Source organism: Rathayibacter sp. SD072 (genome assembly GCF_017355185.1).
Lineage (GTDB): Bacteria > Actinomycetota > Actinomycetes > Actinomycetales > Microbacteriaceae > Rathayibacter.
This window is the reverse complement of sequence record NZ_JADILJ010000012.1, coordinates 1-57,144: the sequence shown is the minus strand read 5'-3', so window position 1 is coordinate 57,144 and position 57,144 is coordinate 1. Positions and strand designations below refer to the sequence as shown.

Here is a 57,144-nt window from a genome sequence, read left to right as displayed (position 1 = left end):
CGACGTGTTCTCCGGCGCCCCGCTGATGGCGATCCTGCGCGGGATGGGCAGGGAGCGCTCGATCGCCCTCGCGACCACCGCCTGGGACCTCGGCATCGACTCGGTGGAGGTGCCGCTGCAGACCGCGGAGGACGAGGTCGCCCTCCGCGAGGTCGCGCGCCTCGGCGCGGAGCGCGGCAAGACCGTCGGAGCGGGCACCATCGTCCGACCCGAGCAGGTCGCGCCGGCCCGCGCGGCCGGCGCGGGCTACCTCGTCTCGCCGGGCCTCGACCAGCGCATCCTCGCCGCCGCCCGCGCCGTCGATCTCCCGCTGCTGCCCGGAGTCGCGACCCCCTCGGAGGTGCAGCTCGCCGCCTCGCTCGGCCTCACCTGGTTGAAGGCCTTCCCGGCGACCTGGCTCGGCGCGGGCTGGTTCACGCACATCCGCGGTCCGTTCCCCGGGATCCGCTTCGTCGCCACCGGCGGACTCGACGCCGGCAACGTCTCGGAATACCTCGACGCCGGCGTCCGCGTCGCCGCCGTCGGCTCCGCCCTCGAGGACCCGGCCCAGCTCGACCGCCTGGGCGCCCTGCTCGCCGCCACCCGCGCATGACCGGCGGCACGCGGAGTCTCGACACGCGCTGCGCGCCGCTCGACCAGCATGAGGGGGCGCGGCTCAGCTCGGGTCTCCCTGCCTGCTGAGGGAGCAGCTCGCGGAGCGGGCGTCTCGAGATCCGCCCGGGCCGAGGCCGGAGCCTCGTCGTGTCGAGCAAGGTGCAGGGCGTCGTCGGGAAGTGGCGGGGGATCGACGGGGTGCTGCTGCACGCGCAGGCGCCCCGGCGACGCGCGCCGGTCGGTCAGCGCGGCGGGTAGGTCCTCAGGGTCACGGGAGGCAGTGAGGCGAGCTCCGGTGCGACGAGGCCGATGACGTCGGAGTGGTGGTCGACCCCGTCCTGGCGGAGGAACGACCAGCACTTGAGCGATCGGGGACGCTTCGCGAGGGGCAGCGGAGTCGCCTCCACGACGATCAGCCCGCGGTCGTGCAGGACGATGCGGGCGGTGAGCCGCTCGGCGCGGCCGTCGACGGTCCAGTGCCCGACCGCGCGCAGGCGGCCCTCGCGGCTGTCGACTCCGAGCGACATGACCGAGCTGTAGTCCTCGGAGGCGGCGCCCATGCCGATCTGGAAGTCGCCCTCTGCGCCGTCGAGCACGAAGGCGACGTCGAGTCCGGCGCGGTGGCGCACCGAGAACGTCGACACCAGGCGACCGCGGCCGAACGATCCGGAGCGGCTCTGCGCATGGCGGACGTGACCCTCGGCCTGCTGACGCTCCACGCCGTCCTCCTCATCGCTCGGAGCACGGCGGTCGCGGCGCTGCCCTCCGACCCTAGACCTCCTCCGGAGAGAGGAGGCTCCGTGCGGCCGCCGTCCGAGTGCTCCGGCGGCCGCGCACGGTCCGGCGGGTACGGTGGAACGGATCCGAGCACTACCCGCCCCGACGAAGGAGCCCCCATGCCCACCACTGTGAGCGGCGTCATCGCCCGATCGAAGGGCGCTCCCGTCGAGCTCGTCGACATCGTGATCCCCGACCCCGGGCCCGGCGAGGCCGTCGTCGACATCGAGACCTGCGGTGTCTGCCACACCGACTACCACTACCGCGAGGGCGGGATCAGCGACGACTTCCCGTTCCTGCTCGGCCACGAGGCCGCGGGCCGGGTCAGCGCGATCGGCGAGGGAGTGACGCACGTCGCCGTCGGCGACTTCGTCGTGCTCAACTGGCGGGCCGTCTGCGGCGAGTGCCGCGCCTGCGTCCGGGCGGAGCCCTGGTACTGCTTCGACACGTTCAACGCCACGCAGAAGATGACCCTCGAGGACGGCACGGAGCTGAGCCCCGCGCTGGGCATCGGGGCCTTCGCCGAGAAGACGCTGGTGCACGCCAAGCAGTGCACGAAGGTCGACCCGACGGCCGACCCCGCCGCCGTGGGCCTGCTGGGCTGCGGCATCATGGCCGGCCTGGGCGCCGCGATGAACACCGGCAACGTCACGCGCGGCGACTCCGTGGCCGTGATCGGCTGCGGCGGAGTCGGCACCGCCGCGGTCGTCGGTGCGAAGCTGGCCGGGGCGAGCACGATCATCGCGATCGACCGCGACCCCAAGAAGCTGGTCGCCGCGCAGAAGCTCGGCGCGACCCACGTCGTCGACTCGAGCGGTCTCGACGAGGCGGGAGTCGTCTCCGCGGTGCAGGAGCTGACGGACACGTTCGGCGCGGACGTCGTGATCGACGCGGTCGGCCGGCCCGAGACCTGGCGCCAGGCGTTCTACGCCCGCGACCTCGCCGGAACGGTCGTGCTGGTCGGAGTCCCGACTCCCGAGATGACCCTCGAGATCCCCCTGCTCGACGTCTTCGGCCGCGGCGGATCGCTGAAGTCGAGCTGGTACGGCGACTGCCTGCCCGAGCGCGACTTCCCGATGCTGACCGACCTCTACCTGCAGGGCAGGCTGCCGCTGGACGAGTTCGTGAGCGAGCGGATCGGCATCCGCGACATCGAGCAGGCCTTCGCCACGATGGCCGGCGGCGACGTGCTGCGCTCGGTGGTGGTGCTCTGATGGGCGCGCGGATCGACCACCTCGTCACCAGCGGCACGTTCAGCCTCGACGGCGGCACCTGGGACGTCGACAACAACGTCTGGATCGTCGGCGACGACTCCGAGTGCGTCGTGATCGACGCGGCGCACGACGCCGACGCGATCCTGGCGGCGGTCGGCGACCGCAGGCTCGTCGCCGTGCTGCTGACCCACGCGCACGACGACCACATCGACGCGGTCGCGGGCGTGCGGGAGGCGACGGGCGCGCCCGTGCTGCTGCACGACTCCGACCGCATGCTCTGGGACGTGGTGCACCCCGACAGAGCGCCGAGCGCGGCGCTCGTCGACGGCCAGCGGATCGCCGTGGCCGGCCTCGAGCTCGAGGTGCGGCACACGCCGGGTCACTCGCCCGGAGCGGTCTGCTTCGTCGCCGACGAGCTCGGAACGGTCTTCACCGGAGACACGCTGTTCCAGGGCGGACCGGGCGCGACCGGCCGCTCCTACAGCGACTTCCCCACGATCATCGAGTCGATCACCGATCGGCTGCTGACGCTGCCGGCGGAGACGGTCGTGCGCACCGGGCACGGCGACTCGACGACGATCGGGGCGGAGGCGCCCCACCGCGAGGAGTGGATCGCGCGCGGGCACTGAGGGAGGGGTTCCGGGTTCGGTCGCTCGCAGCGGCTGATGTGGTCGGACTCAGCAGCGCGCGCCTGATTTCAGGAGTGTCAGAGCGTTTCATCCAGATCTCCTGGAACGCTCTGACTTCCCGCAACCGACCTCCGGGGTGAGCCGCGGACGCGTGCTCAGATCCAGCCGTGCTCGCGGGCCTCGATCACCGCGCGCTGGCGGGTGTCGACCTGCAGCTTGCGGAGGATCGACGAGACGTGGTTGCGGACGGTGCCGTTCGAGAGGTGCAGCGCGGCTCCGATCTGCCCGATCGTCTCGCCGCGGGAGCCGGCGCTCAGCACGTCGAGCTCGCGGTCGGTGAGCGGGCTGCGGGTGGTGGCGAGGGCGTCGGCGGCGATCTCGGGATCGACGTAGCGGCGTCCGCTCGCGACCAGGCGGATCACCTGCGCGACGTCCTCGACGCGACGCGACTTGGGCAGGAAGCCCGCGACTCCGACGGCCAGCGCGCGGCGCAGCACTCCGGGACGCGCGTGGCGGGTGACGACGACCACGCGGGTCGCCGACGAGCGGCGCAGGCGCTCCGCGGCCTCGATGCCGTCCATGCCCGGCATCTCGACGTCGAAGAGGCAGACGTCGGGCTCGAGGCGCAGCGCCTCGGCCACCGCCTCCTCGCCGTCGCGGCACTCGCCGACGATCTCGAGGTCGTCCTCGAGGCGGAGCAGCGCCGCGAGCGCGGTGCGGATCATGTCCTCGTCGTCGGCGAGGAGCACGCGGATCACTCCGCTCCTCCGATCGGCAGGCGCGCCTCGACCGCGAACGCGCGGCGGGTGGGGCGGGTGCGCAGGGTGCCGCCGGCCCGCTCGATCCGCTCGGTCATGCCGGCGATGCCGGAGCCGTGCTCATCGGGATCCTCGGGCTCGGGCGGCAGGTCGTTCTCGGCGAGGAAGCGCCACTCGCCGCCCTCGCGGGCCAGGCGCAGCCGAGCCGACTCGCCTCCGCCGTGCTTGAGGATGTTGGTCGTGCTCTCGCGGACGACCGGGCCGAGCGCATCGGCGGGCGCGAGGTCCGCACCGGCGCCGATGTCGAGCTGCACGCGCAGCCCGGCCGAGCGGAGGAGGTCGGCGGCGTTCTCGAGCTCGTCCGACAGCGAGACGCTGCGGAAGCGCGTGGCGAGCTCGCGGGTGCCCGTGCGGGCCCCGTCGACGCTGCGCTGAGCGGCGCGCAGCTGCTCCAGTGCGGCGTCCGGATCGTCGCGGAGGAGACGCTCGGCGAGCTCGAGCTGCAGGGCGATGACCTGGAGGTGGTGCCCCTGCAGGTCGTGGACGTCACCCGCGAGGATCAGCCGCTCCTGGGCGGCCGCGAGGCGCCCCTCCGCCGCCCGCGCACGATCGAGCTCGCGCACGATGTCCCACCACCAGAGCATGCTGACGACCGACGCCGGCAGGGCGATCGCGAAGAACAGCAGCAGCGGGCGGATGTCGGAGGGGGAGTCCGCGAGCAGACCGGTGCCGAGGTGGTCGTGCTCGAGCACTGCGGCGACCACGAGGACGAGGGTGGCGAGGCCGGTCAGCCGCCCGCGGACGCCGCGCGGCCAGGGCAGCACGCCCACCAGGACGAACGCGAGCGAGAGGGCGAAGGTGACGCTGCCGGTGGCGATCCCGCCGGCCGCCGAGCCTGCGAGACCGGCGGCGAACACTCCGGTCGCCTGCGCGCGGAGCCGGAACGGCGCCTCTTTCGGCACCCCTCGGTAGCGCAGGGCGGTGACGAGGAACGCGGCGCACCACAGCACGGTGCCGCCGAGGTAGAGGACGACGCGCCAGAGCTCGGTCGCGCCGACGACCACCGGCAGCCCCCACACGAACAGGACGACGAGCACGAAGGACGCCGCCGAGAGGACGGTGTACCACCAGGTGGCCGAGACGCCACGGCCGGAGGGCGGGGCATCGATCGTCTCGGGCGCAGTGCTCATGCCGCCCACAGTACGACCATGACGGATGTCACCCCTCGGGGGTGCGTTCCTCCCCTGCGGAGGTGACCCGGCGGCACTGCCCGGGCGCTCGCTCCCGCGGTCGGATGGAGTCATCCCGAGAGACGGGAGGGCCGCCGACGCGGTCAGCAGAGCGGAGACGACATGTCGAACATCGCAGCAGACGCCATCCTCGGATTCCAGGACCTCCTCGCGCGGGTCCCCGACCTCGTGCAGCCGCTGGTGGTGGCGCTCGCCGGGGCCGTGCCCTTCATCGAGGGCGAGGGGGCCGCGACCATCGGGATCATCGGCGGCATCAACCCGGTGATCGCCGCGGTCTCGGGTGCGATCGGCAACTTCCTCTGCGTGGCCCTGCTGGTGCTGCTGGGCGCGGGCGTCCGCTCGGCCGTGACGAAGGGGCGGACGCCCCGGGCGTCGGCTCGCCGTGAGAAGTTCCAGCGGGCGTTCACCCGCTACGGGGTGCCCGGGGTGAGCCTGCTCGGGCCGCTGCTGCTGCCCACGCACTTCACCGCGGTGATGCTCGCGGGCGCCGGAGTGGCCAAGGGGCGGGTGCTGCTGTGGCAGGGCGTCGCGATCGTGCTGTGGACGACGGCGCTGACGGTGGTGGTGAGCCTCGCGGTGGGCGGGGCGGGGCTGGCGTGAGGCGTACGGAACCGAGGTCGGGAGGCGCCGGCGGCACCGTTCGCAGCCGATCGGCGGATCTCGCCCTCGGTTGCGTGCGCGATCGCGTGCCGGACCCGCACAACGGAGGCTGAGAGGCCGGAATCGCGGGTTCGTCGCGGTGTCCGGCCGCTCAGCCTTGCTTCTGCAGGTGGCTACGCCGCGACGCGGGCGTGCGCGTCGGCCAGCAGCTCGACCGAGCGCAGCCGCGCGGGGGTCGCGAGCGACGCGTGGGCGACGATGACCTCGTCGGCGTCGGCCGAGCGCGCGAATCCGGCCACGTAGTCCGCGACCTCCTCGCCGGTGCCGACCCCGGTGTAGTGGGTCATGCTCGCGACGTGGGCGCCGACCGGGGCACTCAGCAGGCTGTCGAGCTCGTCGTCGGAGAACTGCTGGTCGAGCGGGATCTGGCCGCTCTGGCGCAGCAGCATCATGAGGCGGGCGCGCTTCATCTCGGCGAACTGGCGCTCGGCGTCGGCGGTCGTGTCGGCCGCGATGGCGTTCACTCCGGCGATGACGTAGGGAGCGTCGAGCTGCTCGGAGGGGCGGAAGCCGCGGCGGTACTCGGCGACGGCCTGGTGCAGCGCGTCGGGCGCGAAGTGCGAGGCGAAGGCGTAGGGCAGGCCGAGGGCCGCGGCCAGCTGCGCGCCGAAGAGCGACGAGCCGAGGATGTAGAGGGGCACGCGGGTGCCGGCGCCGGGCGTCGCGCTGACACCGGGGATCCGGGACTCGCCGGCGAGGAACGCCTGCAGCTCGACGACGTCCTGCGGGAAGCGCTCGGACGACTCGGGATCGCGGCGCAGCGCGCGGAAGGTCGCCTGGTCGCTGCCGGGGGCGCGACCGAGTCCGAGGTCGATGCGACCGGGGTGCAGGGTCTCGAGCGTTCCGTACTGCTCGGCGATGGTGAGGGGGGAGTGGTTGGGCAGCATGACGCCGCCGGAGCCGAGGCGGATGGTCGAGGTCTGCGAGGCCACGTGCGCGATGAGCACCGAGGTGGCGCTCGACGCGATCGACGCCATGTTGTGGTGCTCGGCGTACCAGACCCGGCGGTACCCGCTCCGCTCGGCCTGCTGCGCCAGGGCCACCGAGGCGGCGAAGCTGTCGCGCGCGGTCTCTCCGGGTGCGATGGGGGCGAGGTCGAGGATCGAGAGGGGAACGGTCATGTCAGAGGGCAACGCGCGAGGGGCGGCGGGTGTTCCCGACCGGTGCGCGGTGATCAGCGCGGGCGGCACTCCAGGCTGAGCCACAGCTCGAAGCAGGCGCTGCGCGAGAGGGCGGTGGCTCCGATGGAGGCGCGGCCCATGCGGCCGGCGTCGGGGCCGAAGACGTCCAGGAGCAGGTCGCTCGCGGCGTTCGAGACCTCGTTGAGGCGCTCGAAACCGGGCGGGCAGAGCACGAAGCAGAGGCCCCTGGACAGGGCGACGACCTCGTCGAGCGAGCCGAGGGCGAGACGGATCATGCCGAGGGCGTTGACGGCGGCGTAGCGGGCCGCCTCCTGCGCCTGCTCGAGGGTGATGTCGACCCCGACCGCGCCCGGGTGCAGGAGCGCGCCGTCGCGGGACTCGGGGGTGATGCCGCTGAGCTCGAGGAGGTCTCCCGTGCGGTGGAACGCGCGGAGGGAGGAGCCGTAGCGCCCGCCGTAGGGCGGGTTCGCGTAGTCCGGGATCACGAGGCCGAGCTCGAGGGCGCGGGCTTCGGGGGAGTGGGTCATGGCGGCCTCTCGCGGGACGGGGTGCGGGCCGGAGGGCGATGCGCGCTGTCCGGCCGGTCCAGCGTATCCGGCGGTGGCATTAATGGATACAACCTGTTTAGGATGGGATCCATTCAGTCGTTCGCAGGACGACGCCGCGCGGAAGGACCTGTTGGATGACACTCGGCCTGGACGGCGGCACCCCCGCCGCGACCGCGACCATCGACGTCGCGGCCGAGCGCGCCCGCACTGCCGGCACGGTCGGGCGGCACTACTTCAACGCCGCCGGAGCGGGACTGATGAGCGACGGCGTCCTGGCCGCGGTCATCGGGCACCTGCGCCTGGAGCAGCGGATCGGCGGCTACGAGGCCGCGAATCTCGCCGCCGACGACCTCGAGGCGGCCTACGCGTCGGCCGCGCAGCTGCTCGGGTCCGACGTCGACGAGATCGCGTTCTTCGACAGCGCGACCAGCGGTCTGCGCGCGGTCTTCGACGCCCTGCGCCTGGGGCCGGGCGACACGGTCCTCGCGCCGCGCTCGAGCTACATCAGCCAGGCGCTGCGGATGCTCGCCCTGCGTCGGCACGACGGCGTGCGTCTGGACGTGCTCCCCAACGACTCCTCGGGCAGGATGGATCTGGAGGCGCTCGAGAGCGCCCTGGCGACCACGACCGGGCGCACGGTCGTCAGCGCGGTGCACATCCCCACCTCCTCCGGGCTCGTCGAGCCCGTCGCCGCGATCGGCGCACTGGCCCGCCGCTACGGGGCGATCACCGTGCTCGACGCGACGCAGTCGGTCGGGCAGCTCGACATCGACGTGCGCGCGATCGGCTGCGACGCCCTCGTCACCACCGGGCGCAAGTTCCTCCGCGGACCGCGGGGCACCGGCCTGCTGCACCTGCGCAGGGGCCTGCTCGACGGACTCGGACCCTGGGCGCCCGACGTGCGAGGCTCGAGCTGGACGAGCGCGGAGGAGTGGACGATGGACGGCACGGCACGGGTCCTCGAGACCTGGGAGTCGTCGGTCGCCTCCCGACTGGGCCTCGGAGTCGCGCTCCGCGAAGCCCTCGAGCGCGGTCCCGCGGCCACCCAGGAGCACCTCGTGGCCCTCGGCGCGCAGCTGCGCGAGCGGCTCGGCGCCCTCGACGGCGTCTCCCTCGCCGATCCGCCCGCCTCCCCCTCCGGCATAGTGACCTTCACGGTCGACGGGGTCGCCGCCAAGCAGGTCTCGGCCGGGCTGCGCGAGGCGGGCGTGGACTCGCTCGCCGTGCCCGCCGGCCACGCGCAGTGGGACCTCGGCGCCCGGGGCATCGCGAGCGTCGTCCGCGTGTCCCCGCACGTCTACACCGACGCCTCCGACGTCGACGCCCTGCTCGAGCGGGTCGCGGCGATCGCAGGAGGCGCCCGATGACGGTGCACGACGCGGTGGTGCTCGGGCTCGGGATCCACGGGTCGGCGACGGTGCGCGAGCTCGCGCGGCGCGGGCGCGACGTCGTAGGGATCGAGCAGTTCGGCCCGGCGCACGCGCGCGGCTCGTCGCACGGAGCGACGCGGATGATCCGCCGCGCCTACCCGAGCCCGGTCTGGAACGACCTGGTCGACCGCGCCTTCCGCGGCTGGGAGCGCTGGGGCGTGCACGCCGGAGAGCCGTTCGTGCACACGACCGGCGGGCTGTACGCGCACCGCGGCGTCCCCACGCTGCAGGGCGGCCGGAGCCGACCCGTCGAGGACGCCCGTGCCGTCGCCGCGTCGTTGGCGCCGCCGGAGGGCTGGGGTGTGGTGCACGACCCCGACGCCGGAGTGGTCGAGGCCGCACGGGCGCTGGCCTTCGCGCAGTCCGACGCCGTCGCGGCGGGCGCCGAGCTGCGCTTCGAGGAGGAGGTCCTCGGCTGGTCCACGGACGCGGGAGTCGTCACCGTCCGCACCACCGCGGGAGAGCTCCGCGCGCGCCGGCTCGTGCTCGCCGCCGGCGGTTGGATCGCGCGGCTCCTGCCCGAGGCGGCGGGGTTCTTCGAGGTGCAGCGGATCCTCACCTACACCGCCCGCGCCGGTCAGGACGCCGCCCGCCCGCCGGCCCTCGGCTGCTTCTCGGTGGACCTGCCGGAGGGGCTCGTCTTCGGGCTCCCCGAGGCCGCGGGCTCGGGAGCGAAGATCGGCATCGACGCCGGGCCCGTGTGGGACCCGGCCGTGCCCGTCGCCCCGCCCACCACGGAGGAGATCGCGCACCTGCAGGCGCTGCTGCGCCGCTTCGTGCCGGGCATCGACGTCGAGGGCGGCGAGGCCGTCGCCTGCCTCTACACGATGACCCCCGACAAGCGCTTCGTCCTCGGCGAGCTGCCCGGCCGGCCGCAGGTGCTGGTCGCGGCCGCGTGCTCCGGTCACGGCTTCAAGTTCGGCCCGGCGATCGGCGAGGCCCTCGCCGACCTCGTCGACGGGATCGACCGACCCGACCTCGACTTCCTCACCCCCGCTCGGAGCGTGACCCCCGCATGACCGCACCCGCCTCGCCGACCGGCCCCGTCGCTGCGTCCTCCCCCTCCTCCCGGATCGCGGTCGCCGCGCCCCACCCGGCGGCTCTCGACGCCGCGGCCGAGGCGATCGCCGACGGAGGGGACGCGATCGACGCGGCCCTCGCCGCCGCGACGGCCCTCACCGTCGTCTACCCGCACCAGTGCGGTCTGGGCGGCGACCTCATCGCCCTGGTGCGCCGTCCGGGGGCCGGAGTGACCGCGGTGATCTCGGCCGGAGCGGCGCCGGCCGGCATCGACGTCGCGCGCCTGGCGCTCGAGGACCGCATGCCGCGCCAGGGGGCGCAGACGGTGACGATCCCCGGAGCCGTCGCCGGCTGGCACACGATCGCCGGCCTGGGCGGGCGCCTCGGACTCGCCGCGCCTCTGCGGCGCGCTGCGCGGCTGGCCGCCGAGGGCGTGCCCGTCTCGGCCGGTCTGGCGCGGGCGATCGGCCAGCGGAGCGAGGAGCTGCAGGCCGACGAGGGCATGCGCGGAGTGTTCGGCGACGGCCGCGGCGGACTGCTGGGCGAGGGCGACGCGCTCGTGCAGCCGGCGCTCGCCGCGACCCTCGGCGAGCTGGCCGAGGACCCGGCCGCCTTCTACTCCGGGCGGATCGCCGCCTCGCTCGCCGCGCGGCTCCGCTCGCTCGGCGGCACTCACACCGAGGACGACTTCGCCGCGCACGAGGCCGAGCTCGTCGAGCCGCTCACCGAGACGATCGGAGGCGCGCGCTGGTGGGTCGCCCCGCCGCCCAGCCAGGGCGCGGTGCTGCTGGGAGTCCTGCCCGAGGCGCTCGGGGGCGAGACCGCCGAGCTCGTCGCCGCCGTGCGCGAGGCCGCGCTCGTGCGCCAGGCCGAGCTGGGCGATCCCCGCGGAGGAGCGATCGACGTCGACGCGCTGCGGAACCCGCGCGGTCGCGACGGCTCCCTGCCCCGCGCCGGACGTGCCCTCGGCGACACCGTGGCGGTGACCGCGGCGGACGCCGACGGCACCGTCGTGACCCTGATCCAGAGCGTCTACCAGCTCTTCGGCTCCGGGATCCTCGATCCCGGCACGGGCGTCGTGCTGCACAACCGCGGCTCGGCCTTCAGTACCGATCCCGCCCATCCGGGGCACGTGGGGCCGGGACTGCGGCCGCCGCACACCCTGCTGCCGGTCGTCGCCGAGACCGACGAGCTGGTGCTCGGGCTCGGCTGCCAGGGCGGCAGCGCTCAGCCGTGGATCCTCGCCCAGCTGGTGCGCGACCTGCTGCGGCCGACGTCGCAGCCCGACGAGGTGCTCGCACGGCCGCGCTTCGTCGTCGGCGCCCGCGACCTCGGCCACGAGCGCACGACGCTCGTCGCCGAGCCCGGGGCCGACGAGGCGATCGCGGCGGCCGAGGCGCTCGGTCTGCCGGTCGTCCGCACCGCCGGTCCCGTCGACGAGGCCGGCCACGTGCAGCTGGTGCGCCTGCACTCCGACGGGCGGCTCGACGCGGCGAGCGACCCGCGCGCGGACGGCCGCGCCGCCGTCGTCCCCGCGTCCCCGAACCCGACCCTCCGACCCGAAGGAACCCGATGAGCTCCACCGCCCACGTCCTCGACCCGCTCACCTCCGCCGAGATCTCCTCCTTCGTCGCCGCCGTGCGCGCGAGCGGTCGACTCGGCGAGCGACCGCGCTTCTGGGGGATCGCCCTGGACGAGGAGAAGGCGCGGGGCACGTCGCCGGGCGATCCGCGACCGGTGCGCCTGGTGGTCATGGACCCGGACGCCCGCGCCGCCTGGGAGGTGCGCGGCTGGACCGCGGCGCCGGGCGGCTCCGCGGTCGTCGAGGTGTGGACCGACGTCGACCACCGCCGCCCGGGCGTCTCGAGCGACGAGGCCCGGATGATCGCGCAGGCGGCCCGGAACTCGCCCCTGCTCAAGGAGGCGCTGGCCCTGCGCGGCATCACCGACACCTCGCTCGTCTGGGTCGACCCGGAGTCGATCACGGGCTTCGTGCCCGAGGACCTCGCCGACCGCCGGCTGAGCTGGGGCACGGTCTGGTACCGCGAGTTCCCGGAGGACAACGGCTACGCGCGCCCGGTCGCCGGACTCGTGCCGATCCTCGACCTCGACACGCTCGAGGTGATCCGGATCGAGGACCACGGCGTGATCCCGATGGCGAGCGAGACCGGCGTCTACACGGCGGGCACCTGGGGTCCCGACCGCGAGGTGTCGAAGCTCGACATCGTGCAGGCGGACGGCCCCGGCTTCGCGATCGAGGGGCACCGCGTCACCTGGCAGAACTGGTCGTTCCGGGTGGGCTTCAGCCACCGGGAGGGGCTCGTGCTGCACGAGCTGACCTACCGCGACGGCGATGTCGAGCGCCCCGTGCTCCAGCGCGCCGCGGTCAACGAGATGTACGTGCCCTACCTCGACAGCGACCCGACCGCCTACCGCAAGAACTTCTTCGACTGGGGCGAGTACGGCGCCGGCCCCCTCACCGCGAGCCTCGAGCTGGGCTGCGACTGCCTGGGCGAGATCCGCTACTTCGACGTCGAGTACCTCGACGGGCACGGCGAGCCGCAGACCATCGCGAACGGCATCTGCCTGCACGAGGAGGACGACTCGATCCTCTGGAAGCACGTGAACACGCGCACCGGCAGCGCCGAGGTGCGCCGCAGCCGCAAGCTCGTGGTCTCGAGCTTCGCCACGGTCGCGAACTACGACTACGGCTTCTACTGGTCGCTGCACCAGGACGGCTCGATCGAGCTCGAGGTGAAGCTCACCGGCCTGATGTCGGTCTCGGGCATCGCCGACGGCGAGACGCCGCGTTCGGGGCGCCTCGTCGCTCCGAACGTGCAGGCACCGACCCACCAGCACTACTTCGCGGTGCGCCTGGACACCGCGATCGACGGACCGCTGAACCGCCTCGTCGAGGTGCACGCCGAGGTGGACCCGGACGAGACGACGAACCCGTACGGCAACGCGTGCCTCGCCGTCGAGACCCCGATCGCTTCGGAGGCGCAGGGCGCGCGCCGCGCGGACCCGGCGCGGGCGCTGCACTGGCGCGTCGAGAGCGAGTCGGCCACCAACCGCTACGGCGAGAGCACCGCCTACCGCCTCGCGATCCAGAACACCGCGCAGCTCTACGCGCGCCCCGGCAGCGTGGTCGAGCGCAAGGCGCCCTTCGTCGCGCAGCACCTGTGGGCGAGCGCGTTCGACGCGGAGGAGCGCTTCATCGCGGGCGAGTACCCCAACCAGGGCGAGCTCGGCGACGACGGCGTGCACGTGTGGCAGCGGGCCGACCGCTCGCTCGAGAACGAGCGCCTCGTGCTCTGGCCGGTGCTGGGCGTGCACCACTTCCCGCGCCCGGAGCAGTGGCCGATCATGCCGGTGGACCGGATCAGCCTGAGGCTCGAGCCGGACGGGTTCTTCGACCGCAATCCGTCGCTGGACGTGCCGGCATCGGAGTCGGCGCACTGCGCGCCGGGGCAGGGACACGCCGGGCACGGCCACGCGGGGCAGGACCACGCGGGGCACGGCCACGCGGGGCAGGACCACGCGGGGCACGACCACGCCGGGCACGACTCGGGCGGTCACGGGCACGACGCCCACGCCGGCCACGCGCACGCCGAGCAGCAGCACGGCCACGAGGGCGGCCGCTGATGGCCGAGGAGCACCTCGCCGACCGCAGCGCCACCGCGCTGGCAGCGGCGATCTCCTCCCGCGAGGTCTCGGCCGTGGAGGTGATGCGGGCGCACCTCGAGCGGATCGAGGAGCGGAACCCCGCACTCCGCGCCGTGGTCTCGCAGCAGCCGGACTCGGTGTCGCTCGCAGTGGCGGAGGCGGCCGACCGCCGCACCGCCGAGGCGCGCGCATCGGGGGAGCCCCTGCCTCCGCTGCACGGTCTGCCGACCGCGGTGAAGGACCTGATGGACGTGGCCGGCTTCCCGACCACGAACGGCTCGGCCGCGTTCGCCGACGCCGCGCCCGCCGCGCACGACAGCGTTCTCGCGACCCTGCTCCGCGAGGCGGGCGCGCTGATCATCGGCAAGACGAACACCCCCGAGATGGGCCAGGGCGTGCTGACCTTCAACCCGGTCTTCGGCACGACCGTGAACCCGTGGGACACGACGCGCCACGCGGGGGGATCCAGCGGAGGCGCCGCCGCCGCCCTCGCCGCCCGGATGCTGCCGATCGCCGACGGCTCCGACAGCGGCGGCAGCCTCCGCTACCCCGCCGCGTTCTGCAACGTCGTCGGCGTGCGCCCGAGCCCCGGCCGCGTCGCGAGCGGACGGACGGGCAACGCGTGGACCCCGCACGGCGTGACCGGACCGATGGCGCGCGACTCCGCCGACGCCGCACTCTTCCTCCGGGGGCTGTCGGTCGAGAAGAGCGTCTGGCCGCTGTCGTCCCTGCCCGTGCACGAGCCGCGCCCGGTGGCCGTCGACGGCCTGCGGATCGCGTGGAGCGCGGACGCCGGCGGCCTGCCGATCGACCCCGAGGTGCGGCGGGTGCACGCGGCGTTCGCTCAGCAGCTCACCGGCCTCGGCGCCGTCGTCGAGGCCGACGAGCCCGACTTCGCGGGTGCCGACGAGGCCTGGGAGACCATCGAGACCTTCGAGTTCTTCCTCGGCGGCCGGCACGCCGTCGACGCGGGCGCGACGGGCTTCCGCCCGGACTACGTACGCAACGTCGAGCAGGGCCGGGCGATGTCGGCCACGCAGCTCGCCGACGCCTACGAGCGCCGCACGCGCCTGTTCCGCGACACCGCCGCGGTGCTGGAGCGGCACGACGTGCTGATCCTGCCCGCGACCCCCGTCGCCGCACCGCCCGCCGAGCTCGAGTGGGTCCCGGAGGTCGACGGCGTGCGGTTCGACCGCTACTTCACCTGGCAGATGCTCGCGAACCGCCTGACGCTCGCCGCGCATCCGGTGGTCGTCACCTCGGCGGGCTTCACCTCCGACGGGCTGCCCGTGGGCGTGCAGGTCGTGGGCCGCCACGGCCGCGAGCTGCAGCTGCTCGCGGTGACCCGCGCGATCGAGGAGGCGACGGGCTGGATCGCCCGGGTTCCATCGTTCTGAGGGTCGACGGGTCGCCCGGCCGCCGGGTCGCCCCCAGAACGTCAGCGCAGAGGGGGGTCGGTCGGCTGACAGCCGAGAGACCCCCCTCTCAGCTGATGTTCTGCGCCGGACTGCCGGCTCTCGGCCCTCTTCTCTTCTCCGCCCGCTCCTGATAGCGTGCCTGAACCGGTTAAGTAAACCGGTTCAGACTCGAGAGGGAGGCGCGAGATGGCCGACAGGCCCACGATCCTCGACGTCGCCCGCGAGGCCGGCGTCAGCAAGGCGCTCGTCTCGTTCGCGCTGAACGACAGGCCCGGTGTCTCCGCCGGCACCCGCGAGCGGATCCTCCAGGTCGCGGCCGACCTCGGCTACCGCCCCAGCGTCACCGCCCGCTCCCTCTCGATCAGCGTCTCGTTCGCGGTGGGCCTCGTCGTTGCGCGCGATCCCGAAGTGATCGCCGCGGATCCGTTCTTCCCCTCGTTCATCTCGGGCGTCGAGCGCGTGCTCGCCGAGAACGGCCGGGTGCTCGTGCTCAGCGTGGTCGAGCCCGGCGCCTCGGAGGAGGCGGTGTACCGCACCCTCGCCGCCGACCGCCGCGTCGACGGGATCTTCCTGACGGATCTGCGCGGGGACGACTCCCGTCCCGCCCTGCTCGCTGAGCTCGGCCTGCCCGCCGTCACCCTCGGCCGCTTCCACGGATCGCCGTCGCCCGCGGTCGTCATGGACGACGCCGCCGGCATCGCGGACGCCGTCGCGCACCTCGCCGCGCTCGGCCACCGGCGCATCGCCCATGTCGCCGGTCCCGATCACCTGCTGCACTCGCGCCGCCGCCGCGCGGCGTTCCTCGGCTCGTGCGGCGACGCGGGGCTCGAGCCCGGCCCGGTCGTCGCGACCGACTTCAGCGCAGGCCAGGGCGCGCGCGCCACGGAGCAGCTCCTCGACCTCGCCGAACCGCCGACCGCGGTCGTCTACGCGAACGACCCGATGGCCATCGCCGGCCTCGGCGTCGCGCACACCCGCGGGCTCCGGCTGCCCGACGACCTCTCGATCACGGGGTTCGACGACTCCGCGATCGCCGCCCACGTCTACCCGACGCTGACCTCCGCCCGCACGCGCCCCGCGCGCTGGGGCGAGGCGGCGGCCCGCACGCTCCTCGATCTGATCGAGACCGGGAGCGCCCCCGATGTCGACCTCGAGCCCGCCGGGCTCGTCGTGCGCCACTCGACCGCTCCGCCGCGGCCGACCCACTGAGAGGCGCGCGCACCGCCGCGCGCGCCGAGCACAGGACAAGGAGAACACCATGAGCAGCTCGACGACGAGACGATGGCTCACCGGGATCGGCATCGCCTCGCTGGCGACGATCGGCCTCACCGCGTGCAGTGGCGGGGGAGGCGGCGCCTCCACCGACCTCACCGCGACCGGCCCGATCACGATCTGGTACTCGAACAACGAGCAGGAGGTCGCCTGGGGAGAGGCGATGGTCGAGGCCTGGAACGCGGACAACCCGGACCAGGAGATCACCGGTCAGGAGATCCCGGCAGGCAAGAGCAGCGAGGAGGTCATCGGAGCCGCGATCACCGCCGGCAACGCGCCCTGCCTCGTCTTCAACACGGCACCCAGCGCGGTCGGCCAGTTCGAGAAGCAGGGCGGCCTCGTCGACCTGTCGGAGTTCGAGGACGGCGACGACTACATCGAGACCCGCAGCGGCGACCTCGCCGAGCAGTACCAGAACGCCGACGGCGACTACTTCCAGATGCCGTGGAAGAGCAATCCGGTCGTCATCTTCTACAACAAGGACCTCTTCGCGCAGGCCGGTCTCGACCCCGAGAACCCGTCGCTGGCGACCTACGACGAGTTCGTCGCCACGTCGAAGACGCTCGTCGAGTCCGGAGCCGCGCCCGCCGCGATCCAGCCCGCGCCCACCAGCGAGTTCTTCCAGACGCAGTTCGACTTCATGCCGCTGTACGCCGCCGCCACCGGAGGCACGGGCCTGGTCGAGGACGGCGAGGCCACCTTCGCGAGCGAGGACGGCTACGAGGTCGCCGAGTTCTGGAAGGGCCTGTACGACCAGGGCCTCGCCGGTCGCGAGCAGTACCAGGGCGACGCGTTCGCCGACGGCCAGGCCGCGATGTCGATCGTGGGCCCGTGGGCCGTCTCGGTCTACGAGGACCTGAACTGGGGCTCCGTCTCGGTGCCCACCCCCGACGGCACTGCGCCCGAGGACACCTGGACCTTCAGTGACGCGAAGAACGTCGGCCTCTACTCCGCCTGCGAGAACAAGGGCACCGCGTGGGAGGTGCTGAAGTTCGCGACCAGTGAGGAGCAGGACCGCTCGCTCCTCGAGACCACCGGCCAGATGCCGTTGCGCACCGACCTGCAGACCACCTACGCCGACTATTTCGAGGCGAACCCCGCCTACCAGCGCTTCGGCGACCAGGCGAGCCGCACCATCGAGGTTCCGTCGGGACCGAACACGGTGCAGATGCTGCAGGCGATCCGCGACGCGTGGGGCAAGACGGTGATCTTCGGCGAGGGCGACGTGCAGTCGGCCCTCGACGGAGCGGCCGAGACCGTCACCGGGCTCGCCGGCCAGCAGTGAGCCGGCCGTGACCACGCTCACCCCGAAGGCTCCGGCGTCCACGGGCGCCGGGGCCCCGGGCCCGGCAGCGAAGCGGAGCCTTCTCCGCCGCGTGCTCGGACCCCAGCCGCTCGGACTGCTGTTCGGCGGCCCGTACCTGGTCTTCGTGCTGGCGGTGTTCGCGTTCCCGGTCGGGTACTCGGTCTACATCGCGTTCCACGACTTCTTCTTCGCCGCGCCCGGCGTGCAGGTCGACCGGCCGTTCGTCGGCCTCGAGAACTTCGTCACCGCGTTCTCGAATCCGCAGGTCATCCGCTCGTTCGGCAACATCGGGATCTTCCTGATCATCAACGTGCCGCTGACGGTGATCCTGGCGCTGCTGCTCGCCTCGGCGCTGGACAAGGTCGTGCACCTGCGCACGTTCCTCCGGGTCTCGTTCTACGTGCCCTACGTGACGGCGAGCGTCGCGATCGTCGCGGTCTGGCTGTTCCTGTTCAACGGGAACGGGCTGGTCAACAGCCTGCTCGGCCCGCTGGCGCCGGATCCGTCGTGGCTGATCAACGACGACCTCGCCATGCCCGTCATCGCGATCTTCGTCACGTGGAAGCAGCTCGGGTTCTACATCCTGCTGTACCTCGCGGCGCTGCAGAACGTGCCGAAGGAGCTGTACGAGTCGGCCTCGACCGACGGAGCCGGCCGGGTGCGCCAGTTCTTCTCGGTCACCGTGCCGAGCGTGCGGCCGGCGACCCTGCTCGTGCTGCTCGTCTCGACGGTCACCGGAGCGAATCTGTTCACCGAGCCGTATCTCCTGACCGGCGGCGGCGGGCCCAACGGCGCTTCCGCCTCCCCGGTCCTGCTGATGTACCAGCTGGGCCTCCAGCAGGGGCAGCCCGACGTGGCGTCGGCCATCGGAGTCGTCCTCGTCATCGGCGTCCTGATCATCGCCTACCTGCAGAACCGGTTCGCCGGGGAGAGGAACTCATGAGCGCGCAGGTCAGCGCGGGAGCAGCGGCCTCGGCCGTGCCCGCCGTCACTCCGATCAGAACGCGTCGACGCCCCGTGGGCATGAGCCGCTCGGCGGTCGTCCTGCGCGGCGTGGTCCTCGGGCTGGGCGCGATCGTCTTCCTGTTCCCCTTCTACTACATGGTCGTCGGCTCGCTGCAGACCGACCCCGACCCGACCCTCGCCGGCGCGGTCCCCGACCCGGCGAACCTCACGCTCGACAACTACGTCAACGTGAACGAGCGGATCAGCCTGCTCACCGGCCTGGTCAACTCCGGGATCTTCACGGGCGGCGTGCTGCTGTGCACCGTCGTGTTCGGCGTGCTGGCCGGCTACGCGCTCGCGATGCTGCAGTGGCGCGGACGCAACGCCGTGTTCGCTCTCGTCCTGCTCGTGCAGGTCATCCCGTTCCAGCTGCTGCAGATCCCGCTCTACGTGCTGATCGCCCGCGACTACGGTCTCGCCGACAGCCACGTGGGCATGATCCTGCCGTTCGCCATCAACTCCACAGCGGTGATCATCTTCCGGCAGTACTTCCTGCAGCTCCCGAAGGAGCTGTTCGAGGCGGCCCGGATCGACGGCGCCGGCGAGCTGAAGCTGCTCTGGAACGTCGCCCTCCCGCTGGTGCGGCCCGCGCTCGTCACGGCGGTCCTCCTCACCTTCATCGGCCCCTGGAACGAGTTCCTCTGGCCCTTCCTCATCACCAAGGACGCGTCGCTGCAGCCGCTCGCCGTGTCCCTGGCCAACTACATCTCGAACGTCGCGTCGTCGACCGACAACCCGTTCGGGGCGATCCTGGCGGGCGCCGTCGTGCTCGCCGCCCCCGTCGTCGTGCTGTTCATCGTGTTCCAGCGCTACTTCGTCTCGACCGATCTCGGATCCGGAGTGAAAGGATGACCATGACTCCCACCCTCACCACCGTCCCCTACCGACTCGAGCGCGTCGGCATCGTGATGGAGCCCCTGCCGGGCGACCAGCTCGAGGCCGAGGGGGTGCTCAACCCGGGCAGCGGTCGCGGCCCGGACGGCGAGCTGTACCTGCTGCCCCGCATGGTCGCGACCGGCAACGTCTCGCGGATCGGGCTCGCCCGCGTGCTCGTCGAGAACGGCGTGCCCGTCGGCGTCGAGCGGCAGGGGGTCGTGCTGGCGCCCGACCGCGGGTTCGAGCGCGGTGCCGCGAACGCCGGAGTCGAGGACCCGCGCGTCACGTGGATCGAGGCCCTCGGCCTGCACGTCATGACGTACGTGGCGTACGGGCCGCTGGGTCCGCGGACGGCGCTCGCCGTGTCGGAGGACCTGCGCGACTGGCGCCGGCTCGGCCCCGTGACCTTCGCGTACGACGACGCGCTCGACATCGACCTCGGGCTGTTCCACAACAAGGACACCGTGTTCTTCCCCGAGATCGTGACGGCGCCCGACGGCACGCGGTCCTTCGCCGTGCTGCACCGGCCCATGTGGGACCTCGGCGAGACCAAGCCGGGGGAGGGCGTCCGCCTGCCCGCCGGCACCGAGGATCCGCGCCAGAGCATCTGGATCAGCTACGTCCCGGTCGCCGAGGTGGACCGCGACCTGGCGAACCTCACGCGGTGGACCCGGCACCGGTTCCTCGCGGGGCCCGAGTTCCCCTTCGAGGAGCTGAAGGTCGGAGGCGGCCCCGTGCCGCTGCGCGTGCCCGAGGGCTGGCTGCTGATCCACCACGGGGTGACCGGAGTGATCGACAGCGCGTTCTCGCAGCAGCAGAACGTCAACTACGCGGCCGGAGCGATCCTGCTCGACGGCGACGACCCCTCGCGCGTGATCGCGCGCACGAGCGAGCCGCTGCTCGAGGCCGAGACGGAGGACGAGCGCTCGGGCATCGTGCCCAACGTCGTCTTCCCGACGGCGATCGAGGAGATCGACGGGCAGCACTACGTCTTCTACGGCATGGCCGACTCGAGGATCGGCGCGGCGCGTCTGGTGCGGACGGACGGATGAGGGCGGTGTTCGCGCCCTAGCTCGGGCGCCTCGCCTCCTGCTGATCGAGTAGCCCGCGGAGCGGGCGTATCGAGATCCCCGTCTCCGGGCGGTGGTGGGTCTCGATACGCCCCTGCGGGGCTACTCGACCAGCAAGCAGTCCGACCGCCGCCTCGCCCCTTGCCGATCGAGTAGCCCGCGGAGCGGGCGTGTCGAGATCCACCGCTTCTGGAGTACGTGGGTCTCGATACGCCGCTGGGCGGCTACTCGACCAGCAAGCATCCGACCGCCGCCTCATCCCTGCTGATCGAGTAGCCCGCGGAGCGGGCGTATCGAGATCCCCCACGACCAGAAGCACCACCCACCCCCACACATCGGAGAGTTCAATGACGAACGCCAGAACCCGGACGGCGGCGGCACTCGCCGCCACCGCCCTCGTCGCCGGGGGCCTCACCCTCGGCGCGGCCCCCGCGCACGCGGCGGCCCCCCTCGCGAACACCGCGCACCTCGACTTCCTGCTCGACACCGCCACTCCGACTCCGGAGCCCGGCCACACGACCTACCGCCTCGCCGAGGAGCCCGAGCTGGTGATGCCGTGGACGTACGCCGATGCTCGCGACGGCGGCACGTTCGAGCGCGTCGGCGGCGGTCCCCTCGATGCCGCGACCGGCGACTGGGGGCAGGGCGCCTTCAACACCGACGACATCTCCCGGGCCGCCGTCGCCTACCTGCGGCACTGGCAGCAGACCGGATCGACGGCCAGCCGCGAGAACGCCTACGAGACCCTGCGCGCCCTCGCCTACTTCCAGACCACGGTGGGTGACGACGCCGGCAACGTGGTGCTCTGGATGCAGCCCGACGGCGAGCTCAACGCGAGCGCCGAGCCGGTCGAGCTGCCCGATCCGAGCGACTCCGAGGACAGCTACTGGCTCGCCCGCACCCTCTGGGCGCTCGGCGAGGGCTACGCGGCCTTCGAGGACGACGACCCGGAGTTCGCCGCGTTCCTGCAGGAGCGTCTCCGCCTCGGCGTCGCCGCGGTCGACCGCGAGGTGCTCGGCCGCTTCGGCCAGTACCAGAAGGCCGACGGCGTCGACGTGCCCGCCTGGCTGATCGTCGACGGGGCGGACGCGACCGCCGAGGCGCTGCTGGGCCTCTCGGCGTACGTCGAGGCCGTGCCCGACGACTCCGCGGTGCGCGACAGCACCGCGAAGCTCGCCGAGGGCGTGGCGGCGCTCGCGCGCACGACGACGGACGCCGACACCACGTCGTGGCCGTACGGTGCGATCCTGCCGTGGGCGAAGTCGCGCTCGCTCTGGCACTCCTGGGCGTCGCAGATGCCCGCGGCGCTCGCCGAGTCCTCCGTCGCACTGGGCGACGCCTCGCTTCTCGAGCCTGCCGTCGTCGAGGGCTCCCGCTTCGCGCCGGAGCTGCTGACCTCGGGCGGCCCCGACAACGGCCGCTACCCGAGCCCGACCGAGACGGTGCAGATCGCCTACGGAGCGGATTCGCGGCTGCAGAACTCGCTCGCCCTCGCCGACGCGACCGGGTCGAGCGCCTACACCGACCTCGCCGGCGTGCAGGGCGCCTGGTTCTTCGGCCTCAACCGGAGCGGCACCGCGGTCTACGATCCGGCGACGGGCATCACCTTCGACGGCGTGCAGGCCGACGGCAGCGTGAACCGCAACAGCGGCGCCGAGAGCACCATCCACGGCCTCCTCGCCATGATCGCGCTCGACGACCGACCCGAGCTGGCCGACCGGGCGCGGTCGGTCGCGACCCAGGTGAGCCGCGAGGGACTCGAGGTCGTCGAGGCCGAGACGGCGCGCGGCGGCACGGTCGTCACTCCGGAATCGAGCTGGACGGGGGAGTCGTCGTGGAGCGGCTCGTACCTGTCGCTGACGAACTGGCGCCGCGCGGCGACGATCGGCCTCGGCTCCTCCATCCAGGAGCGCGTGATCGAGCCGGTGCTCTGGCAGGTCGAGAAGGGCACGGCGACGACTCCGCGGAGTGCCTGGAACACGGGACGCCGTCCGCTGGACCTGCTGACGAGCACCGTCGGCGCGCAGGGCATCACCGAGGCGTCGGGAGCCCTGCTCCCGCAGAAGCTGCGCCGCACGGTGCCCGCGAGCGCGACCACGATCGACGTGCGCGGGCTGACCGGTGAGACGAAGCTGGACGCGCTGCTGGTGCGCCCCGTGGTGTCGCGCCTCGTGCTCGAGGGCGACGGCGGACGCACGGAGCTGCTGCGGAACTCGACCGTGACGGCGCGCTCGACGACGCTCGAAGGCTCGGGGACGCTGCGCGTCTACTCGGCCGACGGCGTGCTCGTGAGCGAGTCCGCGGCGGCTGCCGGCGCCTCCGTGGAGCTGCGGGCTCAGGGCTTCGCGGTGCTGATCGGCTGACGCCCGACCGTTCGTGACGGATCGGCGGGCGCGTGTCCGTCCATCCGTCACGAACGGTCGGGTCTCCGTCCATCTGTCACGAACGATCGGGTCTCCCGCGTCGATCCGTCGCGAACGGCCGCTCGGATCGCTCGGAGGCGACCGTCCGTGACGGATCGACCAGGGGTGTTCACTCCTGGTGCCGGTGCCGCGTGGACGGGGGTTCCTGTGCAGACGCCGACGCAGAACCTCGGCCACGAGTGCCGCTCGCGCACGATCGTCGCTGAGCACCGCTCTCGGCCGAGGTTCTGCGCCGCACCCCTCCGCAGGACGCGACCCGCCGGAATTCCCGACCCGCAGTCGGCTTCACGACGGTGACCGGACCGTTATGAGAGCGCTCTCTCGAAACTCTTGACCTCTCTGCGGAAGTGTTCGTACACTCGCCCTACACCTCGTGAGAGCGCTCTCACGGACGCAGCAGTCACGCGTGAGAGCGCTCCCCGGCGTGCCCATCCCATCACGAAGGAGTGACCGTGCTCGCATCACGACGCGCCAGGATCGCCGCAGCGATCTCCGGCGCCGCAACCCTCGCCCTCGTCGTCACCGGATGCTCGTCATCCGGATCCGACGCCGCAGAGGGCGAGAACATCGAACTGACCGTCACCACGTTCAACGCGATGGGGTTCGACGACCTCTACGCGGAGTACGAGGAGGCGAACCCCGGGATCACCATCGTCCCGAACAACATCGACACCGGCGGCAACGCCCGCACCGACGCCTTCACCAAGCTCGCAGCGGGCTCGGGCCTCGCCGACGTCCTCGCGATCGAGGAGGGCTGGCTCGGCCAGATCATGGAGGTCTCGGACCAGTTCGTGGACCTCCGCGACCACGGCATCGAGGACCGCAAGGCCGACTGGGTCGACTGGAAGTACGAGCAGGCGACCGACCCCGACGGACGCGTCATCGGCTACGGCACCGACATCGGCCCCGAGGGCCTCTGCTACAGCACCGCCGCCTTCGAGGCCGCCGGACTCCCCACCGATCGCGAGTCCGTCGCCGAGCTTCTCGGCGGCGCGGACGCGACCTGGGACGACTACTTCGCCGCGGGGAAGCAGTACAACGACGCGACCGGCAAGGCCTGGTTCGACCACTCCGGATTCGTCTGGAACGCCATGGTCAACCAGCTGCCCGAGGGGTACTACACCGCCGACGGCGAGCTCAACATCGAGGGCAACCCCGAGCTCGAGGAGCGCTGGGGCCAGCTGACCGACGCCGCGGCCTCCGGCCTCTCGGCCGGTCAGAAGGCCTGGGACTGGAACAAGGGCAAGTCGTTCACCGACCAGACCTTCGCCACCTTCGTCTGCCCCGCGTGGATGTTCGGCACCCTCAAGGGCGGCGTGGAGGCCGGAGGCGGCGACCCCGCGAGCACCGGCTGGGACTTCGCGGACGTCTTCCCCGGCGGCGCGGCCAACTGGGGCGGCTCCTTCCTCTCGGTCCCGACGCAGTCGGAGCATCCGGCGGAAGCCGCGGCCCTCGCCTCGTGGCTGAGCGAGCCCGAGCAGCAGATCAAGGCGTTCGAGGCGGCCGGTCCGTTCCCGAGCACCCTCGCCGCTCAGGAGGAGCTCGCCTCCGCCGCTGAGCCGGACCCGGCGCTGAACGACTCGCCCACCGGTGCGATCCTCGCGAAGCGCGCCGAGGGCGTCGTCGCCCAGTACAAGGGACCCGACGACTCGCTCATCCAGGAGAACGTCTTCGGCCCCGTGCTGCAGAAGGTCGACCGCGGTGAGCTCGACGGCGACGCCGCCTGGGCCGAGGCGCTGAAGCTCCTCGGCGAGCTCGTCGACTGACGCGCCTCTCCCACCCCTCCCTCCCGACTGGCTCCCACCCGGCGGCACCGTTCCGCCGGGTGGGAGCCCCTCCCTCCGAGGAAAGCGATCGCGCCATGACGAGCACACTGACCCCGCCGGCGACGGCAACACCGCCCAGGGGCGGGCGGCCCGCCGCGCCCCGCGTCCCCCTGACCTTCCGCCAGCGGCTCGGCCGCTTCGATGTGAAGGCCTCTCCGTACCTCTACATCTCGCCGTTCTTCCTGCTCTTCGCGATCACCGGCGCGTTCCCCCTCGTCTACACGCTCGTCGTCTCGCTCTACGACTGGGAGCTGCTGCAGGGCCAGGGCGACTTCGTCGGACTCGGCAACTTCGCGGCCGTGCTCGGCGACCGGTTCTTCTGGAACTCGATCGTCAACACCGTCAGCATCTTCCTGCTGTCCACGATCCCCCAGCTGCTCGTCGCGCTCCTCCTGGCGGCCGCTCTCGACCAGTCGCTGCGCGCCAGGACCTTCTGGCGGATGAGCGTGCTGCTGCCCTACATCGTGTCCCCGGTCGCCGTGGCGCTCATCTTCTCGAGCGTCTTCAGCGAGCAGGACGGCCTGGCCAACAACCTCCTCGGCCTGATCGGCGTCCCCCAGATCGACTGGATCAACGACCGCCTGGCCAGCCACGTCGCCATCGCCTCGATGGTCAACTGGCGCTGGACCGGCTACAACGCCCTGATCCTCCTGGCCGCGATGCAGGCCGTGCCCCGCGATCTGCACGAGTCGGCCGCGATCGACGGAGCCGGCGCGTTCCGCCGCTTCGTCTCGATCACGATCCCGAACATCCGCCCGACCCTGATCTTCGTCGTCATCACGGCGACCATCGGCGGACTGCAGATCTTCGCCGAGCCGCGCCTCTTCGACGTGTCGAACGCGGGCGGCATCGGCGGCTCGGACCGCCAGTTCCAGACCACCGTCCTCTACCTCTGGGAGATGGCGTTCTTCCGCGGCAACTTCGGCGAGGCGGCCGCGATCGCGTGGCTGCTGTTCCTCCTGATCGTGCTGATCGGGCTGGTGAACTTCGCGGTCTCGCGGAGGATCGCCTCGGTCGAGAACCGGGTGCTCGGCAAGCGGGCGCAGCGCAAGGCCGCGGCCGTGCTGGCGTCGTCGGCCGACCGCGCCGACGAGATCGCCGCGACCGACCCCCTCCTGTCCTCCACCGGCCTCGGCCAGAAAGCGAGCGAGCGATGACCGCCCCCGCCCCCGCCCGATCAGCCGCGTTCCCGGTCCGCCGCCCCGTCGAGGGGGAGGCCGCCGCGAAGGAGCCGCGTCGCCGCCGGAAGGGCGCCGGCCGGGTCGACCGCCCCGGCTTCCTCGTCTACGGACTGCTCAGCGCGTTCATCCTCGGCTCGACCTACCCGCTCTGGTGGTCGTTCGTGGTCGCGAGCGGCACCAACGCCACCCGCAGCGAGACGCTGCCGATGGTGCCGGGCGGCAACTTCCTCGCCAACGCGGCGAAGGTGTTCGACGCCCTCCCGTTCTGGACGGCGCTGCTGAACAGCATCATCGTCTCGGGCGTCATCACCGTCTCGGTCGTGACGTTCTCGACGCTGGCCGGCTACGCCTTCGCGAAGCTGAGGTTCCGCGGACGCGACGGGCTGATGATCACGGTCGTGGCGACGATGGCGATCCCGACGCAGCTGGGCATCATCCCGCTGTTCATCCTGATGCGCCAGCTCGGCTGGACCGGCGAGCTGGGGGCGGTCATCGTGCCGACCCTCGTCACCGCGTTCGGCGTGTTCTTCATGCGCCAGTACCTGATCGACGTGATCCCGGACGAGCTGATCGAGGCGGCCCGGATGGACGGGGCGAACCAGTTCCGCACGTTCCTGACCGTGGCGGTCCCCGCCGCCCGTCCGGCCATGGCGATCCTTGCGCTGTTCACGTTCATGATGGCGTGGACGGACTTCCTCTGGCCGCTGATCGTGCTGAACCCGACGAACCCGACCCTGCAGACGGCGCTCGCGCAGCTGCAGTCCGGCTACTACATCGACTACTCGATCGTGCTCACCGGAGCCGTGATGTCGATCGTTCCGCTGCTCGTGCTCTTCGTGCTCGCCGGACGCCAGCTGATTGCCGGCATCATGAGCGGCGCGGTCAAGGGATAGAGGGGCGCCGAGCGGCGTCGCGGCTCCACTACCCTCGGAGCACTGAACCGAGAGGCCCCCCATGAGTCCCGACACCGCCTCCGCCGCCCCGACGCTCGAAGAGGTCGCCGCCCGTGCCGGCGTCTCGCGCTCCACGGTCAGCCGCGTCGTCAACAACTCCCCGCGGGTGAAGGACGACGCGGCCCAGGCCGTGCGCAAGGCGATCGAGGAGCTCGGCTACGTGCCGAACCGCGCCGCCCGCTCGCTCGCCAGCCGCAAGACCGAGGTCATCGCGCTCGTGGTGCCGGAGTCGACCGCCAAGGTGTTCGCGGATCCGTTCTTCGCCTCGGTGGTGCAGGGGGCGGCGCTCCGGCTCGCCGACACCGCGTACACGCTGAACATCGTCATCGCGTCGGAGGCGGCGCCCGAGAAGACACGGCGCTACCTCCTCGGCGGCAACGTCGACGGGGCGCTCGTCGTCTCGCACCACAGCGGCGACCACTCCTACGCACGGCTCGGCACGAGCCTCCCCGTGGTCTTCGGCGGCCGGCCGCTCAGCGATGAGGGCCAGGGGAGCTACTTCGTCGACGTCGACAACATCGCCTCGGCGCGCGCGATCACCGAGCACCTGCTCGGCCTGGGCCGGCGCGAGCCCGCCATGATCGCGAGCCGTCAGGACATGCCCGCCGCCGTCGACCGCCTGCTCGGCTGGCGCGACGCGGTGCGCGAGGCCGGGCTCGACGACTCCCGCGTCGAGATCGGCGACTACTCGCCCGCCGACGGAGCCGCGGCGATGCACCGTCTGCTCGACTCCGGCCGCCCGATCGACGCGGTCTTCGCCTCCAACGACCAGATGGCGGCGGGAGCGCTGGGCGCCCTGCGCGAGCGCGGTTTCTCGGTGCCCGGCGACGTGGCGCTCGCCGGCTTCGACGGCGACTACTTCGCGCAGGCGGCCGACCCGCCCATCACCACGATGCGCCAGCCCTCGACCGAGCTCGGCTCGACGATGGCCGAGGTGCTGGTGCGGCTGCTCGCCGGTGAGACGGTCGAGCGCGTGACGATCATGCCGACGGAGCTGCTGGTCCGCGGGTCGACGGTCGCGGGGGCCTGAGGCTCCTCTGTTGATCGAGTAGCCCGCGGAGCGGGCGTATCGAGATCCGCGTGTCCCGGGGGGTCTCGATACGCGCCTGCGGTGCTCCTCGACCAGCCGGGGGCGGGCGAGTCGTCGCCGGGTGGGGCCTGCCGTCTCCGTGGGCTCCGTTTCGGGCCGACTCAGCGAGCCCTGGTGCGGCGAGTGGTCGCGAACCGGGCGCTGACGGAGGCGCAGGGCCCGATTCGCGCGCGTCTCGCTGATCGAGTAGCCGCACAGTGGCGTAGGGAGATCCGCGGGATCCGGACGCCCGGTCACTCCACCAGCGTGTACACGCTCGACGGGCGCCCCGTGGAGTAGCGGAGCGTCCGCGCCGCGCGGCCCGACGCCACCAGGTGCTCGAGGTAGCGCCGCGCGCTCACCCGTGAGATGCCGACCGCGACGCTGACCTCGGTGGCCGACGCGTCCGCATCCGGACGCAGCGCCCCCTGCACGGAGGCGAGCGTCTCGGTGCTCAGCCCCTTCGGCAGCGCCTGCGCCCGCGCGCCCGAGGTGAAGAGCACGTCGATCTCGTCCTGGTGCAGCCCCGCCGCCCCCTCGAACAACCGCCGGTCGTGCGCCACCTCGTCCAGCCGGTTCCGCAGCGCCGTCGCGCTGAACGGCTTCACGAGGTAGTGGTGCACCCCGGCCGCTCGAGCCGCGCGCACGCTCTCCACATCCCGCACCGCCGTGACCGCGATGAAGTCGGGCTGCGGCCCCGCCGTCGCCCGCACCGCGCGCAGCACGTCGAGCCCCGAGAAGCCGGGCAGGTGGAAGTCGAGCAGCACCACGTCGGGGTGGTGCGCCTGGATCGCGGCGACGGCCGACGGTCCGTCTCCCGCCACCTCCCGCACCTCGAAGCCCGGATGCGCGGCGACGAAGCGCTCGTGCAGGGCGGCGATGGCGGAGTCGTCGTCGACGATGACGACCGACAGCGGGGCGGTCACGACACCCCCACGGCCACGGGCGGGAGGTGCAGGCGCGCGGTGAGACGCGCCCCTCCCCACTCCGACGCCCCGGCCGCGACCGCGCCCCGGTTGCGCTGCGCGACCCGGCGCACGAGCGCGAGGCCGATGCCGCGGCCGTGCACGCGCACCCCGGAATCGCGGCCGCCCTTGGACGACACGCCCTCCTCGAAGACCTGCTCGCGCTGCTCCGGCGGGATCCCCACTCCGTCGTCATCGACCTCGATGACGAGGTCGCCCGCGTCGATCGAGAACTGCACGCGCACGCGGTGCCCGGCCGAGCAGGCCTCGAGGGCGTTGTCCACGAGGTTGCCCACCACGGTGACGACGTCGTCGCGCAGGGTCGAGGGCAGGCGTCCGGCGAGGGACTCGGCCTCGGGAGTCGCGGAGACGGCGAGGTCGATCCGCAGCTCGCGCGCGTGGGCGCTCTTGACCATCAGCAGCGCCGTGAGCTCCGGATCCTCCATCAGCATCTCGGGCGCGATCGCGCCGCCGACTCCGAGCGGCCCCCCGCTGCCGAGCCGCGCGATGAACGCGCGCGCCTCGTCGACGCAGTCGAGCTCCAGCAGCCCGGAGACGACGTGCATGGTGTTCGCGAACTCGTGGGCCTGAGCGCGCAGGCCGGCGGCGAGCGACTGCGCGCCGTCGGTGTCCTGCATCAGCTGGTGCAGCTCGGTGTGGTCGCGGAGCAGGAGGGTCGCGCCGACCGTGCGATCGCCGCGGCGGGTGCCGGTGCCGCGCGCGATCAGGATCCGCTCGCCCGCGAGGACCAGCCGGCCCTCGCGCTCGCCCGACTCGAGCACCTCGAGCAGCGACGGCTCGAGCACGTCGCGCGCCAGCGGAGGAGGCTGGGTCGGATCCGGGGACCAGCCCAGCAGCGCGGTCGCCGCGTCGTTGACCAGCACGATCCGCCCGCTCGCGTCGACCGTCACCACGCCCTCCGAGAGCCGGTGCAGCATCGTCTCCTGCTGCGTCACGAGCGACGCGATCTCCTCGGGCTCGAGGCGGAAGATCCGGCGGCGGATGATCGCGGTGACCCAGGCGGCCCCGAAGATCCCGAGCACCGCGGCCCCCGCCATGGCCCAGAGCAGCCAGCTCAGGTGCCCGAGGAAGTCCTTCCGCAGTGCCGACTCGAGGATCCCGACCGAGGCCGTGCCGATCACCTCGCCGTCGGAGCCGAACACCGGCACCTTGACCCGCCACGACTCCCCGAGCGTGCCGGTCTGCGTGCCGACGAAGGTCTGCCCGGCGAGCGGCACCGACGGGTCGGTCGAGACGCGCTCGCCGATCCGCTCGGTGTCGGGATGCGAGAAGCGCACGCCCGTGCGGTCGGTCACGACGACGTAGGTGACGTCCGACGCCTCCCGGATCACCTCGGCGATCGGCTGGATCACGATCGAGGGGTCCTCGTCGTCGAAGGCCTCGGTGATCGCCGGCAGGTTCGCGACCGAGCGCGCGACGCCGGTCATGCGGTCGAGGTAGGAGGAGCGCAGCGAGCGCTCCTGCAGCGATCCGGCGACGAGTCCGGTCGCGACGACGGCGACGGCGACGATCAGCGCCTGCAGGAGCAGGAGCTGTACCCGAAGCGACATTGCCCGAACCACCCGCCCATCATGACGCGCCACGGGACGTGCCGCGTCGCTCCGCGACCGGATCGAGACCCGCGGCTCCCGACCAATAGTTACGAAAGCCCGCTCTTAGTTACCGAAGCCGCGGCCGACTCGTCCGCGTCATTAGGTTCTGTCTCGCGCGCCGCAGCGGCGCATCCACCCGATCTCGCACTCGGGAGTTCTCAAAGGAGAGAAAGAACCATGCGATCCAAGCCCTTCCTCGTCGTGCTCGCCGCCTCGACCCTCGCCCTCACCGCCTGCTCGTCCGGAGGCACCGAGACCGCCTCGGAGCCCGCCGCCGGCGGTGCCGTCGAGTCGCTCCAGATCATCGTCCCCGCCGACCCGGGCGGCGGCTGGGACCAGACCGGCCGCGCCATGTCGCAGCTCCTGACCGCCGAGAAGCTCGTCGGCTCGGCCCCCGTCACCAACGTCGGCGGTGCGGGCGGCACCGTCGGCCTCGCGTCCCTCGCCAACGAGAAGGACCCCAACACGCTGATGGTCACCGGCCTCGTCATGGTGGGCGCGGTCGAGACCAACGCCGCCGACGTGCGGATGGAGGACACCACTCCGATCGCCCGCCTCACCGAGGAGTCGCTCGTCATCGTCGTGCCGGCCGACTCCGAGTACGAGACCCTCGAGGACCTCGCCGACGACATCGTCGACAAGGGCCAGGAGATCACCGTCACCGGCGGCTCCGCGGGCGGCGCCGACCACATCCTCGCGGGCCTGCTCCTCGAGTCGGCCGGCCTGTCGGGCGACGAGATCGCCGAGAAGCTCAACTACATCCCGAACTCGGGCGGCGGCGAGGCCGTCTCGCTGATCCTCGGCAACAACGTGGGCGCCGGCATCTCCGGCGTGGGCGAGTTCCTCGAGCACATCGAGGCCGGCACTATGCGCGCCCTCGCCGTCTCGTCGGCCGAGCCCGTCGAATCGCTGCCGGACGTCGAGACCATGACCGAGGCCGGCTACGACGTGACCCTCACCAACTGGCGCGGCGTGCTGGCCCCCTCCGACATCACGGAGGAGGAGACCGCGGCCCTCACGGACCTCGTCACCGAGCTGCACGGCACCGAGGCGTGGACCGAGGAGCTCGCGACCCGCGGCTGGACCGACGCGTTCCTCACCGGCGACGAGTTCGGCGACTTCCTCGAGAGCGACATCACCGAGGTCGGCGCGACGCTGAAGAACATCGGGCTGGTCGACTGATGTCGACCTCCGCTCCTCCGGTGGCCCCGGGGACGGACGCGGCCCGCGCCGACCGGGGCCGCCTGATCGGCGAGCTGGTCTTCGCGGTGCTCGCCGTCGCGCTGGGGATCTTCGTCTTCGTCGGCGCGTTCTCGATCCGCGCTCCCGGCGCCGGCTCGCAGGTCGGCCCGCGGGTCTTCCCGTTCCTGGTCAGCGGCATCCTCACCTTCTCGGCGGTCATGGTGCTGATCGACGTCCTCCGCGGCCGCCTCGGCCCGCAGGAGGAGGGCGAGGACATCGACTCCACGGCGAAGACCGACTGGGTCACCCTCGGCAAGCTCGTCGCCTTCGTCATCGCGCACATCGTCCTCGTCGACCTGATCGGCTGGGCGCTCGCCGCGGCCGTGCTCTTCGGCGGAGTGGCGTGGTCGCTGGGCGCGAAGAAGTGGTGGGTCGCGATCCTCGTCGGCCTGGCGCTGGGCCTGGTCGTGCAGATCGTCTTCGGCGGTCTGCTCGGGCTCTCGCTGCCGCTGGGTCCGCTGCTGGGCTGGCTGCAGCCCGTCCTCGACGCGATCGGAGGCTGACGTGGACAACATCTCGGCACTGCTCGAGGGCTTCGCGATCGCCGCGCAGCCCGAGTACCTGATCTTCGCGTTCCTGGGCGTGCTGGTCGGCACCGCCGTCGGCGTGCTGCCCGGCATCGGCCCGGCCATGACGGTGGCGCTGCTGCTGCCCCTGACCTACACGCTCGACCCCACCGCGGCGCTGATCACCTTCGCCGGCATCTACTACGGCGGCATGTACGGCGGCTCGACCACGAGCATCCTGCTGAACACGCCGGGGGAGTCGGCCTCGATCGTCACCGCGCTCGAGGGCAACAAGATGGCGAAGATGGGGCGCGGAGCCGCGGCCCTCGCCACGGCGGCCCTCGGCTCGTTCGTGGCCGGCACCGTCGCCACGGTGCTGCTCACCCTCCTCGCCCCGACCATCGCGGCCTGGGCCGTGAACCTGGCTCCCGCCGACTACGTGGCGCTCATGGTCATCGCGTTCATCACCGTCGGCGCCCTGCTGGGCTCCTCCGTCTGGCGCGGCCTCAGCTCGCTGGGCCTGGGCCTCTTCGTCGGCCTGGTCGGCACCGAGATCCTCTCGGGCCAGCAGCGCTACACGTTCGGCCTGCTGCCGCTGGCCGACGGCATCGACGTGGTGCTCGTGGCGGTCGGCCTCTTCGCGGTCGGCGAGACGCTCTACGTGGCGTCGCGGATGCGGCACGGCGGCATCCAGGTGATCCCCGTGACCCGCGGATGGCGCAGCTGGATGACCCGCGACGACTTCAAGCGCTCGTGGAAGCCGTGGCTGCGCGGCACCGCGATCGGCTTCCCGATCGGCACGATCCCGGCCGGCGGCGCGGATGTGGCGACGTTCCTGTCGTACGCGACCGAGCGCAAGCTCTCGAAGCACAAGCACGAGTTCGGCCGCGGGGCCATCGAGGGCGTGGCCGGTCCGGAGTCGGCGAACAACGCGGCGGCGGCGGGCGTGCTCGTGCCGCTGCTGACCCTGGGACTGCCGACGACCGCGACCGCCGCGATCATCCTCTCGGCGTTCCAGAGCTACGGCATCCAGCCGGGACCGCAGCTGTTCACGAACCAGCCGGGCCTCGTGTGGGCGCTGATCGCGAGCCTCTACATCGGCAACGTGATGCTGCTGGTGCTCAACCTGCCGCTGGTGGGCATGTGGGTGAAGCTGCTGCAGATCCCGCGTCCGTACCTCTACGCGGGCATCCTGACCTTCGCGGTGCTGGGCGCGTACGCCGTCAACTTCTCGACGGTCGACATCGTGATCCTGCTGGTCGTGGGAGTGGTGGGCTACTTCCTCCGCCGCTTCGGCTACCCGGTGGCGCCGCTCGTGATCGGGCTGATCCTCGGCCCGATGGCGGAGGCACAGCTGCGCCGGGCGCTGCAGCTCTCGCAGGGCGACCTGACGGCGCTGGTCACCCGCCCGTTCGCGGCGTTCGCGTACCTCGCGCTGATCGTGATCATCGCGCTCGGCCTCTACCTCCGCTCGCGCCAGAGCCGGATGGAGCGGGCGATCGCCGCGGCGACGGTCGTCGACGAGTCGGTGCAGTCGGCGGTCGACACCGCCTACCGCCCGGGCGAGCGGCCGACCGACATCGACACGACGGGCGTGAACCAGGTGACGGGGACGACCGGGATCCGGACGGTGCCGAAGGACTCGCGCCGGAAGAAGTAGCCCTCCGCTGGTCGAGCAGCCGCGGAGCGGCGTCTCGAGATGTGCCCCCACGAGACGTCCTCGGACCGTCGAGACAGCCCGCAGCAGCGGGACGCCTCGACGGCACGGGGACGTCTCGTCGTTCGGGGAGTCCCGTGCTGAGAGCCCGCTCGGGGACGGGGAGGCGATCAGGTGCCGGCGCCGCGTCCTGCCGTCTCGCGACGGGATCGTGCCGGAGAGGTGACTCCCGTGCGGACTCGGTGCCCCGTCGCCGTCGACTCGACCGTGAACTGCCCCGTGGCGCGGACGAGTTCCGACAGCTTCGCGTAGCCCCAGTTGCGGGAGTCGAAGTCCGATCGCCACTTGCGCAGGAGCTGCCCCACGGCGCTGAGGCTCGCCCATCCGTCCTCGGACGACGCGGTGCTCACGCTGTTCCGGAGCCCCTCGATGAGACGCGGGTCGTCTCGGGGTGACGACGTCACCGGCCGCTCCGGTGTCGAGGCGACGGCGGTCACATCGCCGTCCATGACCTCGAGGACCTCGAGGTAGGTGAACTGGTCGCAGGCGTTGCGGAAGGACGTCGGCGTCTTGCGCTCCCCGAAGCCGTAGACGGTGATCCCCTGCTCGCGGATCCGGGACGCGAGTCGGGTGAAGTCGCTGTCCGACGAGACGATGCAGAATCCCTGGAAGCGGCCCGTGTAGAGCAGGTCCATCGCGTCGATGATGAGCGCGCTGTCCGTCGAGTTCTTGCCCTTGGTGTGCGCGAACTGCTGCATGGGCTGGATGACGTGCTCGCTCGCCGCGGTCTTCCAGCTGGTGAGCTGCGTGCTCGTCCAGTCGCCGTAGACCCTCTTCACCGAGGCCGTGCCGAAGCGAGCGACCTCCGCGAGGACGGCTCCGATCCGGGACGGAGGGACGTTGTCGGCGTCGACGAGGACGGCGAGCAGATCGCTGGGGGTGCTCATGCCCCGAGCCTGGCAGGTCGTCTGGCGGCGATCCGACCCCCCTTCCGGCGCTGGCGGGGATCGGTGGGGGGATCTCGATACGACCGCTGCGCGGCCTACTCGATCAGCAGGGGCGATCGGGCTCGGGAGTGGATCCCTGCTGGTCGATCAGCCGCGCGTCGGCCGCTTCGCTGGTCGAGTGGCTGAGCAGCGGCACCCCTTGCTGATCGAGCGCGCGCAGCGGCGCCCCCTTGCTGGTCGAGCAGCGCCGCAGGCGCGTATCGAGACCCGCGTGCCCGTTCGTCGGACCGTCGGCGTCAGCCCTCCGGAGGCTCCCATCCGTTGTCGCGGCAGGCGTCCGCGAAGGCGGCCGACGCGGTGGCGGAGCCGGCCTCGTCATCGGAGTCGAGCGCCGCCGTCATCGCGGCCGACGCGCTCCGGAACTCGGCCGGATCCTCGCCCGTCAGCAGCTTCGCGATGGTCTCGACGCTGCGATCGCGCCGCTCCTCCAGCCGCCCCCCGCTCACCCAGTCGGCGTGATGATTGCAGGCGTCGGTCGCGGATGCGGAGAGGCCGGGCGCACAGCCCGCCAGCGCGAGCACCAGAGCGGTCGCCACTCCGGCCCGCGCGCCGAGTCGCCCGAGAAGGCGCGTTCTCGCGGCGTGTCGGGAGCCGTTCCGGGCAGCTGAGCGCGGACTCACGCCGGCAGCAGGCCGATGATCACCGACATCACCAGGATCGTCACGAGCTCGTGCGTCACGTTCAGGATCGTCAGTTTCGCGGGGCGGCCCTCGAAGGCGTCGTGCGTGATCATCCGGGCCGCGGTGAAGCCGACGAAGAGGAACAGTCCGGTGATCAGGGAGTTCGCGAACCAGCTGCCGCCGTAGAAGGCGTGGGCGATGTCGACGCAGCCGGCCAGGACCAGGGCGGTGACGAGGCTGACGACGAGCGTCACCAGGATCGGCACCACCGCGCTGCGGGTCCGCATGCTCTCGTCGGTGATGCCGGTGAGGCGCATCCAGAGCGTGCCGAAGACCTTCGGGGTGTACCAGACCGAGCCGACGATCATCGTCGAGAGGGTGGCGAGGGCGACGGCCCAGGGGTTGATGTCGGGGACCACGGCGGGCCTTCCTCGAGGGGGCGCCGCGGGGTCGGCGCGCGGCTCACACTAGCGGCGGGGTGGCGCGCCGACGAGGCCGGCTACGCCTGGATCGCGTGCGCCGTGCCGCTCACCGTGACGCCTCCGGAGGCGGGGACGTCGACGAGCAGAACGCTCGGCCGGCCGACGTGGCGGCCCTGGTGCACGACGACGCGCGCTGGAGGGGCGACGGCGCCGATCGCGCGCAGCCAGCCGCCGAGCGCGGCGGCCGCCGACCCGGTGGCGGGGTCCTCGGCCAGGGTGCCGACCGGGAAGAGGTTCCGGGTCTCGAACGCGCCGTCCGGCAGGGCGCGCGCGATCGTGACCGTGCCGCTCCAGCCGCGCGAGTCCATGAGCGCACGCATCGCCGCCGGTTCGAACGAGAACCCGTCGAAGACCGCGGCGCTCTCGAGCACGAGGATCGGATGCCGGTTGCCGGCGAACGCCTCGGCCGGCGCGAAGCGCGCGTCCAGCGCGGTGCGGTCCAGGGCCAGCAGTGCCAGGATCGCGTCCGTGTCGGCGTCCGGCAGGGGGACGACCCGGGGCTCGACGCTCGTGAAGGCGGCGAGCAGTGCGCCGTCCTCGACGCGGGTCGCGATCGCGACCTCGCCGACGGGGGTGTCGAAGACGAACGGGCCGGCTCCGTCCCGCTCCGCCAGCGCCACCGCGGTCGCGATCGTCGCGTGGCCGCAGAACGGCACCTCGGCGACGGGCGAGAAGTAGCGCATCCGGAACCGCCGCTCTCCGGTGCGCTCGGTCGCGAAGGCCGTCTCGGCGTACCCGACGTCGGCGGCGATCGCCTGCATCGCGGCGTCGTCGAGGGCGGAGGCGTCGAGCACGACGCCGGCGGGGTTGCCGCCGTCGGGAGTCGCGGGGAAGGCGGCGAGGCGGAGGATCTCGGTCACGGGGTCCACCGTGGCGGATCCCGGGGCAGCGCGGTAGGGCCGATGCGGAGTGCGCGGCCCGCGGGTTCCGATCCGTAGCGATCTGCCGCCGCGCATCGGCGCCGTCGACCGTCTTCGACTGGTCGACGCCCGGGCGGTCTCGGAGCCGTCAGCCCGTGAACGGAGGCGTCAGCCCGTGAACACCGTGGAGGAGCGGCGCTCGTACCAGTGGGCGAGGTGCTCGCCGGCGCGCAGCACGTGCTCGCGCATGATGCCGGCCGCGCGGTCGTGGTCGCCCGCGACGAAGGCGTCGACGATCTCCTCGTGCTCGCGGAAGTTCTCCTCGCGGTGGCGCGAGTTCTCGCGCAGGACGAGGCCCGAGACGTTGCGCGGGAACGCGTCGTTGATCTCGACGAGCATCCGGCCGAGGCGGGTGTTGCCCGACGCCTGGTAGATCAGCCCGTGGAACTGGTCGTTGGCGCTGCCGTCGCGCTCGGTCGCGGTGCCGGCCGCGACCGCCAGCGAGCGCTCGTACATCGCGGCGTTGACGGAGCGCAGCTCGGCGATGGTCGCGTCGTCCAGCCGGTCGACGGCGCGGCGGGCGGCGAGGGACTCGAGCTCCGCGCGGACCTCGTACGCCTCGCGGACCTCCCACGGCACGGGCACGCGGACGACGGCTCCACGATTGGGGACGACCTCGATCAGCCCGCCGGTCTGCAGCTGGCGCAGCGCTTCGCGGACGGGGGTCCGGCTGATGCCGAACTGCGAGGCGAGATCGGCCTGGCGCAGCGGGGCGCCGATGGGGATCTCGCCGGACATGATCTTGGCGCGGATGCGGGCCGCGAGATCGTCCACGAGTGCGTTGTCGCCCTGGGTGGTCACGTCGTGATCCCCTCCGATCGGACGGCCGCGAGCTCGGCCGGGATCCAATCATGGCACCGGATGGATCCCTTCTTCGAGTGGTCGACGGCCTCGATGCCCGCCGATGACGCGGTTCGTTGACCGCATGGATCCGCAGCGCCTACGATTGGATCCAATCAGGAGCGATCGCGCTCCTCTCGACCACGAGCAGGAGGCCGGTGTGACCGCACTGCTCGTCGTCGTCCTGCTCACGGCGCTCGCGTCCCTCGCGCTGGGCGTCGCCGGTCGCCGGAGGATCGGCCGCACCTGGCTCGTCGCCGAGGTCGCGATGGTCGCGGCGATGCTCGACGTGCACGTCCCCGCCCTGCATCTCGTCCCCGCTCCGCTCTGGTCGCTCCTGCTGGCGGGATGCGCGGTGACCGCCGCCCTCGTCGACCGGATCCGCCGGAGCCGCGGCACGGCCCGTCGCCACGCGACCGACGCCCTGCACGGCGTCGGCATGCTGCTCGCGGCGGGGCTCGTGCTGCTGTCGGCGGCACCCGTCGCGTCGCCGCACGCGCACGGCCACTCCTCCCTCGCCCTGCCGCTCGCACTCGGGGTGGCCGCCTACTCCGTCGTCGCGGCGCGCACCGCCCTCGCCGTCCGGACCGACCGCCTCGACACCGCCCGCCGCCTCGCCTCCCTCGCCGGGATCGTCGCGATGGGCGCGATGTCCGTCGCGTGACTCCGCCCGCCCCCACGCCCGAACCCCCGAGAAGGACACGCCGCATGATCATCGACGCCTACAACACCACCCAGGACCGCCGCGGTCGCAGCGACTACCTCAGCGGAGTCCGCCCCGGCGAGCAGCCGCCGGCCTACACGCCGTTCGACCCGAAGCGGATCCTCGACCGGATGGACGCGGCGGGCGTGGACCGGGCGATGGTCTGCTCGCTCGCCCAGGGCATCGAGAACGACTTCCTGATCGACCTCGTCGCCGCCCACCCCGACCGGCTCTTCGGCTTCGGCCAGGTGATGCCGCAGTGGGAGAACGCGGTCGACGAGATCCGGCGCTTCGCCGCGGCGGGCCTGGTCGGGCTGAAGCTGCACCCGAGCCTGCACGGCTACCACGTGGCCGACCACGGTCTGCTCGATCCGCTCTTCGCCGTCTGCGAGGAGCTCGGACTGCCGGTGCTCATCAACGCCCTCGACGACGCGTTCTGCGCGCCGTTCGCCATCGAGGAGATCGCCAAGGGCTTCCCCGGAGTGCCGACGATCATCGCCCACATGGGAGCGGTCTGGAACGTCCCCGAGGCGATCATCGTCGCCGAGCGCAATCCGCACATCTACCTCGAGACGTCGGCGACGCTGATGTCGGACGTGAAGCGCGCCTACGCGCGGCTGGGCGCCGAGAAGATCCTGCTGGGCTCGGAGTGGCCCGGCAGCGATTTCGACCTCGAGCGGATGAAGATCGCCAAGGCGATCCCGGACGAGGCCGACCGCGCGCTGGTCGAGGGCGGCAACATGGCGCGGATCCTGGGCTGGTCGTGAGCGCCGACCGGCCGGTCCTCGACGGGCCGCCCGAGGCCATGGGCGAGGGCGACCGCGAGCTGCTGGCCATCGCGTCGGGGCTGCTCGACAGGCTCTACGCCGAGCGGATCCACGAGGTGGCGGCCGCCCTGCGCCTCGCGGACGGCCGCGTGGTCACGGGGCTGCACGTCGAGGCCGGCGCGGGGCGCGCCTCCGTCTGCGCGGAGTCGGCGGCACTGAGCGCCGCGGTCGTCGCCGGGTCCCCGGTCGTCTCGATCGTGGGGGTGCTGCGGCGACCCGGAGGGAGCAGGCACCTGATCGAGCCGTGCGGCGTCTGCGCCGAGCTGCTCGGCGACCACGCGGCCCGGGCGCGGGTGTGGGTGGCCGTCGGCGACGCCTTCGCGCCGGTGCCGGTCGCCGAGCTGCTGCCGTTCCGGCGCCGGCGGGCGGCGCGACCCGTCTGACCGGAGCGCCTCGCAGAGGCTCCTCCACATTCCGAACAAGCCGAGGTTTTACCTCTGTGAAACAGTGCCGACCCGCGCCGGAACGCTCCGGATCCGAGAATGACCGGGCGGACGAGGGCGGGTCACCACCCCGTTCCGCCGGAGTCGCGGGGGCACCTCACCCGACTCCGCGCACCACCGGAAGGATCCACCCGCATGCTCGCCGTCTCCGGCACCCCCGTCCTCGTCGTCGTCGACATCCAAGGCGGTGCCGCCTCGACGGCGCCGACGCCCGGCATCCCCGTGATGAGCGGGAGGCAGGAGCGGGCGCCGCGCGTGCGTGATCTGATCGCCCACTGCCGCAGCAGCGGAGTACCCGTGGTCTTCATCCAGGAGGTGCACAAGCGCGATCTCGTCGACATCGGTCGCGAGCTCGACGGGGCCGAGGGCCCGCACTGCCTCGAGGGCGATCCCGCGACGGAGCTGGCCTCGTGGCTCGAGCCGCGGCCCGAGGAGTTCGTGATCCGCAAGCGCCGCTACTCCGCCTTCTTCGGCACGGAGCTCGAGATCGTGCTGAAGGCCTACCGCGCCGGCACGCTGCTGCTGGTCGGCGGCCTCACCGACGTCTGCATCCACTACACGGCGGCCGATGCGCACCAGCACGACTACGCGGTGCGCGTGCTGACCGACTGCGTGGCGGGCTCGAGCGAGCGGGCGCACGACGCCGCGCTCGAGGCGATCCAGTACCTCCAGCGCGAGGCGCTGGTCACGGCAGCCGACGTGCACGACTGGCTCGACGGCCGTGGCTGAGGCGCGGATCCTGATCGGCCGCATCCGCACGATGGATCCGGAGCGCCCGGTCGCCGAGGCGCTCCTGGTCGTCGGCGAGCGGATCGGGGCCGTCGGCTCGGTCGACGAGGTCCGGGCGGCCGCTCCGGCCGGGGCCCGCGAGGAGGCGCTCGAGGGCGTGCTGCTCCCGGGCTTCATCGACGCGCACTCGCACGCCCAGCGAGCGGGGCTGAAGGCGCTGCAGCTCCTCGACGAGGGGGCCGACGCGGCCGCGTTCTCGGCGGCGATGCTGGCCGACGCGGACGCCGACCCGGACGCTCCCGACTGGCTCGGCGGTACTCCGCCCACCCCCGCCGATCGGCGCGCGGCGCTGCTGCGCGTGCAGCCGCTCCTGCACGCGATGGGGATCACCGGAGTGATCGATCCCGCCGTCACGCTCGACGAGCTGGCCGCCTACCGCGAGGCGCACCGCCGGGGCGAGCTGAGCCTGCGGGTGGTCGCGATGCCCTGGCCGCAGCTGGGGTCGGACGCCGTGCCCGGGGTGGACGAGGCGCTCGCGGTGCTCGCGGGGATCGACGGAGTCACGGGCGACGGCGACGACCGGCTGCGCCTCGGGCCGATCAAGGTCTACTACGACGGCGAGGGCATGAAGGGGCAGGCGTTGCTCGAGGAGGCCTGGCCGGGCGGCGACCACGGCGTCCAGCGCCTGCCGACCGCGGAGTTCGCGCGCCTCGCCGCGGCCTGCATCGCCGCGGGCTGGGGGCTGGGCGTGCACGCCGTCGGCAGTCGCGCGGTCGCCGAGGTGCTCGACGCGCTCGAGGCCGCCGCGCCCGCCGAGGTGCTCGAGCCGCTGCGCTGCCAGCTCATCCACGCGTACCTCGAGCCCTCCGCTGCGAGCCTCGAGCGAGCGGCCCGCCTCGGCGTCGTCGCGTCCCTGCAGCCCTCCATCGCCTGGAGCAACGCCGCAGGCCTCGCCCGGCGACTGGGCGAGCGGGTCGAGGACGTCAATCCGATGCGGGCCTGGCACGATGCCGGCGCGGTGATCGCGATGGGCTCCGACGCCCCGTACTTCCCCTTCGATCCGCGGGCGCTCGTCGCGATGGCGGCGGGCCGGCGGATGCGCGGCCTCGAGGGGCCTGTGGGCGGCGCCCAGGCGCTCTCGGTGCAGGAGGCCGTGGAGGCCTGCACGCGCGGGGCCGCGCACGCCTCGTTCGACGAGGCTTCTCGGGGCGTGCTCCGCACGGGGTTCCTCGCCGACCTGGTCGAGCTGGACGTCGATCCGCTCTCGTGCACGCCGGACGGGTTCGGCGCCGCGCGGGTGCTGCGGACGGAGGTCGGAGGCGCTCTCGTCCACTCGGCGTCCCGGCAGATGTAATCCAGACGAAACACAATTGGATGCGGTCCCGGTTACATTGGATCCAAGTTGAAGAGACGGGCCTTGCTCGTCCTGCCTCGACCCCGGCCGGCGGGCTCCGCCCGCAGCCCCCTGATCCGCCCCGACGCACCACCCGAATCCCCTGGAGGACAGCACCATGGTCAGGAAGAGCATGCTCGGCGGTGTCGCGCTGGCGGCGATCGCGAGTCTCGCGCTCAGCGCCTGCGGGACCTCGAGCGCCGAGCCCGACGCCGACGCTCCCGCGCCCGACACGATCAACGCGGAGCTCTGGTACGCGCCCGCCACCTTCGACCCCGCGAAGGCCTCGGCCGACGCCGACGTCACGGTCGCCCGACTCGGTTTCGACACCCTGCTCCGCCAGGGCGAGACCGAGGGCTACATCGGCGGTCTCGCCACCGAGTGGGAGTCGCTCTCGGCCTCGGACTACGTCTTCACCCTGCGCGACGACGCCACCTGCGCCGACGGCACCCCCATCACGCCGACCGTCGTCGCCGACTCCTTCGAGTACCTCACCGGCCTCGAGGACGCGGGAGCCCAGACCTGGAAGAACCAGGCGTTCGGCTCCGGAGACGCGACCTTCACCGCGGACGACGCCGCAGGGACGCTCACCGTCGCGCTCAGCGAGCCCTATTCCCAGCTGCTGGGCGGCATGACCCGCCCGGGCACCGGCATCATCTGCCCCGCCGGTCTCGCCGACCCCGAGGGCCTCGCCGCGGGCACGGTCGACGGCGCCTGGTCCGGTCCGTACACGCTCTCGGACCTCTCGGCCGGAGTCAGCGCGAGCTACACGCTGCGCGACGACTACGACGCCTGGCCCGCCTGGGAGGAGGTCGACGGCGTCCCCGCGACGACGATCAACCTCACGGTGCAGTCCGACTCGAACACGAGCGCGAACCTGCTCGAGTCCGGCGGCGTCGACCTCGCCCGCTTCTACGACTCCAACGCGCTGCGCTTCGAGAGCGACGACGCGTACACCACGGTGACCTTCGCCAGCTCGGCCTACAACCTCGTCTTCAACGAGGCGGCCGGCTCCGGATCGGTCTTCGAGGGGAACCAGGAGCTGCGCGAGGCCGTCGCCCAGGCCATCGACACCGAGGGCTTCAACGCCGCCGGCCTCGACGGTCTCGGAGTGCCGCAGTACACGGTCAACGCGGCGTCCTACCGCTGCGCCCTCGACGACGAGTCGCTGGTGCAGGAGTACGACCCCGCCGCGGCGTCGTCCGCGCTGACCGGGCAGAGCATCCGCCTGCTGATCATGTCGAACTGGGACCCGGCCGCCGACTTCCTCGCGGAGTCGCTGCGCGCCGCAGGAGCGACGGTCACGGTCTCGGCTCCCGACCCCGCCGACTGGACCAAGCAGATGCGCACCGAGCCCGGCACCTGGGACGTCGCGGTCGCGGCCGAGAACGCCGGCCCCGGTCTGATCCACACCTCCATCGCGCGCTACCTCGGCCCGACCTACGCCGAGGGCGGCACGAACGTGTCCTCGAGCGTCAACCCCGAGGGTGTCGCGCTCTACGACGCGGCGATGGCCGCGTCCGACCCCGACACGCAGTGCGAGAACCTGCTCGCGGCCCAGGAGACGATCCTCGAGCGCGCCGACATGACGCCGCTGATCACGGACACGCACCGCTACGTCGCCCGCTCCGGCTTCGCCACGTACGTGTTCTCGGGCTACTGGGACCCGTCGGCCATGCGCATCACGGCCTGATCCGACTCGGGACGCCCCGGCCGCCGTGCCGGGGCGTCCCTCCGTCCCCGTTCCCCGACCCACCGTCCGCCCCGCACGACGAGGAGACACAGCGATGAGCACCACGACCGCCGCGGCACTCGTGCCCGGCCCGGGCGACGTCGTCCGCGCCGCGAGCCTGACCGGAGCGTGGCGCCGATTCCTCCTGCGCCGCGGGCTCGGTCTGCTGGTCAACCTCGCACTCCTCGTGCTGGTGACCTTCCTGATCGTGCAGCTGATCCCGGGCGACCCGGCGATCGCGATCGCGGGGGAGTCGGCCTCGCTCGAGCAGGTGGAGCTCGTGCGCACGCAGCTCGGCCTCGACCAGCCGGTGCTCGTGCAGCTGTGGACCTACCTCGCGCAGGTGGTGCAGGGCGACTTCGGCGACTCGTACCGGTACCGCATCCCCGCGATGGACCTGGTCATGACCGCCATGCCGTACACGCTGTCGATCACGCTGGCCGCGGTCCTGCTCCTGCTGATCCTGGGTCTCGCGCTCGGCACGGCGGTCGGAGTCGCCACCCGCGGCGACCGGCGCCGCTGGCTCGACGTGCTGTTCAGCACGGTGACCGGCCTCGTCTCCTCGATCCCCACCTACGTGCTCGCGACGGGCTTCGTCGTGGTCTTCGCGGTGCTGCTGAAGGTGCTGCCGCCCGCCTACTCGCCGGCCTACGGGTTCGGCACGGCCGCGATCCTCCCGATCGCCTCGCTGACCATCGGAGGGACCTGCTCCGTCGCCAGGATCGTGCGCCGCGAGACGGCCGTGATCCTCGAGCAGGACTACATGCGCACCGCCCGCGGCTGGCGCCTGCCCGCGCTCACGCTCTACGCGAAGCACATGCTGCCCAACCTGCTCACGACGGCCCTGACGCTCTCGGGCATCATCCTCACGGCCCTGCTGGGCTCCGCCCTGATCACCGAGGCGGTCTTCGCCTGGCCGGGCCTGGGCGGCGTGATCGTGCAGGCGATCGCGATCGACAAGGACTACCCGGTGATCCGGGCGGCGGTCTTCGTCATCGGGCTGATCTCGCTCGTCATCACCCTCGTGATCGACATCGTCCTGGGTCTCATCGACCCGCGCACCCTCGGAGAGCAGCGTGGCTGAGTCCCTCCCCGCCGTCCGCGCCCTGACCGATCGGCCCCGCGCGTTCCGCTGGAACGCGGGCCTCGTCGTCGGCCTCTCGATCCTCGGCGTGATCGCACTCACCGCGATCATCGCCCCGATCGCCCTGCAGGCCCAGGCCACCGGCCTCGGCGGCTCGCCCAGCCAGGGGTCCTCCGCCGATCATCCGCTCGGCACCGACACCCTCGGCCGCGACATGCTCGCCCGCACGCTGGTCGCGACGCGCTCGACCGTGCTCATGGCGCTCGCCGCGACCGTGCTGTCGGCCCTCGCGGGCATCGCCCTCGGGATCGGCGTGTGGCTCGCGCCGCGCCGTGTCCGCGAGCTCGGGCTGCGCGCCATCGAGCTCGCCGTCAGCTACCCGACCATGCTCGTCGCGATCATCGTCGCCGCGATCCTCGGGCAGGGAGTGGTTCAGGTGGTGGTCGCGATCGCGGTCGCGAACGTCGCCGGATTCGCGCGGCTCACCGCCAACCTCGCCGCGAAGATCGCGTCGAGCGAGTACGTGACGACGGCGCGGCTGATGGGCGTGCCCGCGCACCTGATCGCCGTGCGCCACGTGCTGCCGAACATGTCCGAGCCGACGCTGATCCTCGTCGCGGGGGCCTTCTCGGGGGCGCTGGTCGAGATCTCCGGCCTCTCGTTCATCGGACTCGGGGCCCAGACGCCGGCCTTCGACTGGGGCACGCTGCTCAACGACGGGCTCAGCCGCATCTCGGTGAACCCGGTCGTGATCCTCGGCCCGGCGATCGCGCTGACCCTCGCCTCCTTCGCAGCGCTGCTCGTCGGCGACGGCCTCGCCGCGGCCGCCAACCCGCGCTCGAACACCACCCGCGCCCGCATGGTGCGCGGCGAGGGAGAGAGCACCCTCGCCGTCGAGCACGACGCGGTGCTCGTGGCCGACGGCATCACCGTGAGGCACGGGGCCACCGGTCGCGAACTGGTCTCCGACCTCTCCTTCACGATCCGCCGGGGCGAGGTCCTCGGCATCGTCGGCGAGTCCGGCTCGGGCAAGTCGCTGACGGCGTCGGTCGTCGCCAAGCTCCTCGGCGAGGGCCTCGAGGCGTCCGCGCGCCGCCTGGAGCTGGGCGGCACCGACCTGCTGGGCCCCGTCCCCGACCGGGTGCTGGCCGCGAAGATCGGGCTGATCTACCAGGACCCCGGGACCGCGCTGAACCCGGCCCTGGTGCTCGGCACCCAGCTCACCGACGTCCTCCGCATCCGCCTGCGGCACACCCGCCGCGCGGCCCTGGATCTGCTGCTGCGCGGCTTCCGCTCCGTCCTGCTGTCCGACCCGGAGGGGCGGCTGCGGCAGTACCCGCACCAGCTCTCCGGAGGGATGAAGCAGCGCGCCATGATCGCCTCGGCGATGAGCGCGCACCCCGATCTGCTCATCGCCGACGAACCCACCACCGCGCTCGACGTGACCGTGCAGCGGGAGGTCCTGACCGTGCTCAAGAGGCTCAACGACGAGTCGGGCACCGCGGTGCTGTTCATCTCGCACGACCTCGGCGTCGTCCGCGCGCTGTGCGACCGCGTGCTCGTGATGAAGGACGGGCGGGTCGTCGAGCGCATCGACGACATCGCCCACCTGTCGGAGGACACCGTGGCGCATCCGTACACCCGCCAGCTGCTCGCGGCGACCCCGGTGGTGCACGCCGTCGTGGCGCCGAGCGCCGCCGCCGCCGTCGCGGTACCGGGCACGGCACCCGCCGCTGAATCCGAGGAGGTCCGCCCGTGAGCGCGATGGTCGAGATCCACGGCCTGGACGTCTCGTTCGGCGCGACCCGCGTGCTGCACGGGATCGACCTGGTGCTCGAGCGCGGCCGCACGGTCGGCGTCGTCGGCGAGTCCGGCTCGGGCAAGTCGACGCTCGCGAAGGTCCTCGTCGGCTCGGTCAAGGCAGAGTCCGGCAGCGCGAGCATCGACGGCCTCGACGTCGTCGGGGCGAGCCGCTCGGCTCTGCACGCCTCGCGCCGGCGCACGCAGATGATCCCGCAGGACCCCTACTCGTCGCTCTCGCCGCGTCGCACCATCGCGCAGACGCTGGCCGAGGCGATCGACCCGGTCCGCCCGCGGGTCGCGCGCCACGAGGAGCTCATCGTCTCGTGGCTCGAGCGCGTCGGCCTCACCGCCGACATGCGCCACCGCTACCCGCACGAGTTCTCCGGCGGCCAGCGCCAACGCGTGGCCGTGGCACGCGGACTGATCATCGATCCCGCGTTCGTGATCGCCGACGAGATCACCTCGGCGCTCGACGTCTCGGTGCAGGGCCAGATCCTCGATCTGCTCGCCGGCATCAAGGAGTCGCTCGGCCTCACGATGATGTTCATCTCGCACAACCTCGCCGTCGTCCAGCGGGTGAGCGACGAGGTCGTCGTGCTCTACCGCGGAGAGGTGGTCGAGGCCGGCACGGTCGAGGCCGTCTACTCCGACCCGCAGCACTGGTACACCAGGCGGCTGCTCGACGCCGACCCGGGCTCGCCCGGATTCAGCCTGGCGGGCTGACCCGGGATCGACGTCCGCCCCCTCCGTCACGCCCCGTCCGTCGCCGCCCGCGCACGTCCCGCACTCCGCAGAAGGAACCCACCGCCATGACCGCTCGCCTGCCGCTGACCCCTCGCGCCGACGGCGTCCTCCGCCTCCTCGGTGCGACGCTCCTCGACGGCACGGGGGCGCCTGCGCTGCCCGACTCCGAGGTGGAGATCCGCGACGGAGTGATCGCCTACGCCGGTCCGCGCCGGGCCCCGAGCGACGCGCCCGCGATCGATCTCGACGGCGCGTTCCTCCTGCCCGGCTTCGTCGACGCCCATGTGCACCTCGCGATGGTGCCGGTGCCCCCGGTCGTCCAGCGGGAGCGGTTCCCCGAGGAGGACGTGCTCGAGATCGCGGGCCTGCTCCGCCGCACCCTCGAGGCGGGAGTGACCACCGCGCGCGACCTCGACGGCCTCTCGCCGGGCTATCGGGAGGCCGTCGCGCGCGGTGCGGTCGAGGGCCCGCGCCTGCACCTCGCCCTGTCGATGCTGTCGCCGACCGGCGGCCACGCCGATCCGCAGCACCGCAACGGCAGCCTGCCCGCCTGGGCCGTACGACCCGGCATGCCGCCGATCGGCGTCGTCGACACCGACGAGGACGTGATCCGCATGATCCGCACGCTCGTGCGCACCGGCGCCGACGTGATCAAGGTCGCGACCTCCGGAGGACTCGGCTCCCCGAACGACGACGCCCGCGACGTAGGGATCACCGAGGAGCAGGTGCGCCTGATCGCGCGGCTCCTCGACGAGCGCGGCGGGCGGCCGATCACCGCGCACGCCCTGAGCGACGGGGCGGCCCGGGCCGCGGTCCTCGGCGGAGCGGCGAGCATCGAGCACGGCTACGACCTCAGCGACGAGACGATCGCGCTGATGCTCGAGCGCGGCACCGTGCTGGTGCCCACGCTCAGCATCCTGGTGCGCGAGTTCGACCCCGTGACCACCACGGCCGAGCGCCTCCGCCAGCGCGCGCTCCTGCGCGAGCAGGGCCTCGACTCGGTGCGCCGCGCGGTCGCGGCGGGCGTGCCGGTCGCCCTCGGCACCGACGCGGGCGTGCATCCGCACGGCACCAACCTCGCCGAGCTGCAGCAGCTGGTCGCCGTCGGCCTCTCGCCGCTCGAGGCGATCACCGCCGGCACCCTCGGCGGCGCGCGCCTGCTCGGACTCGACGCGCACCTCGGCTCGGTGGAGGCGGGGAAGCTCGCCGACCTCGTCGTGACCACCGTGGATCCGCTGCGGGACGTCTCGGCGCTCGCCCATCCGGACGCGGTGCGCCTGGTGCTGCAGTCGGGTCGCGTCGTGAAGGACCTGGACCGCCGCGCCGCGTCGTGAGCTCCGCGTGTCCGCCCCTCCGGTGGTGGCGGGTCTCGATAGGCCCGTGCGGGGCTGCTCGACCAGCGGAGGAGGGATCGCCTCTCGTGCAGTCGCGCTGATCCGTCGCGAACGGCTCCCCACCGTCCCGCGCGGCGACCGTTCGCGCCGGATCGTTCGCTCGCGGCGACCGTCAGTGACGGATGAACGCGCGCCCGCCTCCTGCTGATCGAGTAGGTCGCGCAGCGGCCGTATCGAGATCCGCCCGCGCCGCGCGTGCGCTTCGGGGCGGCGCCGGCTGCTCGACCGGCGAGGCCGGACCCTCAGCGTGACGCGAGGTACGCGCGCCAGCCGCCGAAGCGCGTGATGTCCTCGGCGCCCTCGACGGCGATCGGCTCGACGAGGAACCCGCTCACCAGCGACCCGTCGGCCAGCGTCACCTTCCCGATCGCCATCGGCTGCGGCAGCGCGGCGACGAACGAGCCGAACGCCGCGTCGTCCAGCCGCCACACCTCCACCTCCAGTGCCGCACCGCCGTCGGCGACGCGCACCACTCCGGGCTTCGGCGGAGTCGTCGCGAGCGCGACCAGGCGGTAGTCGGCGCTCGTCGCGGTGGTCGAGACGAGCTCGGCTCCGCGATCCGTGAGTTGCGCGTTCAGCGGCTGGCCGGTCAGGTGGGCGCCGGCGACGGCGAGGAGGACGGTCATGAGCGGTTCCAGACGAGGTCGGCGAGTCGGTGGTCGGTGAAGGCGGGGCCGATCAGCTGCACGCCGAACGGCAGAGCGTCGACGGCGCCGGCGGGGTAGGCCACGGCGGCCAGGTCGAGCAGGTTGGCGAAGTTGGTGAAGCGGCCCAGGCGCGAGTTCACGCCGATCGGATCCGCGGCCACGGCCGCCAGCGTCGGGTGCTCGACGGTCGTGGGCAGCAGCAGGGCGTCGATCCGCTCGAAGACCGCGTCGGACACGACCCGGGCGCGGTCGAGGCGCTCCTGATCCTGGAACAGCTTCCAGGCCGGCAGCTCCCGCGCCGCGCCGATGATGCGCCCCACGGTCGGGTCGACCTCGTCGGGGTGCGCGTCGACGAAGGCGCCGACGGCCGCGTAGCGCTCGGCCACGAACGCGCCGTCGTAGAGCATGCGCGCGGTCTCGAGGAACACCTCGATGTCGAGCTCGATCACCTCGGCTCCCGTCGCGGTCCAGCGGGCGACCTCCGCGTCGAAGGCCTCGGCCCAGCCGGGAGCGAGCTCGCCGAGCTGCCCGGGCAGCGGCACGCCGATCCGGGGCGCGCTCTCCAGGAGCGGAGCGGCTCCCGTCCGGCTGAGCGGGTCCCGCGCGTCCGGTCCCGCCATCACCTCGAGCGCCCGCCGCGCCACCGCGGCGTCCGCGGCCATCACCGTCACCACGTCGAGGCTGCGGCACGCGGGCACCACGCCCGCCGCGCTGACCCAGCCCTTCGTCGGCTTCAGCCCCACGAGTCCGTGGAACGCGGCCGGAACGCGCCCGGAGCCGGCCGTGTCGGTCCCGAGCGCGAAGTCCGCGGCACCGAGGGCGACGGCGACCGCGGATCCCGACGACGAGCCTCCGGAGATGCGCGACTCGTCGACCGCGTGCCGCACCGCCCCGTAGGGCGAGCGGCTGCCGACGAGCCCTGTCGCGAACTGGTCGAGGTTGGTCGAGCCGAGCACCACCGCGCCGGCCGCGCGCAGCCGCGCCACGGTCGTCGCGTCCTCGGCCGGGTCGTACGCGAACGCCGGGCAGGCGGCCGTCGTCGGCAGTCCCGCCACGTCGATGTTGCCCTTCACGGCGAAGAGCAGCCCCGCGAGCGGGAGCGCCGGATCGACCGCGGCAAGCTCGGCCGCCACCTCGGCCTCGGGGCGGAGCGCGATGAACGCCTCCGGTCGGGAGCGCAGCCGCGCGTAGCGCTCGGCGACGTGCGCCGCGGGATCCTGGACGGTCATGCCGCTGCCTCCTCGGCGATCGGTTCGAGGACGACGAGCACAGCGCCCGCCGCCACCTGGACGCCCACCTCGGCGACGACCTCGACCACGCGGCCGTTCGTCGGAGCGGTGACGGGCGCCTCCATCTTCATCGCCTCGAGGGCGACGAGGGTCTGACCGGCCTCGACGAGGTCGCCCACGGCCACGTCGAGCCGGAACACCGTCGCGACGAACGGCGCCTCGACGGCCTCGCAGCCCTCGGGCACGACGACCGCCGGGCCGTCGGCGGGAGCCGGCACCGCGTCCTCGCGGTCGAACTCGCCCGAGGCGCGCCACGCGTCGCGCTCGGCGCCGAACGCGGCGGCCTGCCCCTCGCGGAACTCCGCGATCCCCGACGCGTTCTCCGCGAGGAACTCCTCGTACTCGGCGAGCGAGAACTCGCCCTCCTCGATCCGCAGCGGCAGCCGCCCGGCGGCCATCCCGGCGCGCAGCTCGAGCAGCTCCTCCGGCTCGACCGGGTACCAGCGGATGCGGTCGAAGAACCGCAGCAGCCACGGCACGCCCTCCTCGAACGCCCCGGCCTGGTGGTGCGTCGACCAGATCGGCACGGTGCGGCCGACGAACTGGTAGCCGCCCGGTCCCTCCATCCCGTAGATGCAGAGGTAGGCGCCACCGATGCCGACGGCGTTCTGCGGGGTCCAGGTGCGCGCCGGGTTGTACTTGGTCGTGACCAGGCGGTGCCGGGGGTCGAGCGGAGTCGCGACGGGCGCGCCGAGGTAGACGTCGCCGAGCCCCAGCACCAGGTACTCGGCCTCGAACACCGTGCGGTACACGTCGTCGACGCTCTCGAGCCCGTTGATGCGGCGGATGAACTCGATGTTCCAGGGGCACCACGGAGCGTCGTCGCGCACGCCGGCCATGTAGCGGCGGATCGCCTCGCGCGTGGAGGGGTCGTCCCACGCCAGCGGGAGGTGCACGGTGCGGCTCGGGACGCGGAGGTCCGCGGTGGCGGGCAGCACCGCCTCCGCCGCGAGGACCGCCTCGGCGATCGCCTCGGTGCTCGTGGTGCGGGGGTCGAAGTGCACCTGCAGCGAGCGGATGCCCGGGGTCAGCTCGATCACACCGGGCAGTCCCGCGGCCTCGAGCGTCTCGGCGATCGCGTGCACCCGCATGCGGGAGGCGATCTCGAGGCTCATCTCGCCGACCTCGACGAGCAGGTTCGCGTCCCCGCTGCGCCGCAGCACGACCGCGGGCGCGCCGTCCCGGGCGGGGAGGCGGTGCAGGACGCCCTCGTCCTCGACGGCGGCGCGACCCGCGGCGGGCACGTCCAGCGGCGCGTCGAGCAGCGTCGCGGCCTGGGCGGACGTGACCGGCACGAACCGCACGGTGTCGCCCGGGCGGAGCTGACCGAGGCGCCAGAGGTGCCCGGTCGCGACGGTCGCGGGGCAGGTGAATCCGCCCAGGCTCGGCCCGTCGGGTCCCAGCAGGATCGGCAGGTCGCCCGTGTAATCGACGGCGCCGACCGCGTAGGGGGTGTCGTGGATGTTCGAGGGGTGCAGCCCCGCCTCGCCGCCGTCCGAGCGGGCCCAGCGCGGCTTCGGGCCGACGAGGCGGACACCGGTGCGGGCGGAGTTGAAGTGCACGTCCCAGTCGGTGGCGTAGAAGACGGCCATGTCGTCCTCCGTGAAGAAGTCCGGAGCGGCGTGCGGACCCTCCAGGGCCGCGATCTCCCACGCGGTGGGGAACTCGGGCCGCGCTGCCGTTGGCACCGGAGCGACGGGGTGCGCGGTCGCGGGCGTCCGGATCCCGAGGACGTCGCCCGGTGCCAGGGCGCGCCCGGCGTGGCCGCCGATCGCGCCGAGGTCGAAGGTGCTCGCCGAGCCGAGGATCAGCGGGACGTCGAGGCCGCCCTCGACCAGCAGGTACATCCGCATGCCGCGCTCGGCCGTGCCGATCGCGAGCACGCCGCCGGCGGGGACCTCGATCGGCTCCCACGCGGTGATCGGCGCGCCGTCCAGCGTCGCCGGAGCGGGGGCGCCCGTCAGCACCACGCGGGCCGCGCTGTGGAAGCGGAGGGTCGGTCCGGTCATCGTGATCTCGAGGCCGGGGGCCGACGCCGGATTGCCGAGCGCCTCGTTCCCCAGTCGGAACGACAGCGCGTCCATCGGCCCCGACGGCGGGATGCCGACCGGCCAGTAGCCGAGCCGGCCGGGCAGGTCCTGCACCGTGGTGAGCATCCCGCCCTTGAGCACCTCGAGGCGCGGAGTCGCGTCGCGGATCCCGTCGAGGGTCGCGGTCGAGTGCTCGGCGGCGAGCACCGACGGCTCGGCCGCGATCGCGCGCAGGAGGCCGGTGTTCGTGGCGATGCCGTCCACGCGGGTGGCCGCGAGAGCCTCGCCCAGCGCGGCCCAGGCCGCCGCGCGGTCCTCGCCGTGCACGATCACCTTCGCCAGGAGCGGGTCGTACGCGGTCGAGACCTCGCTGCCGGCGCGGATCCAGCCGTCGATCCGCGCGCCGTCCGGGTACTCGACGGCGGTGATCGTGCCCGAGCTCGGAACATTGCCGAGGTCCGGGTTCTCGGCGTAGAGGCGGGCCTCGACGGCGGCGCCGGACGGCTCCGGCACCGCGTCCAGGAACGACGTCTCTCCCTGCGCGAGCCGCAGCATCCACTCGACGAGGTCGATGCCGTAGCGCGACTCCGTCACCGGGTGCTCGACCTGCAGGCGCGTGTTGACCTCGAGGAACGCCGCCTCCTGCCGCACCGGATCGTAGATGTACTCGACGGTGCCGGCGCTGCGGTAGCCCGCGTCGGCGCAGAGTCGGGCCGACGCCTCCGCGATGCCGATGCGCACGGCCTCGGGCAGATCGGGGGCGGGACTCTCCTCGATCACCTTCTGATTGCGGCGCTGGAGTGAGCAGTCGCGGTCGCCGAGGGTGACGACGCGGCCGAGGCCGTCGCCGAAGACCTGCACCTCGACGTGGCGCGCCCGCTCGACGAGCCGCTCGAGGAACACGCCGGCCGAGGAGAAGCCGGCTTCGGCGAGGCGGCGGACCTCGCGCCACGCGGTGCGCAGCTCGGCCTCGTCGCGGCAGGCGCGCATGCCGATGCCGCCGCCTCCCGCGGTCGCCTTGAGCATCACGGGGTAGCCGATGCGGGCGGCCTCGGCGGCGGCGTGGTCGGCGTCCTCGAGCAGGCCGGTTCCGGCCAGCATCGGCACCCCGGCGCGCTCGGCGGCGTCGCGCGCTGTGTGCTTGGCGCCGAAGACCTCGAGCTGCTCGGGGGTCGGGCCCACGAACACGATCCCGGCGGCCTCGCAGGCGCGGGCGAAGTCCGCGTTCTCGCTGAGGAACCCGTAGCCGGGATGGATCGCGCCGGCGCCGGTCGCGCGGGCGGCCTCGAGGATCCGGTCGATCCGCAGGTAGCTCTCGCTCGCGGCCGCCGGGCCGATCCGCACGGCCTCGTCGGCGAGCGCGACGTGGGCGGCGCCGAGGTCGGCGTCGGAGTGGACGGCGACCGTGCGCAGCCCCATCCGCTTCGCCGTCCGCAGGATCCGGACCGCGATCTCGCCGCGGTTGGCGACCAGCAGGGTGTCGAAGGTCATCGCGCGGCCACTCCGTCGAAGACGATCATCTCGGCGCGGGAGGGGTCGAATCCGTTGCACGGGTTGTTGATCTGCGGGCAGTTCGAGACGACCACGAGGGTGTCGCGCTCGGCGCGCAGGGTGACGCTGAGGCCGGGGGAGGAGATGCCGTCGACGATGCCGAGGGCGCCGTCCGGATCGACGGGCACGTTCATGAACCAGTTCACGTTCGACACCTGGTCGCGCTTGCCCATCCCGTGGCGCGAGAGCTCGGCGACGAAGTTCTCGGCGCAGGCGTGCTGGGAGTAGGTGTGGAAGCCGTAGCGGAGCGTGTTGCTCTCCTTCGAGCAGGCGCCGCCGAGGGTGTCGTGGCGCTCGACGTCGGTGGCGATCACGCTCAGCAGCGGGCGGTGCTCGGCGTCCCGCAGCACCGAGCCGGTGGTGAGGTAGACGCTCGCCTGCGCCTGCAGGGTGGCCGCCGCCGAGTACGCGGTGCGGTCCTCGGCGTCGTACGCGAGGAAGTCGACGGCCTGGTTGCCGTCGACGTCGACGATCACGAGGATCTCGCCCGCCCGCAGCACGCGCGACCAGGGCGCCCGGGCGGCGACGGTCTCGCGGTGGATCTCGGTGCCGTGGTCGGTGCTCATGCGATGCCCCTCGCCTGCAGGAAGTCGTCGGTGTTGAGGAACGCGCGGCGCCCCTCCGGAGTGGCCGAGCGGAGCGGATCGTCCGGTCCCGCCGGCTCGCCGCGCCAGGCGAGGACGTCGACCGGTCCGCACGAGTACTCCGGCCGGGGGTCGAGCGGATGCGCGGTGTTCGCCAGGAGGACGATCGCGGGCATCTCGAGGCGCAGGACGACCGAGCGGCCCGGCCCGGCGCTGCCGAGGAACTCGGGGGAGCCGTCCGCGCGGATCCGCACGCCCTGGAAGTACGAGACGCTCGGCGCGAGATCCCGGCGGCCGAGCCCCTGCTTCTCGGCGCCCAGCAGCAGCAGCTCGCGGCCTGCGGGGGAGGGGCCCTGCGGGGAGCCGTCGCCGTAGCGCTCGACGTTGCGGGCGAGCGCGGTGGTCCCGTAGATCGTGTCGTGGCGGCCGGAGTCGTCGGCGACGGTGCTCGCGAGCACGCGGCCCTGATCGCTGAGGAGCAGCTGCCCGGCGCCGGCGTAGACCTGCCACTGCACCTTCACGGTGTCGGCGACGTTGAGGCGCTCGTGGGTGCCGGTCGCGCTGTAGAGCAGGAGCGAGACGCAGGCGTCTCCGGTGACGTCGGTCAGACGGAGGTGCGTGCCGCGGGCGAGCGCCCGGTGGCCGTAGCCGCCGCCGGCGATCCGCTCGGACCAGCGGAGGTCCTCCGCGGCGACGTCCGCCGGCGGATCGGCGTGCAGGCTCGCGGGCACGAGCGGGCCCGTCTCGGCGGCCGTGCCCTCCTGGGCGCGGGCGTGCGCGCGGGCGCCCGCCGTGGTGGAGGTGGTCGATGCGGTCATCGCTCTGCGCCTTCTCTCGGTGGTGCTCCGAGTCGCCCGGGCTTTCTGTCGGTCGACAGGAAGTCGATCACGGGCCGGTGTCGCGGGCGTGACCCCGGTGTTGCGATCGTGTTTCGGGCGCGGCGGCCGCCGCCCTCGCCGCCGTCCTCCAGAAGTTGCGGGAAGTGCACGCGGTCACCGCGACTTCTGGAGGAGCGCGGCTCCATCGGCGGCAGCTCCGGCGGGCAGTGGCGACCCGGGCCGTCGTCCTTCCTCAGAAGTTGCGGGAAGTGCGTGCGATCACCGCGACTTCTGGATGAGGGCGGGATGGTGGCTGTGCTGTCCTCCAGGAGTTGCGGGAAGCGCGTGCGGTCACCGCGACTTCTGGAGGAGCGCGGAAGCGGCACCGGCGGGGCCGGCGTCGCCCCGCTGCTACCGTCGAGCGCATGGCCAGCGCACCCACCGGACGGCCCCGCGCCTCCGGAGCCTCGCTCACCGGCCTCGGCACGCGCGCCGACATCCTCGCCGCCGGCGCGGCGCTCTTCTGCACCGAGGGGTTCGGCAGCACGAGCACTCACGCGATCGCGGCGGCGGCCGGCATCCGCCAGGCGTCGCTCTACCACCACTTCGCGGGCAAGCACGCGGTGCTGCTCGAGCTCCTGCTCGGCACCGTGCAGCCCTCGCTCGACGCGGCCGCGCAGCTCCTGGCGCGCGACGAGTCCCCCGCGGCCCGGCTGTGGGCGCTCTGCGTGTCGGACGTGCGCCTGCTCTCGGCGGGCGAGCACAACGTCGGCGCGCTGTACCTGCTGCCCGAGCTCGCCGACGAGCGCTTCGCCGCGTTCCGCGAGCGCCGCTCCGAGCTCGAGACCGCCTACCGGACGCTCGTCGCGGCGTGCGGAGGTGACGACGTCGAGGTCGGAGCGGGGCTCGTGCTCGCCCTCGTCGAGAACGTGATCCTGCAGCGTCGGCGACCCGGCGTCGACCTCGAGCGCCAGGGCGAGGCCGTGGCGCTCGCCGCCCTGCGCGTCCTCGACCTCGACCGCGCGGACATCGCGGAGGCGCTCGCCGCAGGACCCGGAGTCCTCGCGCACCTGCGCTGACCCGCCGGCCCGTCCACTCCGCCGAAGTCGTCGTACTCGGCCCTCGAGTACGACAACTTCTGGATACTCGCCCGCGCGTCCGCCCCTCTGCGCCGGAGCGGCCTGCCCACTCCTCAAAAGTCGTCGTACTCGGCCCTCCGGTACGACAACTTCTGGATACTCGCCCGCACGTCGCTCCCTCTGCGCCGGGCCGTCCTGCCCACTCCTCAAAAGTCGTCGTACTCGGCCCTCGAGTACGACAACTTCTGGAGACTCGTTCGCGCGTCGGCTCCTTCGCACCCGCCAGACCCGCCCACTCCGCGGAAGTCGTCGTACTCGGCCCTCGAGTACGACAACTCCTGGGCACTCGACCGCG

At 72.9% G+C, this 57,144-nt stretch carries 50 protein-coding genes (1 of these 50 only partly in view); 33 read left to right on the top strand and 17 right to left on the bottom strand.

Annotation, left to right across the window (positions count from 1 at the left end):
* Positions 1-592, top strand: the 3' portion of a protein-coding gene (locus tag IOC53_RS07020; protein ID WP_207403771.1) for a bifunctional 4-hydroxy-2-oxoglutarate aldolase/2-dehydro-3-deoxy-phosphogluconate aldolase. 35 nt of this gene lie to the left of the window's left edge; the window shows 592 of its 627 coding nt (coding positions 36-627); its start codon lies off the left edge, out of view; the stop codon is at positions 590-592.
* 244 nt (positions 593-836) lie between these two features.
* Here IOC53_RS07020 and IOC53_RS07015 read toward each other — a convergent pair whose 3' ends face one another.
* Entirely contained in the window at positions 837-1,313 is a 477-nt protein-coding gene (locus IOC53_RS07015) for a hypothetical protein (RefSeq protein ID WP_207403769.1), read from the bottom strand.
* 177 nt (positions 1,314-1,490) lie between these two features.
* On the opposite strand from IOC53_RS07015, the gene IOC53_RS07010 reads away from it, so the two are divergent.
* Both IOC53_RS07010 and IOC53_RS07005 read left to right on the top strand, forming a co-directional pair.
* Positions 1,491-2,585 (top strand): S-(hydroxymethyl)mycothiol dehydrogenase, encoded by a 1,095-nt coding sequence (locus tag IOC53_RS07010; RefSeq protein WP_207403768.1) that lies wholly within the window; start codon positions 1,491-1,493, stop codon positions 2,583-2,585.
* Positions 2,585-3,214 carry an MBL fold metallo-hydrolase gene (locus IOC53_RS07005; RefSeq protein ID WP_207403766.1) on the top strand — a complete coding sequence of 210 codons (630 nt, stop codon included), beginning with the start codon at positions 2,585-2,587 and terminating at the stop codon, positions 3,212-3,214. The genes IOC53_RS07010 and IOC53_RS07005 overlap by 1 nt, the downstream gene beginning before the upstream one ends.
* Before the next feature lie 155 nt (positions 3,215-3,369).
* Here IOC53_RS07005 and IOC53_RS07000 read toward each other — a convergent pair whose 3' ends face one another.
* Both IOC53_RS07000 and IOC53_RS19435 read right to left on the bottom strand, forming a co-directional pair.
* Positions 3,370-3,972 (bottom strand): response regulator transcription factor, encoded by a 603-nt coding sequence (locus tag IOC53_RS07000; RefSeq protein ID WP_207403764.1) that lies wholly within the window; start codon positions 3,970-3,972, stop codon positions 3,370-3,372.
* A complete protein-coding gene (locus tag IOC53_RS19435) occupies positions 3,969-5,162 on the bottom strand; it encodes a sensor histidine kinase (protein ID WP_207403762.1) in 1,194 nt (397 codons plus the stop codon). Before IOC53_RS19435 ends, IOC53_RS07000 begins: the two co-directional genes overlap by 4 nt.
* A gap of 162 nt (positions 5,163-5,324) precedes the next feature.
* Here IOC53_RS19435 and IOC53_RS06990 point away from each other — a divergent pair, with 162 nt between their 5' ends.
* Positions 5,325-5,822, top strand: coding sequence for a small multidrug efflux protein (locus IOC53_RS06990; RefSeq protein WP_207403760.1), 498 nt, complete (start codon positions 5,325-5,327; stop codon positions 5,820-5,822).
* Between the two features lie 173 nt (positions 5,823-5,995).
* Here the strand turns inward: IOC53_RS06990 and IOC53_RS06985 are convergent, their stop codons facing one another.
* Both IOC53_RS06985 and IOC53_RS06980 read right to left on the bottom strand, forming a co-directional pair.
* Positions 5,996-7,003 carry an LLM class flavin-dependent oxidoreductase gene (locus IOC53_RS06985; RefSeq protein ID WP_207403758.1) on the bottom strand — a complete coding sequence of 336 codons (1,008 nt, stop codon included), beginning with the start codon at positions 7,001-7,003 and terminating at the stop codon, positions 5,996-5,998.
* 53 nt (positions 7,004-7,056) lie between these two features.
* Entirely contained in the window at positions 7,057-7,551 is a 495-nt protein-coding gene (locus IOC53_RS06980; RefSeq protein ID WP_207403756.1) for a RidA family protein, read from the bottom strand.
* Between the two features lie 155 nt (positions 7,552-7,706).
* Between IOC53_RS06980 and IOC53_RS06975 the strand changes: the two genes are divergently transcribed.
* The 15 genes from IOC53_RS06975 (at position 7,707) to IOC53_RS06905 (ending at position 28,048) form a co-directional block, all read left to right on the top strand.
* Positions 7,707-8,939 carry an aminotransferase class V-fold PLP-dependent enzyme gene (locus IOC53_RS06975; RefSeq protein ID WP_207403754.1) on the top strand — a complete coding sequence of 411 codons (1,233 nt, stop codon included), beginning with the start codon at positions 7,707-7,709 and terminating at the stop codon, positions 8,937-8,939.
* Entirely contained in the window at positions 8,936-10,021 is a 1,086-nt protein-coding gene (locus IOC53_RS06970) for an FAD-dependent oxidoreductase (protein WP_207403751.1), read from the top strand. The genes IOC53_RS06975 and IOC53_RS06970 overlap by 4 nt, the downstream gene beginning before the upstream one ends.
* Positions 10,018-11,598 carry a gamma-glutamyltransferase gene (locus tag IOC53_RS06965; protein ID WP_207403749.1) on the top strand — a complete coding sequence of 527 codons (1,581 nt, stop codon included), beginning with the start codon at positions 10,018-10,020 and terminating at the stop codon, positions 11,596-11,598. The genes IOC53_RS06970 and IOC53_RS06965 overlap by 4 nt, the downstream gene beginning before the upstream one ends.
* Positions 11,595-13,667 carry a primary-amine oxidase gene (locus IOC53_RS06960; protein ID WP_207403747.1) on the top strand — a complete coding sequence of 691 codons (2,073 nt, stop codon included), beginning with the start codon at positions 11,595-11,597 and terminating at the stop codon, positions 13,665-13,667. Before IOC53_RS06965 ends, IOC53_RS06960 begins: the two co-directional genes overlap by 4 nt.
* Positions 13,667-15,085 (top strand): amidase, encoded by a 1,419-nt coding sequence (locus IOC53_RS06955; RefSeq protein WP_207403745.1) that lies wholly within the window; start codon positions 13,667-13,669, stop codon positions 15,083-15,085. Before IOC53_RS06960 ends, IOC53_RS06955 begins: the two co-directional genes overlap by 1 nt.
* Positions 15,086-15,292: 207 nt before the next feature.
* Complete coding sequence (locus IOC53_RS06950; RefSeq protein ID WP_207403743.1) at positions 15,293-16,315, top strand: LacI family DNA-binding transcriptional regulator; 1,023 nt, start codon at positions 15,293-15,295, stop codon at positions 16,313-16,315.
* 49 nt (positions 16,316-16,364) lie between these two features.
* A complete protein-coding gene (locus tag IOC53_RS06945; RefSeq protein ID WP_207403741.1) occupies positions 16,365-17,663 on the top strand; it encodes an extracellular solute-binding protein in 1,299 nt (432 codons plus the stop codon).
* Between the two features lie 7 nt (positions 17,664-17,670).
* Positions 17,671-18,627: a carbohydrate ABC transporter permease gene (locus IOC53_RS06940; RefSeq protein WP_207403739.1), complete on the top strand. Its 957-nt coding sequence runs from the start codon at positions 17,671-17,673 to the stop codon at positions 18,625-18,627.
* 80 nt (positions 18,628-18,707) lie between these two features.
* Positions 18,708-19,541 carry a carbohydrate ABC transporter permease gene (locus IOC53_RS06935; RefSeq protein ID WP_207403827.1) on the top strand — a complete coding sequence of 278 codons (834 nt, stop codon included), beginning with the start codon at positions 18,708-18,710 and terminating at the stop codon, positions 19,539-19,541.
* Between the two features lie 2 nt (positions 19,542-19,543).
* Positions 19,544-20,617: a glycosidase gene (locus IOC53_RS06930; RefSeq protein ID WP_207403731.1), complete on the top strand. Its 1,074-nt coding sequence runs from the start codon at positions 19,544-19,546 to the stop codon at positions 20,615-20,617.
* 365 nt (positions 20,618-20,982) lie between these two features.
* The gene (locus tag IOC53_RS06925) at positions 20,983-22,998 is read left to right on the top strand and encodes a hypothetical protein (RefSeq protein ID WP_207403729.1); all 2,016 of its coding nucleotides are present in this window, start codon (positions 20,983-20,985) and stop codon (positions 22,996-22,998) included.
* A 512-nt stretch (positions 22,999-23,510) separates the two neighbouring features.
* The gene (locus IOC53_RS06920; RefSeq protein WP_207403727.1) at positions 23,511-24,824 is read left to right on the top strand and encodes an ABC transporter substrate-binding protein; all 1,314 of its coding nucleotides are present in this window, start codon (positions 23,511-23,513) and stop codon (positions 24,822-24,824) included.
* Between the two features lie 95 nt (positions 24,825-24,919).
* A complete protein-coding gene (locus IOC53_RS06915) occupies positions 24,920-26,041 on the top strand; it encodes a carbohydrate ABC transporter permease (protein ID WP_207403725.1) in 1,122 nt (373 codons plus the stop codon).
* Entirely contained in the window at positions 26,038-26,958 is a 921-nt protein-coding gene (locus IOC53_RS06910; protein ID WP_207403723.1) for a carbohydrate ABC transporter permease, read from the top strand. The genes IOC53_RS06915 and IOC53_RS06910 overlap by 4 nt, the downstream gene beginning before the upstream one ends.
* A gap of 61 nt (positions 26,959-27,019) precedes the next feature.
* Complete coding sequence (locus tag IOC53_RS06905) at positions 27,020-28,048, top strand: LacI family DNA-binding transcriptional regulator (RefSeq protein ID WP_207403721.1); 1,029 nt, start codon at positions 27,020-27,022, stop codon at positions 28,046-28,048.
* Between the two features lie 293 nt (positions 28,049-28,341).
* Here the strand turns inward: IOC53_RS06905 and IOC53_RS06900 are convergent, their stop codons facing one another.
* Both IOC53_RS06900 and IOC53_RS06895 read right to left on the bottom strand, forming a co-directional pair.
* Positions 28,342-29,013 (bottom strand): response regulator, encoded by a 672-nt coding sequence (locus IOC53_RS06900; RefSeq protein ID WP_207403719.1) that lies wholly within the window; start codon positions 29,011-29,013, stop codon positions 28,342-28,344.
* The gene (locus tag IOC53_RS06895) at positions 29,010-30,623 is read right to left on the bottom strand and encodes a sensor histidine kinase (protein ID WP_207403716.1); all 1,614 of its coding nucleotides are present in this window, start codon (positions 30,621-30,623) and stop codon (positions 29,010-29,012) included. Before IOC53_RS06895 ends, IOC53_RS06900 begins: the two co-directional genes overlap by 4 nt.
* A gap of 219 nt (positions 30,624-30,842) precedes the next feature.
* Here IOC53_RS06895 and IOC53_RS06890 point away from each other — a divergent pair, with 219 nt between their 5' ends.
* The 3 genes from IOC53_RS06890 to IOC53_RS06880 are packed head-to-tail and all read left to right on the top strand — an operon-like array spanning position 30,843 to position 34,073.
* Positions 30,843-31,847, top strand: coding sequence for a tripartite tricarboxylate transporter substrate binding protein (locus tag IOC53_RS06890; RefSeq protein WP_207403714.1), 1,005 nt, complete (start codon positions 30,843-30,845; stop codon positions 31,845-31,847).
* 20 nt (positions 31,848-31,867) lie between these two features.
* Complete coding sequence (locus IOC53_RS06885) at positions 31,868-32,410, top strand: tripartite tricarboxylate transporter TctB family protein (RefSeq protein WP_307786091.1); 543 nt, start codon at positions 31,868-31,870, stop codon at positions 32,408-32,410.
* Between the two features lies 1 nt (position 32,411).
* Complete coding sequence (locus tag IOC53_RS06880; RefSeq protein ID WP_207403710.1) at positions 32,412-34,073, top strand: tripartite tricarboxylate transporter permease; 1,662 nt, start codon at positions 32,412-32,414, stop codon at positions 34,071-34,073.
* A gap of 167 nt (positions 34,074-34,240) precedes the next feature.
* Here IOC53_RS06880 and IOC53_RS06875 read toward each other — a convergent pair whose 3' ends face one another.
* From IOC53_RS06875 to IOC53_RS06855, 5 genes are all read right to left on the bottom strand, one after another.
* On the bottom strand, positions 34,241-35,017 hold the full coding sequence (locus IOC53_RS06875; RefSeq protein ID WP_207403699.1) for an NYN domain-containing protein: 777 nt from the start codon (positions 35,015-35,017) through the stop codon (positions 34,241-34,243).
* Positions 35,018-35,313: 296 nt separating this feature from the next.
* The gene (locus IOC53_RS06870; protein ID WP_207403697.1) at positions 35,314-35,613 is read right to left on the bottom strand and encodes a hypothetical protein; all 300 of its coding nucleotides are present in this window, start codon (positions 35,611-35,613) and stop codon (positions 35,314-35,316) included.
* An 80-nt stretch (positions 35,614-35,693) separates the two neighbouring features.
* Positions 35,694-36,116, bottom strand: a complete 423-nt coding sequence (locus IOC53_RS06865) for a DUF1761 domain-containing protein (protein ID WP_055784746.1) — start codon at positions 36,114-36,116, stop codon at positions 35,694-35,696.
* 80 nt (positions 36,117-36,196) lie between these two features.
* Entirely contained in the window at positions 36,197-37,039 is an 843-nt protein-coding gene (locus IOC53_RS06860) for a PhzF family phenazine biosynthesis protein (protein WP_307786090.1), read from the bottom strand.
* Between the two features lie 168 nt (positions 37,040-37,207).
* Complete coding sequence (locus IOC53_RS06855) at positions 37,208-37,900, bottom strand: GntR family transcriptional regulator (RefSeq protein ID WP_207403693.1); 693 nt, start codon at positions 37,898-37,900, stop codon at positions 37,208-37,210.
* Positions 37,901-38,099: 199 nt separating this feature from the next.
* Between IOC53_RS06855 and IOC53_RS06850 the strand changes: the two genes are divergently transcribed.
* The 10 genes from IOC53_RS06850 to IOC53_RS06805 all read left to right on the top strand — a co-directional run bounded on the left by IOC53_RS06850 (position 38,100) and on the right by IOC53_RS06805 (position 48,731).
* On the top strand, positions 38,100-38,603 hold the full coding sequence (locus IOC53_RS06850) for a hypothetical protein (RefSeq protein WP_207403691.1): 504 nt from the start codon (positions 38,100-38,102) through the stop codon (positions 38,601-38,603).
* A gap of 44 nt (positions 38,604-38,647) precedes the next feature.
* Entirely contained in the window at positions 38,648-39,409 is a 762-nt protein-coding gene (locus IOC53_RS06845; RefSeq protein WP_207403689.1) for an amidohydrolase family protein, read from the top strand.
* Entirely contained in the window at positions 39,406-39,852 is a 447-nt protein-coding gene (locus IOC53_RS06840; protein ID WP_207403687.1) for a hypothetical protein, read from the top strand. Before IOC53_RS06845 ends, IOC53_RS06840 begins: the two co-directional genes overlap by 4 nt.
* Before the next feature lie 195 nt (positions 39,853-40,047).
* Entirely contained in the window at positions 40,048-40,641 is a 594-nt protein-coding gene (locus tag IOC53_RS06835; protein ID WP_207403685.1) for a cysteine hydrolase family protein, read from the top strand.
* A complete protein-coding gene (locus IOC53_RS06830; RefSeq protein WP_207403683.1) occupies positions 40,634-41,995 on the top strand; it encodes an amidohydrolase in 1,362 nt (453 codons plus the stop codon). The genes IOC53_RS06835 and IOC53_RS06830 overlap by 8 nt, the downstream gene beginning before the upstream one ends.
* A gap of 157 nt (positions 41,996-42,152) precedes the next feature.
* Complete coding sequence (locus IOC53_RS06825; protein WP_207403681.1) at positions 42,153-43,727, top strand: ABC transporter substrate-binding protein; 1,575 nt, start codon at positions 42,153-42,155, stop codon at positions 43,725-43,727.
* A 94-nt stretch (positions 43,728-43,821) separates the two neighbouring features.
* Positions 43,822-44,850 (top strand): ABC transporter permease, encoded by a 1,029-nt coding sequence (locus tag IOC53_RS06820; protein ID WP_207403679.1) that lies wholly within the window; start codon positions 43,822-43,824, stop codon positions 44,848-44,850.
* Positions 44,843-46,609 carry a dipeptide/oligopeptide/nickel ABC transporter permease/ATP-binding protein gene (locus IOC53_RS06815; protein ID WP_307786089.1) on the top strand — a complete coding sequence of 589 codons (1,767 nt, stop codon included), beginning with the start codon at positions 44,843-44,845 and terminating at the stop codon, positions 46,607-46,609. The genes IOC53_RS06820 and IOC53_RS06815 overlap by 8 nt, the downstream gene beginning before the upstream one ends.
* A gap of 5 nt (positions 46,610-46,614) precedes the next feature.
* A complete protein-coding gene (locus IOC53_RS06810; RefSeq protein WP_207403824.1) occupies positions 46,615-47,376 on the top strand; it encodes an ABC transporter ATP-binding protein in 762 nt (253 codons plus the stop codon).
* Between the two features lie 86 nt (positions 47,377-47,462).
* Positions 47,463-48,731 (top strand): amidohydrolase family protein, encoded by a 1,269-nt coding sequence (locus IOC53_RS06805; RefSeq protein ID WP_207403677.1) that lies wholly within the window; start codon positions 47,463-47,465, stop codon positions 48,729-48,731.
* Positions 48,732-49,033: 302 nt separating this feature from the next.
* On the opposite strand, the gene IOC53_RS06800 is transcribed toward IOC53_RS06805, so the two are convergent.
* From IOC53_RS06800 to IOC53_RS06780, 5 genes are read right to left on the bottom strand one after another with little or no spacing between them, the layout of a single operon-like run.
* On the bottom strand, positions 49,034-49,417 hold the full coding sequence (locus IOC53_RS06800) for a hypothetical protein (protein WP_207403675.1): 384 nt from the start codon (positions 49,415-49,417) through the stop codon (positions 49,034-49,036).
* Complete coding sequence (atzF, locus tag IOC53_RS06795) at positions 49,414-50,667, bottom strand: allophanate hydrolase (protein WP_207403673.1); 1,254 nt, start codon at positions 50,665-50,667, stop codon at positions 49,414-49,416. Before atzF ends, IOC53_RS06800 begins: the two co-directional genes overlap by 4 nt.
* Entirely contained in the window at positions 50,664-54,248 is a 3,585-nt protein-coding gene (gene uca / locus IOC53_RS06790; protein WP_207403665.1) for an urea carboxylase, read from the bottom strand. Before uca ends, atzF begins: the two co-directional genes overlap by 4 nt.
* Positions 54,245-54,874, bottom strand: a complete 630-nt coding sequence (locus IOC53_RS06785) for an urea amidolyase associated protein UAAP2 (protein WP_207403657.1) — start codon at positions 54,872-54,874, stop codon at positions 54,245-54,247. The genes uca and IOC53_RS06785 overlap by 4 nt, the downstream gene beginning before the upstream one ends.
* Positions 54,871-55,710, bottom strand: coding sequence for an urea amidolyase associated protein UAAP1 (locus IOC53_RS06780; RefSeq protein ID WP_207403655.1), 840 nt, complete (start codon positions 55,708-55,710; stop codon positions 54,871-54,873). The genes IOC53_RS06785 and IOC53_RS06780 overlap by 4 nt, the downstream gene beginning before the upstream one ends.
* Before the next feature lie 425 nt (positions 55,711-56,135).
* Here IOC53_RS06780 and IOC53_RS06775 point away from each other — a divergent pair, with 425 nt between their 5' ends.
* Complete coding sequence (locus IOC53_RS06775; protein WP_207403653.1) at positions 56,136-56,789, top strand: TetR/AcrR family transcriptional regulator; 654 nt, start codon at positions 56,136-56,138, stop codon at positions 56,787-56,789.
* Positions 56,790-57,144 lie beyond the last annotated feature (355 nt).

Excerpts from the sequence above, each read along its gene's own strand:
- IOC53_RS07010 (WP_207403768.1), top strand. The coding sequence starts at position 1,491 with ATGCCCACCACTGTGAGCGGCGTCATCGCCCGATCGAAGGGCGCTCCC.
- IOC53_RS07005 (WP_207403766.1), top strand. The coding sequence starts at position 2,585 with ATGGGCGCGCGGATCGACCACCTCGTCACCAGCGGCACGTTCAGCCTC.
- IOC53_RS19435 (WP_207403762.1), bottom strand. The coding sequence starts at position 5,162 with ATGAGCACTGCGCCCGAGACGATCGATGCCCCGCCCTCCGGCCGTGGC.
- IOC53_RS06990 (WP_207403760.1), top strand. The coding sequence starts at position 5,325 with ATGTCGAACATCGCAGCAGACGCCATCCTCGGATTCCAGGACCTCCTC.
- IOC53_RS06985 (WP_207403758.1), bottom strand. The coding sequence starts at position 7,003 with ATGACCGTTCCCCTCTCGATCCTCGACCTCGCCCCCATCGCACCCGGA.
- IOC53_RS06980 (WP_207403756.1), bottom strand. The coding sequence starts at position 7,551 with ATGACCCACTCCCCCGAAGCCCGCGCCCTCGAGCTCGGCCTCGTGATC.
- IOC53_RS06975 (WP_207403754.1), top strand. The coding sequence starts at position 7,707 with ATGACACTCGGCCTGGACGGCGGCACCCCCGCCGCGACCGCGACCATC.
- IOC53_RS06970 (WP_207403751.1), top strand. The coding sequence starts at position 8,936 with ATGACGGTGCACGACGCGGTGGTGCTCGGGCTCGGGATCCACGGGTCG.
- IOC53_RS06965 (WP_207403749.1), top strand. The coding sequence starts at position 10,018 with ATGACCGCACCCGCCTCGCCGACCGGCCCCGTCGCTGCGTCCTCCCCC.
- IOC53_RS06960 (WP_207403747.1), top strand. The coding sequence starts at position 11,595 with ATGAGCTCCACCGCCCACGTCCTCGACCCGCTCACCTCCGCCGAGATC.
- IOC53_RS06955 (WP_207403745.1), top strand. The coding sequence starts at position 13,667 with ATGGCCGAGGAGCACCTCGCCGACCGCAGCGCCACCGCGCTGGCAGCG.
- IOC53_RS06950 (WP_207403743.1), top strand. The coding sequence starts at position 15,293 with ATGGCCGACAGGCCCACGATCCTCGACGTCGCCCGCGAGGCCGGCGTC.
- IOC53_RS06945 (WP_207403741.1), top strand. The coding sequence starts at position 16,365 with ATGAGCAGCTCGACGACGAGACGATGGCTCACCGGGATCGGCATCGCC.
- IOC53_RS06935 (WP_207403827.1), top strand. The coding sequence starts at position 18,708 with ATGAGCCGCTCGGCGGTCGTCCTGCGCGGCGTGGTCCTCGGGCTGGGC.
- IOC53_RS06930 (WP_207403731.1), top strand. The coding sequence starts at position 19,544 with ATGACTCCCACCCTCACCACCGTCCCCTACCGACTCGAGCGCGTCGGC.
- IOC53_RS06925 (WP_207403729.1), top strand. The coding sequence starts at position 20,983 with ATGACGAACGCCAGAACCCGGACGGCGGCGGCACTCGCCGCCACCGCC.
- IOC53_RS06915 (WP_207403725.1), top strand. The coding sequence starts at position 24,920 with ATGACGAGCACACTGACCCCGCCGGCGACGGCAACACCGCCCAGGGGC.
- IOC53_RS06910 (WP_207403723.1), top strand. The coding sequence starts at position 26,038 with ATGACCGCCCCCGCCCCCGCCCGATCAGCCGCGTTCCCGGTCCGCCGC.
- IOC53_RS06905 (WP_207403721.1), top strand. The coding sequence starts at position 27,020 with ATGAGTCCCGACACCGCCTCCGCCGCCCCGACGCTCGAAGAGGTCGCC.
- IOC53_RS06895 (WP_207403716.1), bottom strand. The coding sequence starts at position 30,623 with ATGTCGCTTCGGGTACAGCTCCTGCTCCTGCAGGCGCTGATCGTCGCC.
- IOC53_RS06890 (WP_207403714.1), top strand. The coding sequence starts at position 30,843 with ATGCGATCCAAGCCCTTCCTCGTCGTGCTCGCCGCCTCGACCCTCGCC.
- IOC53_RS06875 (WP_207403699.1), bottom strand. The coding sequence starts at position 35,017 with ATGAGCACCCCCAGCGATCTGCTCGCCGTCCTCGTCGACGCCGACAAC.
- IOC53_RS06845 (WP_207403689.1), top strand. The coding sequence starts at position 38,648 with ATGATCATCGACGCCTACAACACCACCCAGGACCGCCGCGGTCGCAGC.
- IOC53_RS06835 (WP_207403685.1), top strand. The coding sequence starts at position 40,048 with ATGCTCGCCGTCTCCGGCACCCCCGTCCTCGTCGTCGTCGACATCCAA.
- IOC53_RS06825 (WP_207403681.1), top strand. The coding sequence starts at position 42,153 with ATGGTCAGGAAGAGCATGCTCGGCGGTGTCGCGCTGGCGGCGATCGCG.
- IOC53_RS06820 (WP_207403679.1), top strand. The coding sequence starts at position 43,822 with ATGAGCACCACGACCGCCGCGGCACTCGTGCCCGGCCCGGGCGACGTC.
- IOC53_RS06810 (WP_207403824.1), top strand. The coding sequence starts at position 46,615 with ATGGTCGAGATCCACGGCCTGGACGTCTCGTTCGGCGCGACCCGCGTG.
- IOC53_RS06805 (WP_207403677.1), top strand. The coding sequence starts at position 47,463 with ATGACCGCTCGCCTGCCGCTGACCCCTCGCGCCGACGGCGTCCTCCGC.
- IOC53_RS06800 (WP_207403675.1), bottom strand. The coding sequence starts at position 49,417 with ATGACCGTCCTCCTCGCCGTCGCCGGCGCCCACCTGACCGGCCAGCCG.
- atzF (WP_207403673.1), bottom strand. The coding sequence starts at position 50,667 with ATGACCGTCCAGGATCCCGCGGCGCACGTCGCCGAGCGCTACGCGCGG.
- uca (WP_207403665.1), bottom strand. The coding sequence starts at position 54,248 with ATGACCTTCGACACCCTGCTGGTCGCCAACCGCGGCGAGATCGCGGTC.
- IOC53_RS06785 (WP_207403657.1), bottom strand. The coding sequence starts at position 54,874 with ATGAGCACCGACCACGGCACCGAGATCCACCGCGAGACCGTCGCCGCC.
- IOC53_RS06780 (WP_207403655.1), bottom strand. The coding sequence starts at position 55,710 with ATGACCGCATCGACCACCTCCACCACGGCGGGCGCCCGCGCGCACGCC.
- IOC53_RS06775 (WP_207403653.1), top strand. The coding sequence starts at position 56,136 with ATGGCCAGCGCACCCACCGGACGGCCCCGCGCCTCCGGAGCCTCGCTC.